Origin of the sequence: Leifsonia sp. C5G2, assembly GCF_013359685.1 — a bacterium.
GTDB lineage: Bacteria > Actinomycetota > Actinomycetes > Actinomycetales > Microbacteriaceae > Leifsonia.
Genome location: NZ_JABFMV010000007.1, coordinates 112,465 through 167,494, shown reverse-complemented (window position 1 = coordinate 167,494; position 55,030 = coordinate 112,465). Strand labels below are relative to the sequence as shown.

The window sequence follows — 55,030 nt, the reverse complement described above, 5'->3', positions numbered from 1 at the left end:
GACGCCGCCACCGTGACCGTTCCGACCGCCGGAGCCGCCGTCCCGCTCGCCGAGCTGGCGGTGGTGCGCCGCTCCGGGCTGATCGAGAGCAGGCACTTCGGCAGCCTGGTCGCGCTGGACCCGTCGGGCGCGACCCTGCTCGAGCTCGGCGACGCGGATGCCGTCGTGCTGCCCCGCAGCACGGTGAAGCCGCTGCAGGCGCTCGGCTGCCTGACCGCGGGTGCACCGCTCGCAGGGCCCGAGCTCGCGATCGCCGCGGGCAGCCACACCGGCGAGGACGAGCACGTGCGCGTGGTGCGCACCCTGCTGGAGCGGGCCGGCGTCGGCGACGACGCCCTCGGCTGCCCGGTCGACCGGCCGGAGGACCAGGCGACCTTCGAGCGGATGCTGCGCGACGGCGAGGGCCGCGAGCGCGTGCGGATGAACTGCTCCGGCAAGCATGCCGCGATGCTGCTCGCCGCGGCGACCAACGGCTGGCCGACCGAGGGCTACCTGGATCCCGCTCACCCGCTTCAGCAGCACCTCCGGGAGGTGATGGCCGAGGTCACCGGCGTGCCGGTCGGCCATGACGCGATCGACGGCTGCGGCGCACCGCTGTTCGGCACGACCGTGCGCGGGATCGCGCGCGCCTTCGGCCGGCTGGTGCAGGCCGAGTCGGGAACGCCCGAGCGTGCCGTCGCGGACGCCATGCGCGAGCACCCCTACTACGTCGGCGGGTCCGGCCACCAGAACACGACCCTGATGGAGACCGTCCCCGGCGCGCTCGCCAAGGGCGGCGCGGAGGGGGTCATCGGTGTCGCTGCGGCCGACGGCACCGCGGTCGCGATGAAGATCGTGGACGGCAGCCCTCGGGCGACCACGCTGATCGCGCTGCGCGTGCTGGAGGCGCTCGGCACCCCGATCGCGGACGCGCGCGCCCTCGTCGATCTCCCGGTGCTCGGCGGCGGACGCCCGGTCGGCTCGATCGAGCTCGGCGCCGACCTGACCGCCGCGCTCGGACGCCTCGCGTGACCGCCGTCGAGATCTGTCTGGACGACCTCGCCGGGGTGCGGATCGCGGAGGAGGAGGGCGCCGACCGCATCGAGCTGTGCGCCGCGCTCGCGGAGGGCGGCATCACTCCCTCGATCGGCACGGTCGCGGCGGCGCTGCGGATGGCGACGAGCATCGGCATCCAGGTGCTCGTGCGGCAGCGGCCGGGCGACTTCGTGTACGACGAGGACGAGCTGCAGGCGATGGTCGACGACATCCACTCGATGCGGGCGCTGCCCAACCCGGCGGGCGTCGTGCTCGGCTTCGTGATCGGCGCGCTGCGCGCCGATGGACGGATCAACGTGGATGCGACCCGCCGCCTGGTCGCGGCGTGCGGCGACGCGCCGGTGACGTTCCACAAGGCGTTCGACCAACTGGCGGACCACGCGGAAGGGCTGGAGCAGCTCGTCGCGCTCGGCGTCTCGCGGGTGCTCACGTCCGCGGGCGCCCCGACGGTGCTGGAGGGGGCCGACGACCTGGCCCGGCTGGTCGAGCTCGCGGGCGATCGCATCCGGATCCTGGCGGGCGGCGGCGTCCGCCCGGCGAACGTGACGGAGGTGCTGGAGCGCACCGGCGTGCGCGAGGTGCACCTGCGCGCCCAGCACGCGGTGCCGTCGGCGGCCGCAGCGGCCGGGACGCCCACCGCGTACGACGCGGGGACGCGCGAGGTGACCTCCGCGGAGGTCGTGCGCTCGGTCGTCTCCGCTGTGCGTGGCGCTGCTGAGGGGCGCGACGCATGAGCGGCCTCCCTGTCGTCCTCGCCGTCGACCTCGGCGGGACCGGGATGAAGGGAGCCGTCGTCGCGGAGGACGGCGCGACGCTCGCCGAGTCGACGCTCGCGACGCCGTCGGACGGCATCCTGACGGCCCTCGTGGCGATGCTGGCGGAGCTGCGCCGGACCGCCGCCGACGCCGGCCACGATGTGGTGGGCGCGGGGGTCGCGACACCGGGGATGCTGGACGAGCAGCGCGGGCTCGTGCACTACGCGTCCAACCTGGGCTGGCGCGACGTCCCGCTACTCGACATCCTCCGCGCGGAGCTGAAGCTGCCCGTCGCCGTCGGACACGACGTCCGCGCCGCGGGGCTCGCCGAGCGGAGCACGGGCGCCGCCCGCGGCTTCGGCGACTTCGCGCTCGTGCCGATCGGCACCGGCGTGGCCGCCGCCCTCGTCTCGTCCGGCGGCGCCGTGACCGGCGCGACCGGCGCCGCCGGCGAGTTCGGTCACATCCCGGTGATCCCGGGCGGGGAGCCGTGCACCTGCGGCCAGCGCGGCTGCCTCGAGGTGTACATGTCCGGCGCCGGCGTCGCCCGGCGGTACCGCGCCGCGGGCGGGGAGGCGCTGAGCACGCGGACGATCGTGGCCCGGCTGGGCGAGGACGCGCTCGCCGACCGCATCTGGTCGGAGGCGCTGGACGTGCTCGCGCAGGGCCTCAACATCCTGACCCTGCTGCTCGACCCCGGACTCATCGTGCTCGGCGGCGGCGTCTCGCACGCGGGCGACGCACTGTTCGGTCCGCTCGGCGACCGGATGTCGGACGGCCTCGCCTGGCGCGATCGCCCGCCCGTGGTGCGGAGCGCGCTCGGCGGAGACGCAGGCCGCACCGGCGCCGCCCTCCTCGCCTTCGCCGCCGCCCGCTGACCAGGGAGGTCAGCGGAACATCATCTTCTCGTAGAGGGTGCGGCCGGTGACGTGGTCGGTCAGGTCGTCGAGCGCGATGTCGAGCTCCAGGTCCGCGTTGAAGTCGTAGTACATGGGGTGCTCGGACGCGTGCAGCAGGCGCGCGATGCCGTGCCGCGGGACGCCCATGTCGAGCGACTCGATGAGCTTCGGTTCGGTCGCCGTCATCGTGATGGTGCCGCGGTCGGAGCTCCAGGACCAGACCATGCGCGTGGGGTAGGTCTGGTGCCCCGGCCCGGGCACGTCTCCACTGGTCTCCAGCCGGAGCGGCAGAAGGTCGTCGGTGATGAGCGTGTCGCCCTTGGCCAGATAGAAGGTCGGGATGTTCAGCTCGCCGAACCCCATCAGGCCCTTCGTCGTCATCCGCACGTAAACGACCGTGTACTCGCCCACGTGGGCGCGCCCCCAGTACCAGTGGTCGAGGAACGACCCCATCAGGTGGTTTCCCCAGTTGTGGTCGTGGTAGGCGCTGCCGGTGAGTTCGCTCGTCGTTCCGCCCTGGCCGATGACCGCCGAGACGCGACCGTACGGCACCGGCACCACCCAGGCGAGGTAGTGCGTGCGCGCGGAGTCGAAGTAGCTGACGCCTGCTCCCGGCCGCCAGGAGGGCGCCTCGCGGTCGATGGTCACGTCGGCGACGATGCCGTCCGCCTCCACGTGCAGCACGTAGTGGTCGAGGTCGCCGGTGACCGTGTTCGGGCCGATGCGCACGTCGCAGCGGTCGGTCGCCGCGGCGAACTCGTCGGCCGGGAAGGTCGGCTCGAGGTGCAGCCGCGACCCGTCGGCCAGCTGACGGATGATCAGGACCGTCGGCGTCAGCGGGCCGGACGGGTCGGTGTGCGGCTTGTTCGAGAACGTGACGACCAGGGTCGATCCGTCGTCGAACTGGCAGTCGAAGTACCACCACTCGAACGTCGAGTCTGCCGCGCCTGCGGCGCGGTAGCCGTCCTCCCACACCTCCACGCGGCCCGGTGTGAGGCCGAGCGCGGTCACGGCCTCCTGCTGCGTCTGCGCCATCTTCTCGCGGACGTCGGGTGTGTCGGGGATGTCGTGAGCGGCCATGCGATTCACCTTCGGGGGTCGGCGGCGGGACTGCTCGAAAGCTACCAAGGCTGCCCGTCGGCGCGCTCACCCGCCTTCAGGGGGTCGCACGGTGAGAGGATGACGCGGTGAGAGTGCGCATCGGGCTGGCCGCGCTGGTCGTCACCGCCGCGGCGGCGGGAGCCTGCGCGACGATGTGGTTCATCGGTCTCGCCGTCGGCGCCGGCGGCTCCGCCTGCGTGCTGGCGACGGTGGTGGCGCTCTCCCTCGGCCGCCGGACGTTCGCGACGCGAGCCGACTTCGCGGGCTCAGCCGCGCTCCTCCCCGTGATCGGCCTCGGGGCCGGAGCGGTCGGCTGGCTGCTCGTCACGGTTCCGCCGCTCGGCGCGGCGCTCTTCGTGGCCGGGATGAGCATCCCGATCTGGATGCGCCGCTTCGGCCCGCGCGTCGCCCGCCTCGGCGCCCTGATCGCCCTCCCGCTGACCGCCGTGCTCGTCGCACCCGTGCCGCCCTCTCCCGGCGTCCCGGCCTGGCTGACGGCCGCCCTCGTGCTGGTGGCCGGCGTGGTGGCGGCGCTCTGGGTCGCGGTCGCGCGCGAGGTGCTGCGACTCATCCCGGGCGAGGCGCAGCTGCAGGAGGCCGCACCTCCGCCTGAGCCGCGACGCCAGGCGACTGCGAAGCCGGGTCGTCGCCGCCTGCCCGCCAGCACGCGGATGGCGGTCCAGATGGCGGTCGCGTTGTCGGCGGCCTTCCTGGTCGGCTGGGCCGTCTTCCCGGACCACGTCATGTGGGTCGTGCTGACGGCGTTCCTGGTCTGCTCCGGCAACCGAGGCCGCGCCGACGTGCTGCACAAGAGCGCCCTGCGTGTGCTCGGCGCGCTCGGCGGCACCATCGGCGCCGTCGCGATCGTGGCGGTGCTGCCCGACGCGTCCGACCCTGGTGCGGTGGTCGCGATCTTCCTCGCACTCTTCGCCGGCACCTGGCTGCGGACGGTGAGCTACGCGTACTGGGCGGTCGCGGTGACGCTCGCGCTGTCGCTGCTGCAGGAGCTGACCGGTGCGACGACGATCGCCGGGGAGGCGGGGATGCTCGGCGAGCGGCTCGTCGCCATCGTCGTCGGCGCGGTGCTGGGCATCGCGGCGAGCTGGTTCGTGCTGCCGGTCAAGAGCGTCGACGTGCTGCGTCGGAGACTCGCCGACGTGCTCACCGCCCTCGGCTCGGCGCTCTCGCCCGCGGGCCCGGACGTTGCTCCCGGCGAACGCGCACGCCGGATCGCCGCCTTCCGCGCGTCCGTCGCCCGGGTCGAGCAGCTCGCCCCCGCGCATCGCGCCGCCCGGATGATCGCGGGCCGCCGGGTGCGCGCGATCGACTGCATCGAGGTGGCGGCTGCGCTGCCGGAGGCGCTGGACGCCCGGCTCGCCGACCGCGCAGACGGCGCCGGGGCGCACGACGGCGAGCGCCTGCGCGGTGCCATCGCCACCGCCCGCCGTAGCCTCGCCGCCCCGCCGGACCTCGGCCGCGTGCACGACGCCTTCGGCGCCCTCGCCGTCACGCTTCGCGGCGGCGACACCGCATCCTGACAAGCATCTCCATTAAGTTGTGCACAATCTAATTGCGTGCAACGATATTCGTATGCCCGTGACCGATGAGATGGTGTGCTTCTCGCTGTACGCCGCGACGCGCGCCACCACGCAGGCTTACCGCACGCTCCTGGAGCCGTGGGGCCTGACCTACCCGCAGTACCTCGTCCTCGTCACCCTGTGGGTGGAGGGCGAGCAGACCGTCGGGTCGCTCGGCGAGCACCTGCAGCTCGACTCCGGCACGCTGTCTCCCCTGCTGCGCAGGATGGAGCAGGCCGGGCTGGTCACGCGCAAGCGCCGCCCCGGCGACGAGCGCGTCGTGACCGTCGCCGTCGGCGAGCGCGGACTGGAGCTGCGCCCGCAGCTGGCGCACATCCCGCAGCGGATCGTCGCGGGCACCGGCCTGCCCGACGAGAAGGCCGCAGCGGCCCTCATCGACACGCTGCACCGGCTGACCGAGACCATGCACGCCGCGGCGCAGCAGCCGGTCGCCGCAACCGAATGAACCACCCACGAAAGGCAACGATGAACGCCCTCTACACCGCAGAAGCCCTCTCCACCGGAGCCGGGCGCGACGGCCGTGTCGCGACCAGCGACGGCACCTTCGCACTCGACCTCGCCGTGCCGAAGGAGATGGGCGGCTCGGGCGCCGGCACCAACCCGGAGCAGCTGTTCGCCGCCGGGTACGCGGCGTGCTTCCACTCCGCGCTGCAGGCGGTCGCCCGCGGCAAGAAGGTGAAGCTGGAGGACTCGTCCGTCGGCGGCCGGGTGCAGATCGGCCCGAACGGCGAGGGCGGCTACCAGCTCTCCGTGCTGCTCGAGGTCGTCCTGCCCGGGCTCGAGCACGAGCAGGCTCAGGAGCTGGCGGATGCCGCTCACCTGGTGTGCCCCTACTCCAACGCCACCCGTGGCAACATCGATGTCACGATCACGGTCTCGGAGGACTGAGCGATGAAGGCACTGATCCACCACACGTTCAGCGACCCGGCCGAGGTCCTGGCCGTCGAGGAGCGCCCGCTGCCCGAGCCCGGTCCGGGCGAGGTCCGCGTCCGGATGCTGCTCTCCCCCATCCACAACCACGACCTGTGGACGGTGCGCGGCACCTACGGCTTCAAGCCGGAGCTGCCGGCGCAGGCCGGCACCGAGGCGCTCGGCGTCGTGGATGCGCTCGGCGAGGGCGTCGACCAGCTCGCCGTCGGCCAGCGCGTCGTCACCGGCGGCACCTTCGGGGTCTGGGCCGAGTACTTCGTCGCCCGCGCCGGCGCCCTCATCCCCGTGCCGGACGGCCTTCCCGACGAGGCAGCCGCCCAGCTCGTCTCGATGCCGTTCAGCGCGATCAGCCTGATCGACTCGCTCGGTCTCGGCGAGGGCGACTGGATGATCCAGAACGCCGCGAACGGAGCCGTCGGCCGCATGGTCGCCCAGCTCGGGTCCGCCCGCGGCCTCAACGTCGTCGGCCTGGTGCGCCGGGCCGCCGGCGTCGAGGAGCTGCGTGCGCAGGGCATCGAGCGGATCGTCGCGACCGACGACCCGGCGTGGCGCGACCGCGTGGCCGAGATCACCGGCGGTGCGCCGATCCGCGTCGGCGTCGACTCCGTCGGCGGGTCCGCAGCGGGCGATGTGCTCGGGACCCTCGCCGAGAACGGCACGCTCGTCGTCTTCGGCTCCATGGGGTCGCCGAAGCTCGAGCTCTCCGCCGGCGACATCATCTTCAAGCAGGCCACCGTCAAGGGCTTCTGGGGCAGCGTCGTCAGCCGCGAGATGCCGGCCGACCAGCGCGGCCGGCTCTTCCAGGAGCTGTTCGCCCGCATCCAGGACGGCACCCTGACCCTGCCCGTGGCGAGCACCCACGCGCTCGGCGACATCTCCGCCGCCGTCGCCGCCAGCGACACCCCCGGCCGCGTCGGCAAGGTGCTGCTGCGCCCGTGACCGCAGGCGGCGGGGTGGGCATCGCCCGATAGCCTTGGGCTATGCTCACCCCGCCGGTCACGCCGAAGAAGCCCGTCGAACGCATCCACCACGGCGACGTCTACGTCGACGACTACGAGTGGCTGCGCGACAAGGACGACCAGCAGGTGATCGCGCACCTGCACGAGGAGAACGCCTACACCAACGCCCGCACGGAGCACCTCGCGGTGCTGCGCGAGCAGATCTTCGACGAGATCAAGGCCCGCACCCGCGAGACCGACATGAGCGTCCCGGTGCGCGAGGGCGACTGGTGGTACTACACCCGCACGGTCGAGGGGAAGCAGTACGGCATCCACTGCCGTGCGCCGATCGCCTCTGCGGACGACTGGGTGCCGCCGACCCTCGACGAGGAGGCGCAGCGCGACGGCCTCCCCGGCGAGCAGGTGCTCCTCGACGACAACGCGGAGGCGGAGGGGCACGACTTCTACGCGCTCGGCAGCTTCGATGTGAGCGCCGACGGCACACGGCTGCTGTGGGCGGTCGACACCGAGGGCGACGAGCGCTACACCCTCCGCATCCGCTCGCTCGTCGACGACGGCGTGGAGTTCCCGGACGAGATCGAGGGGACCTCGGGCGGCGCGCTGTTCGACCAGACCGGCGCCTATGTCTTCTACGCGACGGTCGACGACTCCTGGCGACCGGACACCATCTGGCGGCACCGCGTCGGCGACGGGCCCGAGGTGGAGGACGTCCAGGTGTTCCACGAGCCCGACGAGCGCTACTGGATCGGCGTGGGCCTCACCCGCAGCCGCCGCTTCCTCGTCATCGAGGCCGGGTCGAACATCACCAGCGAGGCCTGGCTGCTCCGTTCCGACGACCCGACCGGCGAGTTCTCGGTGGTCTGGCCGCGGAAGGAGGGCGTCGAGTACGACCTCGAGCACGCCGTGGTCGGCGGCCACGACCGCCTGCTGATCGTGCACAACGACGACGCGGTCAACTTCGAGCTGGTGAGCGTCTCGGCGGAGGACCCGCAGGGCCCGCGCAAGGTCCTGCTTCCGCACGACCCGGCCGTGCGGCTGGAGGGTGTGGATGCGTTCCGCGACTTCGTCAGCGTCGAGTACCGCCGCGACGGAATGACGCGCGTCGCGGTCGCCTGCGTGCCGGACCCGGCGAGCGACCGCCCGGCCGACGACACCCCGCACGAGCTGCACTTCGACGAGGAGCTCTTCACCGTCGGTGTCGGCGGCAACCCCGAGTGGACGCAGCCCTTCCTCCGCCTCGGCTACGGCAGCTTCGTGACGCCTTCGACCGTGTACGACTACGACGTGCGCACCGGCGAGCTGGCGCTCCGCAAGCAGCAGCCTGTGCTCGGCGGGTTCGACCCCTCGCTGTTCGAGCAGCGCCGGGAATGGGCGACCGCGTCCGACGGCGCGCGCATCCCGATCTCGCTGGTGTACCGCCGCGACCTGGTCACGCCGGGCGACCCGGCGCCGCTCGTGCTCTACGGCTACGGGTCGTACGAGGCCAGCATGGACCCGTCGTTCGGCATCCCGCGCCTCAGCCTGCTCGACCGCGGCGTGGTGTTCGCGATCGCGCACGTGCGCGGCGGCGGGGAGCTCGGCCGGCTCTGGTACGAGAACGGCAAGAAGCTGCACAAGAAGAACACCTTCACCGACTTCGTCGCCGCGGCCAGGCACCTGGTCGACCGCGGCTGGACGGAGCCGTCGCGGATGGCCGCTCAGGGCGGGAGCGCCGGCGGCCTGCTGATGGGCGCCGTGGCGAACCTGGCGCCGCGCGACTTCGCCGGCATCCTCGCCGAGGTGCCGTTCGTGGACCCGCTCACCAGCATCCTGGACCCGTCCCTGCCGCTCACCGTGATCGAGTGGGACGAGTGGGGCGACCCGCTGCACGATCCAGAGGTCTACGACTACATGAAGTCGTACTCGCCGCTGGAGAACGTGCACCGCACGCACTACCCGCGCATCCTCGCGATCACGAGCCTCAACGACACCCGAGTGCTCTACGTCGAGCCCGCCAAGTGGGTCGCGAAGCTGCGCGAGGTGGACGCCGACGCGCTGCTCAAGATCGAGATGGCCGCGGGCCACGGCGGCGTCTCCGGACGCTACGCCGCCTGGCGCGAGCGCGCCTTCGCCCTCGCCTGGCTCCTCGACGTCGTCGGCGCCCACCCCTCCGGCGAGTAACCCCCCGCCATCGAGTCCACGAAGACTGCACGCGACACGCCGGTGCGACGTGCAGTCTTCGCGGACTCGATGGCGGGCGGGCTCGGCGGAGGTGGGTCAGCCGAGGTCGTCGGGGTCCTTGCCGGTGCGCTCGCCGGATTCCAGGGCGGCGATTGCGGCCAGGTCGTCGGCGTCGAGGGTGAAGCCGAAGACGTCGGCGTTGGTGCGGATGCGCTCCGGCGAGGTCGACTTCGGGATGACGACGTTGCCCAGCTGAATCTGCCAGCGGATGACGATCTGCGCGGGCGTGACGCCGTGCTTCGCCGCGAGCGCATCGAGCGTCGGGTCGCCGAGCACGCGGCCGCGCGCCAGCGGCGACCATGCCTCCGTCACGATGCCGTGCGCCGCGTCGTACGCCCGCACCTCCGCCTGCGGCAGCCACGGGTGCAGCTCCACCTGGTTCACTGCGGGCACCGTCTCCGTCTCGCGCGCCAGCCGGTCCAGGTGGTGGGTGTGGAAGTTGGCCACGCCGATCGAGCGCGCCCTCCCCTCGTCGCGCACCCGCTCGAGCGCGCGCCACGTCTCGACGTAGCGGTCGCTCTTCGGCGCCGGCCAGTGGATGAGGAACAGGTCGATCGTGTCGAAGCCGAGCCGCTCGAGGCTCGCGTCGAACGAGCGGAGGGTCGAGTCGTAGCCGTTGTCGGTCCACCACACCTTGCTGGTGACGAACACCTCCGACCGGTCCAGCCCGCTCCGGCGGACGCCCTCCCCCACTCCGCGCTCGTTCTCGTAGAAGGCCGCCGTGTCGATGTGCCGGTACCCCGCGTCGAGCGCGGCGACCACCGCGTCCGCCGTCTCGGCCTCCGGGATCTTGTACACGCCGAAGCCCAGCTGCGGGATCGTGTTGCCGTCGTTGAGAGTCAGCTGCGGGATGCTCGCCATGGGTTCATTCTGCCCCGCCGCGCGCGTACAGGTGGGGTGACGGAAGGAGAACGACATGGCACTGAACGACAAGACGATCGCGTTCCTGGTCGGCCCGGAGGGCATCGAGCAGGCGGAGCTGGTGCAGCCCTGGCAGGCGGTGACCGAGGCGGGAGGGACGCCCAAGCTGGTCTCGAAGGAGTCCGGCGAGGTGCAGGCCTTCAACCACCTCACCCCGGCCGACACGTTCCCGGTGGATGTGACCCTCGACTCCGCGAGCGCCGACCAGTTCGACGCCCTCGTGCTGCCGGGCGGCGTCGCCAACGGGGACCAGGTCCGCATGTTCCCGGAGGCGGTCTCGCTGGTGAAGGCGTTCGCCGACGCGGGCAAGCCGATCGCGGTCATCTGCCACGGCGGCTGGGTGCTGGTCGAGGCCGGTGTGGTCAGCGGTCGCACCCTGACCAGCTGGCCCAGCCTCCAGACCGACTACCGCAACGCGGGCGCCACCTGGGTGGATGAGGAGGTCGTGGTCGACGACGGACCGTTCACCCTGGTCTCGTCGCGCAAGCCCGACGACCTCGAGGCCTTCGACCGCGAGCTGGTGAAGGCGTTCTCGTAGGCGCGTCAGAGAGCCGGTGGCGTCGACGTCTCTAGAAGTGGGCGGGTCGGACGGACCCGCCCACTACACGGAGAGGCAGAACGGATGGCGACGGACATCGAGCGCGCACTCGTGGCGTGCAAAGAGGCGAACGATCTCTCGATGTTCCTCCGGCTCCTCTCCCGGGCCGACCTCTTCGCCCATGTGGACAAGCGCCGTGTCGACAAGGCGATCAAGAGGAACCGTCTCGATGACGCGCTCCATCACCGGCACTGGGAGAACCTTCGGTCGACCACGCCGCACGACCTGACCATCTTCACGCGCGGCGCCCTCCCTCAGCGGGTCGATGCGGTGGTGGCGTGCGCGGTCGTGCCCGACTCGCTCTGGGGCGGGCCCGGGCGCAAGCGCGACCTGGTGATCAATCCCGGCACTCCGAGCGAATTCCGGATCGCCGACGCGAACAGCATCGGCCCGTTCCTGGCCAAGGTCCGCGACGCCGAACCCGCGCCGTCCGGCTGCAGCGACCAGCTCATCACGCACGACGACGCGACGCTGGATGCCGAGCTGCTGCACGCGCTGGCGTGCGGGGGCCACCTCGCCGTCCACGGTCGGCAACCGTGGAACGAAGTCGGGGACATCTACTCCTGCTACATCGACGACGTCACCGGGCTCGGCGAATCGTGGGATGTGAAGGACAACGCGTCATGGACGGTCCAGCTCGCGCGCCTCCTCGCCGGATCGAACACCGATCCCGATCTCGAGAACCTCTTCGAAGCACGCCGGAGACTCGCCACCTTCGATCCGGAGGGGGCCCGGACACCCGGCGTCTGGTTCGCCTATGCGGACCAGACGACTCCCCACGACAGCGGATGGATCGCACACGTCGTATCGGACATCACCGAGTACGAGGAACGCATGATCGGCGATGGTGTCCTCTCGCCGGACGAGTTCGTGCCGTCGATCCTCGCCTACGACTTCGGGCGCGCGGTGCCCTTCTCCCGCTGGGGGCTCGGCGCCCGGTTCGCCTCCTTCGCCGAGGCCGAGGACGGAATCCGGATCGCCGGTCGCAACGCCCGCGCCGTCTACGACTCCTGGCGGATGTTCTCCGCGGGGTACATCCTGGGCCGGGCTCTGCGATTCGGCGACGACGACCACATGTACACGTCGGCCGTCGGGCCCCACCATCTCCTCATGAACACGCCGGAGAGCCCGTGGCGGTCGGTGGACTTCGCCGACCCTACCTGTGTCTAGGCGACGGTGAATGTTCCCTGGCAATGGCCTCCACACGGGTTGCGGCCATGCCGCACCCGCGGGAACCTGGGTCACTCCTGGACCATCAAAGGAAGGAGAGCGCATGCTCACCCTCACCGAGAACGCCAGCACGATCGTCAAGACGCTGACGGACCAGTCGCCCGATGAGACGGCCGGTCTGCGGATCAGCAGCAGCAACACCGACGCCACCGCCTTCGCGGCGGCGGTGACACCGGAGCCCGAGGCTTCGGACCAGGTGGTCGAGTCGGGCGGGGCCCGCATCTTCCTGGAGACTCAGGCCGCCGAGGTCCTCGACGACAAGGTGCTCGACGCGCAGGTCGACGACCAGGGCGCTGTCAGCTTCGCCATCGGCGCGGTCGCCTGACCGAATGCGCACGGCGTGAAGGCCCGGAGCCGATCGGCTCCGGGCCTTCCGTCGTCGTCGGGACCTAGGGCGCGTCGGTCCGGTCGGCTGCCTCGACCTCGTCGTCCGGACCCGGGAGGGCGTCGGCGACGATCGGCTGCGGCGCGGTCCGGTCGTCGGGCAGTCCCCAGAGCGCCTCGCCCTGCCCCGCGTCGAGCAGGAACTCGGCCGCCGTCGTCCAGAAGGGGACGATCTTCATCGGCGGGATGTCCTCCTCGCCCGGGAAGTGCGCCGCGAAGTGCACCTCGGGGTCGCCGTTGATCGGGTCGGCCGCCGCGATCAGGCCGTAGTAGTTCTCGTCGTCGACGACGCGCCAACGGCCCGTCCGCCCGTGCTCGGGCTCCAGCTGCACCGTGTAACCGCCGTATCTGAACTCGGGGCCCGGCGGCAGGGAGGCGCGCTCATCCTTGGTCATGCTCCTGTTCTACGTCCGGCTGGCTTCGTCGGCAACTCGTTCACTTGCCTAACGAAACGGTGTAGGGGCACCGGCCTTGCGCGCTGTCAACGCCTCGACTCGCCTCGGCCGCGGGCTTCGAGTGGGCTGCGACCGTCCACACGAGAGGAGCAGCATGCTGGCCATGACATACCGCGGGCCGTACAAGATCCGCGTAGAGGAGAAGGACAGGCCGAAGATCGAGCATCCGGGCGACGCGATCGTGAGGGTCACGCTCGCCGCGATCTGCGGCTCCGACCTGCACCTGTACCACGGCATGATGCCGGACACCCGGATCGGGCACACGTTCGGGCACGAGTTCATCGGGGTGGTCGACGAGGTCGGTCCCGACGTGCGCAACTTGAAGGCGGGCGACCGCGTGATGGTGCCGTTCAACGTCTTCTGCGGCAGCTGCTACTTCTGCGTGCGCGGGCTGTACTCGAACTGCCACAACGTGAACCCGAACGCTACGGCGGTCGGCGGCATCTACGGCTACTCGCACACCACCGGCGGCTACGACGGCGGCCAGGCGGAGTACGTGCGCGTGCCGTTCGCCGACGTCGGCCCGACGGTCATCCCCGACTGGATGTCCGACGACGACGCGGTGCTGCTCACCGACGCGCTGCCCACGGGATACTTCGGTGCCCAGCTGGGCGAGATCGTGGAGGGCGACACCGTCGTGGTGCTCGGCTCCGGTCCGGTCGGGCTGTTCGCCGCGAAGTCGGCTTGGCTCATGGGGGCCGGGCGGGTCATCGTGATCGACCACCTGGACTACCGGCTGCAGAAGGCGCGCGAGTTCGCGCACGCCGAGACCTACAACTTCGTCGAGGTCGGGGACGTGGTGCTGAAGATCAAGCGCCTCACCGACGGCCTCGGGGCCGACGTCGTCATCGACGCGGTCGGGGCGGAGGCGGACGGCGCGGTGCTGCAGCACATCATCTCGGTGAAGCTGAAGCTGCAGGGCGGCTCCCCCGTCGCCCTCAACTGGGCCATCGACTCGGTCCGCAAGGGCGGCACCATCTCGGTGATGGGAGCGTACGGGCCGCTGTTCAGCGCCGTGAAGTTCGGCGACGCGATGAACAAGGGTCTGCGGATCAACACCAACCAGTGCCCGGTGAAGCGGCAGTGGCCGCGCCTGTTCGAGCACATCCGGAACGGCTACCTGACGCCGAGCGAGATCGTGACGCACAGGATCCCGCTGGAGCACATCCAGGACGGCTACCACCTGTTCTCGAACAAGCTGGACGGCATCATCAAGCCGCTCGTCGTGCCGAGCGCTGCGTAGGAGAGGAGAACGTCATGCCGTACGTCGCAAGCGACCACACGAAGAAGTACGACTCTGAGGCGCTGCGCGCCCGCATCCCGGGCTGGGGTGTCGACAGCGACCCCGCCGACCGGCCGTCGCACCCGCGGGAGCGGCTCGACCCGGAGGCGACCGGGGCGCACTGGGAATTCCCGCCGCTGCAGGAGCCGAGAGCCGGCCGGGAGCGGTCGATCGAGCACGAGATGCTGACGCCGGTGTTCGGCACCGCGCAGCCGCTGCACGGGGTATCCGGCGCGATCCGGCGCTTCGCCTACGACCGCTACAGCGAAGGCCGCACCGCGCACTGGATGCTGTTGGTGCTCGGCGACCGGGTGGATGCGGTGACCGAGCACGTGAAGTCGCTCGCGAGCCGCCGCCCGGACGACCCGATCACCGAGTCCGGCGTACTGTCGGAGCTCGGCCACCACCCGCTGTCGTCGCGTTTCGGCCGGCGCCGCGCGGACGTCAAACACAGCTGGCTCGACCCGATCATCGTGGTCGGACCGTGGGTGCTCGTCGGAGTGGTCGCCGTCCGCACCATCGCGAAGATCGCCCGCCGCTGACGCCTGGTCGACGCGACACGCCGCCCCGCGAGAGCGTGGGGCGGCGTGTCGCGTCAACCCGATTGGGCGGTTACGGGGCGGCCACCTCTTCCTGAACCTCGGTGTCGCGCTCCTGCTCCTCCTCCGCGTCGTCTCCGCGGAACTGCGTCATGTAGAGCTCGTAGTACGCGCCACGCCTCTGCAGCAGCGTCTCGTGGTCGCCCTGCTCCACGATCCGGCCGTGCTCCATCACCAGGATGGTGTTCGCGTCGCGGATGGTGGACAGGCGGTGCGCGATCACGAACGACGTGCGGTCGGTCCGCAGAGCGGCCATGGCGTGCTGCACCAGCAGCTCGGTGCGGGTGTCGACCGACGACGTCGCCTCGTCGAGGATGAGCAGCGACGGGTTCGCGATGAACGCGCGCGCGATCGTGATCAGCTGCCGCTCACCGGCGGAGACGTTGCCGCCCTCCGCGTCGATGACGGTGTCGTAGCCGTCCGGCAGCTGCCGCACGAAGCGGTCGACCATGGTGGCCTTGGCAGCGGCGATGACCTCGTCGTCCGTGGCGTCGAGGCGGCCGTACCGGATGTTCTCGCGGATCGTGCCGGAGAACAGCCATGCGTCCTGCAACACCATGCCGACCTGGCCGCGCAGCTCGGCACGGGAGAGGTGCGTGGTGTCGATGCCGTCGAGCCGGATCGTGCCGCCGTTCAGCTCGTAGAAACGCATGATCAGGTTGACCAGCGTGGTCTTGCCCGCGCCCGTCGGCCCGACGATGGCGACCGTGCTGCCCGGCTGGACACTCAGCGAGAGGTCCTGGATCAGCTCGGTCTCCGGGTCGTACGAGAAGTCGACGTGGTCGAGCTCGACACGGCCGTCGGCGCGCTCCGGGAGGTGCTCGGTGTCGGTGTCCGGCGTCTGCTCCTCGGAGTCGAGGAACTCGAACGTCCGCTCCGCCGACGCCACACCCGACTGCAGCATGTTCGCCATGCCCGCGATCTGGCCGATCGGCTGCGAGAACTCCCGCGAGTACTGGATGAACGCGGTCGCGTCGCCGATGGTCAGGGTCCCGCCCGCGACCTTCAGGCCGCCGACCACGGCGATGAGAACGTACGAGAGGTAGGAGACGAAGTTCATCGCCGGCATGATGCTGCCGGAGACGAACTGAGCGCCCACCTGCGACCTGTGCAGCTTGCCGTTGCGGCTGTCGAACTCCTCGAGCATGACCTCGTCGCGACCGAACGCACGCACCAGGTCGAGACCCGAGTACGACTCCTCGATGTGCCCGTTGAGGGCGCCCGTCGACGCCCACTGCGTCTTGAACAGCTTCTGCGACCGCGAGCCGATCACTCCCGCGATCACGCCGGAGAGCGGGATGGAGATGAGCGCGATCAGAGCGAGCTGCCACGACACGATGAACATCATGATGCCGATGCCGATCACCATCAGGACCGACTGGATCAGCTGCGAGAACGCCTGCTGCAGTGCGGTCTGGATGTTGTCGACGTCGTTGGTGACGCGCGACATCAGGTCGCCGCGCTGCCGGGTGTCGAAGTAGCTGAGCGGGAGGCGGTTCAGCTTCGCCTCCACGTCTTTGCGCAGGCCGTAGACCACGCGCATGACGAGGGCGTTCAGCAGGTAGCCCTGCCACCACTGCAGCAGCGACGCCACCAGGTAGAAGGCCAGCACGACCATCAGGAGCTGTCCGAGCTTGGTGAAGTCGATGCCCTGGCCGGTCGTGACGCCGGAACCGGCGATCACGTCGGCGAGCTGGTTCTGCCCGGCGGCCCGCAGCTGCTCGATCGCCTGGTCGACCGTCACTCCCGGCGGGATCTGCGAGGAGATCACGCCCTGGAAGATGACGTTGGTTGCGTCGCCGAGGATCTTCGGCGCGATGACGACGAGCACGACCGACACGACCGTGAGCAGCGTGACCCACGCCATCCCGAGCCATTCCGGCTTGAGCAGGCCCATCAGTCGCTTGAAGGAGGGCCAGAAGTTCTCGGCCTTCTTCGCCGGGGCGCCGCCGAACATGTCGCCGTCGGCCTCGGTGGGCGTGAAGTCGTACTCCTCCTCGAGCTCGTCGAGGACGATGTCCTTGGCCGTCGGCTCCTGCCCCTGCTCCGGGCGGCCGCCGCGCTTCTTGCGTTCCGTGGTGCGCGCCATCTCAGGCCACCTCCAGGCTCAGCTGGGACTCGACGATCTGGCGGTACGTCTCGTTGGTCTCCAGCAGTTCGTCGTGGGTCCCCCGGCCGACGATGCGTCCGTCATCCATCACGATGATCGTGTCGGCCTCGCGGATCGTGGACACGCGCTGCGCGACCACGATCACGGCCGCGTCGCCGGTGGAGTCGGCCAGGGCGCGTCTCAGCCGCGCGTCGGTCGCGACGTCGAGCGCCGAGAACGAGTCGTCGAACAGGAACACCTTCGGGCGGGCGACCAGCGCCCGGGCGATGCAGAGGCGCTGCCGCTGGCCTCCGGACACGTTCGTGCCGCCCTGCGCGATGCGCTCGTCGAGACCGTGCTCCTTGGCGCGGACGAAGTCCTCCGCCTGGGCGACGCGCAGCGCCTCCCACAGCTCCTCGTCGGTCGCGTCGGGCCGGCCGAAGCGGAGGTTGGTCGCGATCGTGCCGGAGAAGAGGTACGGACGCTGCGGCACGAGGCCGAGAACTCCCGCGATCTGCTGACGGCTGAGGCCGTCGACCGGCACGCCCCCGATGCGGACGTGCCCGTTCTGCGGCGTGAACAGGTTCGCGATCACCGACACGAGCGTGGTCTTACCCGACCCGGTCGAGCCGACGATCGCCGTCACCTCTCCCGGCTCCGCCGTGAACGAGACCCCGCTGAGCACCGGCTTCTCCGCCCCCGGGTAGCCGAACGTGACGTCGTCGACCTCCACCCGGCCGTCGGCCGGGACCGCGGACGCGCCCTCGCCGGCCTGGCGAGAGCTGGGAACGGCGCCGAGCACCTCCTGGATGCGCTCCGCGCAGACCATCGCGCGCGGAATCATCATGGCCATGAACACGCCCATCATGACCGCGACGAGGATCTGCAGCAGGTACTGCAGGAACGCGGTGAGCGCACCGATCTGGATGTCGCCCTCGTCCACCCGGTGGCCGCCGAACCAGAGCACCGCGACCGTGGCGACGTTGAGGATGAGCATGATGACCGGGAACATCAGCACGAACACGTTGCCGACCTTGACCGAGATGCGGGTCAGCGCCGCGTTGGCGTCGTCGTAGCGCTTCGTCTCGAACTTCTCGCGGACGAACGCGCGGATGACCCGGATGCCGACGACCTGTTCCCGGATGACGCCGTTGACACCGTCGATGCGCTCCTGCATGACACGGAACATCGGCAGCAGCAGCGAGACGAGGATGCCGACGACGACGAACAGCACCGCGACCGACACCCAGATCAGCCACGACAGCCCGGCGTCGACGCGGACCGCGAAGATGATGCCGGCGATGCACATGATCGGCGTGGACACCATGAAGTTGAACGTCATCAGCAGCAGCATCTGCACCTGCTGGACGTCGTTGGTGTTGCGCGTGATCAGCGTCGGCATCCCCCAGCGGGCGAGGTCGAGCGACGGCAGCGCGTCCACCTTGCGGTAGAAGCTGCGCCGGATGTCCTTGCCGGCGGACATGGACGCGCGGGCGCCGAAGTAGGTCGCGGCCACCGCGGCGATCACCTGGACGAAGCACACGATCAGCATCATGCCGCCGGTGCGCCAGATGAAGTCGGTGTCGCCCTTGATGACGCCCTTGTCGATGATCTCGGCGTTGAGGGTGGGCAGGTAGAGGGCGGCCATGGTCGCGATCAGTTGCAGGATCACGACCGCGGTCACCGCGCGCCAGTACGGGCGCACGAAGCGGAGCGAGAGACGAAGAAGTGTCACTTTTATTCCCGGGTGTGTGTGCTGTGTTCGGTGCCGATGCGATTCTGCAGGGCACCACCGACGCTAACGCCGATTGAGGACGCGGAGCGGCCTCAATTCTGGTGGATCAGGCGCTGGCGTACTGGAGGTGGAGTACGCCGTTGTCGTAGGCGTACTGGTGGCGCAGCCGCAGCTTCGCGGGTGCGGTGCCCTCGGGGAACAGGCGGGCGCCCGTCCCGCGGACCTCGGGGTAGACGAACAGGTGGAGCGCGTCGACCAGGCCGTCGGCGAGCAGTGCCCGCACGAGCGAGCCGGAGCCGCTGACGTAGACACCGCCGCTGAACCCGTCGGCGACCTCCCGGATGCGCTCGGCGTCGTACGCGCCGAGGGAGCGGGAGTTGCGCCACGTGCTCTCCGCGGCGTCGTCGTCGAGCGTCCCGCTGACGACCGCCTTCGGGCTGTCGTTGAAGAACGGGGCTCCGGGGTCGTCCGCGGCGGTCCGCTGGGACCATGCGGGCGCGAACATCTCGAACGTGCGCCGACCCAGCAGGATGGCGTCCGACGCGCGCGTGATGCGCCCGATGTCGTCCCCCATCTCGGGATCGAACCCGTACGGTGCCGTCCAGCTCGGATCCTCGAACACGCCGTCGAGTGAGACGAACTCGTGCACAGCGATGGCGCCCATCGGACTCCCCTTTCCCCCGGAACAGCATAGGGGGTGGAGCCGCCGGGCGAAACGGCCCCCGCCCGATGCGACCCGCAGATCGAGGGGATGATGCGGCGGTCGAACTCCCGTACCCGTCCGCCGCACCACCCGGGAGGAGGCGGCGCCCGTTCGCGCCGCTCCTCCGCCTATGAGGACGATGCACGGGGTGCGGTCATGATGCGGGCCGCGCGGACGACCCCGGGTCCGCGGAGCCGCAGGCCGGCCGACCCGCGCTCACGCGGCCGGGCCGAGCACCTCCAGCAAGCCGCCCTCCTTGACCGCGGCCAGTGACAGCACCTTGTAGCCCGCCTCGTCGAAGAACACGGTGAGCCGGTCGGCCTCGGTGTGCATCACGACGCCCGCTCCCCAGGTCTCGTGGTTGACCCTCGCTGCGAGCGGGAAGTCCTCCTCGATTCCCGCGTCATGCTCCTCCGCCCAGCGGTACGCGCTCCCGGAAGAGCACGTGTCGCAGTTCCCGCAGGGCTCCGGCAGCTCCTCGCCGAAGTAGCCGAGCATGAACTGCCTGCGGCACATTCCCGTCTCGGCATATTCCTGCATCAGTTGCGCGCGCGAGCGCTCGATGCGCTGCCGCGACTCGGCCTCCGCGACTGCGCGTTCGGCAGCATCCTGGGGCTTCTGGCCCGCCGCCCGGAGATCGTCGTCGGCGCCGGAGAGCACGCCGGCATCGCGCAGCAGACCGAGCAGCCGTCCGAGAGAGCGAACGCTGATCCCGGTCGCCTCCGCGAGTCCCGCTCGGTCGATTCCGGGCTGATGGGCGACCGCGCCGAACACGCTGGCGAGCTCGTCGATGTCGGGTCCGCCGCCCGAGAAGAACTTCGTCAGAGCGAAGTCCTCCGACCGGTAGTGGAGGGTCACCACCGCCGGCTCGCCGTCGCGTCCCGCGCGTCCCGCCTCCTGGTAGTAACTGTCGAGGGAGTCCGTGACCGACGCGTGCACGACGAAGCGCACATCGTGCTTGTCGATGCCCATGCCGAACGCGCTCGTCGCCGCCACGACCCTGGCGCGGTCGTCCATGAAGCGCTCGTAGACGTCGTCGCGGTCTGCGCGCTTGAGGCCCGCGTGGTACGCGGCGGCCGGGATGCCGTGCCCGTTCAGTTCGTCGGCGTACAGCTCGGCGTCCTTCCGGGTGGCCACGTAGACGAGGCCGGAGCCGTCGAGCTTCCTGACCTGCTCGACGACGGCGGTCCGCTTGTCCGAGTCCTCCTCGTGGCGCACCACCTCCAGCCGCAGGTTGGGCCGGTCGAATCCGGTCGCGAAGAGCCGCGCCCCGCGCATCCCGAGCCGCTCGCCGATCTCGGCGCGGACCGGCGGCGCTCCCGTCGCCGTCATGGCGACGACCGGCGGGTGGCCGAGCTCCTCGATGACGTCGCCCAGCACCAGGTAGTCGGGGCGGAAGTCGTGACCCCACGACGAGACGCAGTGCGCTTCGTCCACCGCGAAGAGCGAGACGTGGATGCCGCGCAGCCGCTCCCGCACCTCCGGGTTGGCCAGCTGCTCCGGCGCGAGGAACGCGAACCCGGCCTCGCCGGACTCCAGCGCCTCCCAGTCCCGCTCCCGCTCGCGCCGGCCCGCGGACGAGTTGATGGCGACCGCCGGCCGCACGCCCTTCGCCTCGGCGAGCGCGCGCACCTGGTCCTCCTGCAGCGAGATCAGCGGCGAGACGACGATGGTGACGCCGCCGAGGATCGTGCCGGTGACCTGGTACAGCGACGACTTGCCGTAGCCGGTGGGCATGACGGCGAGCACGTCGCCGCCGGCGAGCAGCACCTCCATCGCCTCGGCCAGGTGCGGGCGGAGCTCCTCCCAGCCGAACGATTCGCGGGCGACGTCGTGGATGCGCGACATGCGCCCACCGTATCCGCTCGACGTCCCCGGTGCAGGCGCGCGGTTCGCCCCGTCAGCTCGCCGGCCGCTGCCGCGCCCGGTGGTACTCCTCCAGCACCGGCGGCACGCCCTCGGTCAGCATCTTCTTGCGCACGGTGCCGAGCAGCTTCGACATCGCGTAACCCCCGACGCCGGTGAATCCGGTGTGGCGCCAGGTGAACCGAGTGCCTCGATCGCTATCCGGCGGCCACGAGGGGTTGTCTCCCGCGCAGGAAGGCGTACCCCTGGCAGGGACACCGCAGGCAGTTCGGAGGAGGTCGGCGTGGAGACCGTGGTCGCCGTGCTCGAACGTGACGACATCGCGTTCGAGATCGAGTTCGAGCGCACCAGCGAGCCGCCGTTCGAGCTGCGCCTCCCCTCTCACATCGGCGGAGCGGCGGTGGTGGATGTGTTCGACCTGTGCGATTCCCGCCTCTGGCCCGACATCATCCACTACCGGTTCTCGGAGTGCGTTCCGGTCGTCATCGGCTCCCCCGACGACTTCTGATCGCCGGCCACCCTGCGGATCCACTGCATACCCGCGAGGAGCGGGCCGTGGCTATGCTGTGCGCCATGAGCACGAAGAGCAGGCAGGGGCCGCACCGCGAAGAGACGCTCCAGCTCGGTGAGAAGCGCGGGCTGTGGGGCGCGTTCGCGGGGCTCATCACCGCGGTGCTCATCGCCTACCCGCTGTCGGCGTGCATCGCGTTCGCGACGCATCCGACCACCCAGAAGCTGTTCGGCGGCCGGCTGGAGTCGGCCTCCGCGGCCGGGTACGCAGCCTTCTGGTGGGTGCTGGCCCTCGGCTGCATCGCCCTGCCGTTCCTCGTCGGCTTCGGCATCGCCAGGCTCTCCAGCCGTGCCGTCATCGTCATCGCCACGATCGTGGTGCTGTTCATCATCGCGGTGGTGATCCTCGGCCAGATGTTCGCCTTCTAGGCGGTGCGGCCACGCGCCACCGTCCGCGACTCCTGCGGCCGGCCGGGCCCCTCGGGCCGGCCGCAGGGTCAGCGCATGGTGAGCACGATCTTGTGCCCGGGCACAGCCCCCTCCGCGGCGCGGTGCGCATCCCACACCTCGGTGAGGGGGATCGGCGCGGGCTCGGCGAGCCGGAGCGATCCCGAAGCGGCGGACGCGAGCAGGCCCGCGAGGACGCGGCGGTACTCGGCCCGGCGCGTGGCGACGTAGAGGGGCGCACTGCAGACCTTGTCGGTCCGGCTGACGGCGGCGGCGGCACCGCCGCGCAGCGTGTCGGCGCGCTCGTAGCCCGCGCGACCGGCGAAGGCGGTGTGGACGAGGACGCCGCCCTCCCTGAGCGTTTCGCGGACGCGTGGCGATCCGGTGTGGTCGACCGCCGCATCCATCGCGCCGCCCGCCGCCTCGCGGACCAGCGCGGGCCAGTCGGCGTCGCGGTGGTCGACCAGCGGGATGCCGAGGCCGGCGACGACGACGCGGCTGCGCGGAGAGGCGGTCCCGACGACGGTACGGCTCTGCTGCTGCGCGAGCTGCGCCGCCAGCATCCCGACCGCCCCCGAGGCCCCCTGCACCAGGACCCGGCGGGCATCGCCGGCCAGCTGAAGCGCGCGCGCGGCGGTGATCCCGTCCAGCGGCAGGACCGCGGCGGATGCGGGGTCGAGCCCGTCGGGCACGGCGACCAGCAGCGTGGCCGGGAGCGTGAGGAAGCTGGTGTGGGCGCCCATCCGCGGCAGCACGCCCGCGACGCGCGCTCCTTCGCGCAGGCCCAGCGCGACGGACACGGCCGACTCGGTGACCAGCTCCCCGACGAAGTCGTAGCCGGTCACAAACCCCGGCGCCGGCTGCAGCGCGTACCCGCCGCGGCGCGCGAGCAGGTCGGTCGCACCGAGCGACGCGTGGGTGACGCGCACGACCACCTCCGTGCCGCGCGGAGGCCGCACCGCCTCGCGTGCCAGCACCATCGCCCCGGCGTCGCCGAACCGCGACACGCGCGCCACGAGGCGCGAGGGGTCGCGTCCGTCCTTCGCCGACATCCGGCCGTCAGCCCGCGCGACGCTGCAGAAGGGCGGAGCGCTCGGGGTGCGCCTCGAACCAGTCCGCCACGTACCAGCACATCGGAACGATGTGCCGCGACCCGGTCTTCTCGATGTCGTCGACCGCGTACTCGACCAGTTGGGCGGCGTAGCCCTTGCCGCGGTGGTGGGGCACGGTGAAGGCCCTGGTCAGGGAGATGGAGTCGCCCAGGATGCGGTAGTCGAGCACGCCGACGAGCTCGCCGTCGACGTGCATCGCGTAGCGGGCGGCATCCGTCTGATCGCTGAACTCGGTGGCCATGCGCCCATCGTACGTCCGTGGCGCCGGGAAGGAACGGGGGTAGGCTGTGGCCCGTGGGATCCCGACCCGCACCCGTCGGATCCCGCGCGCATCCGCGACCATCGTCACAGCAGACCCGGCCGCCGGCGGCACCCGCCGACCGTGCGACGTGACGACCCTGGAGCCCCACCCGTGACGTTCGACAGCCCGTCGCCCGCACTCGCCCCCGCCTTCCAGGCGCTTCTCGAACAGGTGCCCATCGGCGAACGCTCGGTCATCGAAGCCGAGACGGTGCCCTACGAGCACGAAGGGACGCCGCTGGAGGGCTACCTCGCCCGCGACGCCTCCGCCGATGAGCGCAAGCCGGCGGTGCTGGTGCTGCACGACTGGCACGGCGTCGGCGACAACGTCCGGATGCGCGCCCAGATGCTCGCGCGGAGCGGGTACGTGGCCTTCGCCGCCGACCTGTACGGCGCCGGGGTCCGGCCGGCCGGCGACGAGGCACCCGCGGAGGCGGGCAAGTACTACCGTGACCTCCTGCTGCTGCGCTCCCGCGTCGCAGCGGGCTTCAGCTGGCTGCAGCAGCATCCCGCGGTCGACCCGGCGCGGCTCGCGGTGATCGGATACTGTTTCGGCGGCACCGCGGCGCTGGAGTTCGCCCGCACCGGGGCGCCCGCGCGCGGCGTGGTCTCCTTCCACGGCGGCCTGATCGCCCACGACCCGTCTGACGCCGCCCAGATCGCGGCGTCGCTGCTGGTGCTGACCGGCGGGTCGGACCCGGTGGTGCCGGACGAGGCCGTGGTCGCCTTCGAAGAGGAGCTCCGCGCTGCGCCCCACGTCGACTGGCAGGTGACGACGTACTCCGGCGCCCCGCACGCGTTCACCATCCCGGGCACCGACCGGTATCGTCCGGCGGCGGACGCGCGCAGCTGGCGGGCGATGGCGTGCTTCCTCGACGAGGTCTTCAGCTGATGGAGCACCCGCTGCTGTTCGACGACGGGGACGCCCTGGTCTCCCGCAGCCGCGCCCTCGCCCTCGCACTCCCCGAGGCGGTCGAGACGCTCAACCACGGCCGGCCCTCCTGGAAAGCCGGCGAGAAGGGCCGCGCGTTCGCCGTGCTCGGAGCGACGATGGACCGCTCCGACACCCTGGTGTTCAAGCCCGACCCGGCCGAGGCCCCGGCCTGGCGCGAGGACCCGCGTGTGTTCGTCCCGAAGTACTGGGGACCGAGCGGCTGGCTGGCCATCGACCTCGACCGATCGGCCGCGGACTGGTCGGAGACACGCGAACTGATCGAGACCTCGTACCGCCAGGTCGCGCTCCGCCGCCAATTGGCGGTCTTGGATGCGGTCATGTAAGCTCGTATCCGGCCTGCTTGCGGGCCATGCGCCACTAGCTCAACGGATAGAGCATCTGACTACGGATCAGAAGGTTGGGGGTTCGAATCCCTCGTGGCGCACTGTCGTTCAGACACAGAACTGGTTGAGACAGTACGAGAAGCCCCTGCTCCGGCGGGGGCTTTTCTGTTGCGCCGGTAGTCGAGCCTGGTGAGCGATCGAACGTTCGAATCTCCTGCTGGGCTGACGCCCGTCGGAGATCCGTAGGCGGATCGGCCGAAACTCCGACGGAGGCCGGATGAATTCCCCGCAGAAGCGCAGCCGCGGCCTAGCGGGCCGGCGGCGGCGCCGTGCTCGCGCGGACCACGAGGCGGGTGGCCATGACGGACGAGCGCACGGGCTCCGGGCGCGACTCGATCTCGGCGAGCAGTAGCTCGACGGCGCGGCGGCCGATGGCCTCGAACTCCTGGTGGACTGTGGTGAGCGGCGGCCAGAAGGAGTCCGACTCGGCCATGTCGTCGAAGCCGACCACGCTGACGTCCTCCGGCACCCGGCGGCCGGCCTCGTGCAGCGCGCGCAGCACGCCGAGCGCCATCTGGTCGTTGGCGGCGAAGACGGCCGTGATCTCGGGATGCGACGCGATCTCCAGCCCGTGACGGTAGCCCGCGCCGGTCGACCAGTCGCCGGGCAGGACGTCCGGCACGGGCGCGCCCGCCTCCTCCAGCGTCCGTCGCCACGACGCCTGGCGGCGCCCGGCCGAGTACGACTCCGCCGGCCCCGCGATGTGCCACACCGTGCGGTGGCCGAGGTCGAGGAGGTGCTGTGTGGCCTGCCGCGCGCCCTCGGCCTGGTCGGTGTCCACCTGGGGGTAGTCGGAGCGCTCGGTGGAGTCGACGACGACAACCGAGAGGCCCGCGGGCAGTTCGACATCACCGCGGTCGATGATGTGCGCCTCGATGACGACGATGATGCCGTCGACCGACTGCTCCACCAGGCGGCCCAGCGCGACGCTCACGTCCTGCTGGGTGGGGCGCTCCACCGGCACGACGGTGATCGAGTAGCCGGCCTTCGCCGCGGAGACGGCGATCGCGTCCAGCGTGCGCATGTTGCCGTATGAGGAGAGCGTGAACATGACGACGCCGATGTTCCGGAACCGCCCGGAGCGGAGCGCCCGCGCCGCGCGATTGGGCCGGTAGCCGAGCTCCTGCATGGATGCGAGCACCCGCTGCCGGGTGGAGTCCTCCACGTTGGTGAGGCCGTTCGCGACGCGGGAGACCGTCTGCGTCGACACCCCGGCGTGCGCCGCGACGTCGCCGAGGGAGGGGCCGCGCTTCCGCGTCGCCGCGCGGGCGGACGGGGTGTCTGCGAGGGGCTCGGTCATGATCTCCACATCTCGTCTGCAAAACGACCTTGCGTCGTGTTGACGTCAACATGCTAGAGTAGCCGGCACCATGTTGACGTAAACATCGTCAACCGAATCCGAACTCGGGAAACACATGACAACGACGTCCCTCTCGCGGGCCGGCACCACGACCGGCCCCGGCCGCCGCCCGACCGGGCGCCGCACCCGCCGCGACTGGCGAGGCTGGGCCTTCGTCGCACCGTTCATGGTCGTCTTCGCGGCGATGATCATCGCGCCGGTGGTGTACGCCCTCTACCTCAGCCTCTTCCGCCAGCAGCTCATCGGCGGCAACGCCTTCGTCGGCCTCGGCAACTACCTCGCCGTCTTCCAGGACGACAAGTTCTGGGCCTCGCTCGGCCGGGTCGCGATCTTCCTGGTCGTGCAGGTGCCGATCATGCTCGTGCTCTCGCTCGTCGCCGCCCTCGCTCTCGACAGTGCCCGCCTGCACGGTGCCGGGTTCTTCCGCATCGCGCTGTTCCTGCCCTACGCGGTCCCGGGGGTCGTCGCCGCCCTGATCTGGGGGTTCATCTACGGCGACCAGTTCGGCCTGACCGCGAGCCTCAACCACCTGCTCGGCACGGGACTCCAGCCGCTCAGCGGCCCCTGGGTGCTCGCCTCCATCGGCAACATCGTCACGTGGGAGTTCATGGGCTACAACATGCTCATCTTCTACGCGGCGCTCCGCGTCATCCCCGGCGAGCTGTACGAGGCGGCGGAGATCGACGGCGCGGGCGCGTTCCGCACGGTGTTCAGCATCAAGCTGCCGGCGATCCGCGGCGCGCTGGTCATCGCGACGATCTTCTCGATCATCGGCAGCTTCCAGCTGTTCAACGAGCCGAACCTGCTCAAGCAGCTGGCGCCGAACGCGATCAGCAGCTACTTCACCCCGAACATGTACGCCTACAACCTCTCGTTCGCCGGGCAGCAGTTCAACTACGCCGCGACCGTCGCCATCGTGATGGGCGTGCTCACGGCGGTCATCGCCTACGTCGTGCAGCTGCGCGGCACCCCGAAGGAGGCCCGCCGATGAGCACGCTCACCGAGAGCCCGGCCGAGCGCGGCCGCACCCGCAAGGCCCCCTCGCGCGCCGCCGCCCGGAACCGCGCCGGCGCCGCCTCGGGCCGCCGCATCCGGAAGTCCCCGGTGCTGACGGCCGTGATGGTGCTGTTCGTCATCTACTCGTTCGTCCCGCTGATCTGGCTGGTGGTCAACGCGACCAAGAGCCAGCCCGACCTGTACTCGACGTTCGGCCTGTGGTTCGGCAAGGACTTCGACCTGTTCCAGAACATCGCGCAGCTGTTCACCTACCGCGGCGGCATCTTCGTGCAGTGGCTCGGCAACACGCTGCTGTACGTCGTCGTCGGGGCGGGCGGCGCGACCCTGCTCGCCACGGTGGCGGGCTACGGGCTGGCGAAGTACGACTTCCCGGGCAAGCGGGCAGTATTCGCGGTCGTGCTGGGCGCGATCGCCGTGCCCGGCACCGCGCTGGCGGTGCCGACGTTCCTCATGTTCAGCCAGGCCGGGCTCACCAACACGCCGTGGGCGATCATCCTGCCCTCGCTGATCAGCCCGTTCGGTCTGTACCTGATCTGGACCTACGCGACCGAGGCCGTGCCGGCCGAGCTGCTCGAGGCGGCACGAATGGACGGCGCGGGCGAGTTCCGCACGTTCTTCACCATCTCGCTCCGGCTGCTCGCACCGGGCATCGTCACGGTCGCGCTGTTCGCGATCGTCGCCACCTGGAACAACTACTTCCTGCCGCTCATCATGCTGAGCGATCCGACCTGGTACCCCCTCACGGTCGGCCTCAGCCAGTGGAGCGCGCAGGCGACGGGGGTCGGCGCCCAGCCGATCTTCAACCTCGTGATCACCGGATCCCTCATCACGATCGTCCCGATCGTGGCGGCGTTCCTGGTGCTCCAGCGCTACTGGCAGTCGGGTCTGGCCGCCGGAAGCGTCAAGCAGTGAACTGCACTCCCCCCACGCAATCCCATTCCACGAAGAAGTGAAAGGAAGCCTCATGAAGCGCAACCTCACGTCCCGGCGCATCGTCCGGGCCGTCACCGCCGCGGTGATCGGCACGGTCGCCGCCGCGACCCTCGCCGCCTGCTCCGGCGGCAGCTCCTCCGGCGGCGGCAGCGCCTCCGACATCGACCAGGCCCTCAAGCAGGGCGGCACCATCACCTACTGGTCGTGGACGCCGTCGGCCGAGGCGCAGGTCGCCGCGTTCGAGAAGAAGTACCCGAAGGTGAAGGTCAAACTGGTGAACGCCGGCACCAACACCACCGAGTACACCAAGCTGCAGAACGCCATCAAGGCGGGATCGGGCGCGCCGGACGTGGCCCAGGTCGAGTACTACGCCATCCCGCAGTTCGCGCTGTCGGACTCGCTGGTCGACCTGAAGCAGTACGGCTTCGACAAGCTCAAGGACGACTACACCCCCGGCCCCTGGGGTTCGGTCAACGTCGGCGGCAAGCTCGTCGGCCTCCCGCAGGACTCCGGCCCCATGGCGATGTTCTACAACAAGACGCTCTTCGACAAGTACGGCATCGAGGTCCCGAAGACGTGGGACGAGTACGTCGCCGCCGCTCAGAAGCTGCACGCGGCCGACCCCAACGCCTACATCACGAGCGACTCCGGCGACTCCGGCTTCACCACCTCGATGATCTGGCAGGCCGGGGGCCACCCGTTCTCGGTGGACGGCACCAAGGTGTCGATCAACCTGCAGGACGAGGGCACCAAGAAGTGGACCGCCACCTGGGACAAGCTGGTCGAGGGCAAGCTGCTCTCCACCGTCCCCGGCTGGAGCGACGACTGGTTCAAGGCGCTGGGCAACGGCTCCATCGCCACCCTCGTCACCGGCGCGTGGATGCCGGGCGTGCTCGAGTCGTCCGTGAAGGACGGCGCGGGCCAGTGGCGCGTCGCGCCGATCCCGACCTACGACGGGACGCCCGCCAACGCCGAGAACGGCGGCGGCGGCCAGGTCGTGCTGAAGCAGAGCAAGAACCAGGCGCTCGCGGCCGGCTTCCTCAAGTGGCTCAACAACGACGAGGACAGCATCACGGTCTTCCTCAAGTCCGGCGGCTTCCCGTCGACGACGAAGGATCTGAACTCCTCCGACTTCCTCGCCACCGCCCCCGACTACTTCGGCGGCCAGAAGATCAACGAGGTGCTGGTGGACGGCGCCAAGAACGTGAAGACCGGCTGGCAGTACCTGCCGTTCCAGGTCTACGCGAACAGCATCTACGGCGACACCGTCGGCCAGTCCTACACGTCGAACTCCAGCCTCAACCCCGGCCTGCAGGCCTGGCAGAAGGCGCTGGTCGAGTACGGCAACCAGCAGGGCTTCACCGTCACCGGAAAGTAGCCCCACCGACGGCCGGTCGCGCTCTGCCGCGGCCGGCCGCCCCATCGACCCCACCAGGAGAACCATGACCACCTTCGAGATCGCGGGAGACGAGTTCGTCCTCGACGGCGAGCCGTTCCGCATCCTGTCGGGCGCCATCCACTACTTCCGGGTGCACCCGGACGACTGGGCGGACCGCATCCACAAGGCGCGCCTGATGGGGCTGAACACGATCGAGACGTACGTTCCGTGGAACGCGCACGAGCCCCGCGAGGGCGAGTGGCGCGCGGACGGCGCGCTCGACCTCGGCCGTTTCCTGCGCACGGTGGCCGACGAGGGGATGCGCGCCATCGTGCGCCCGGGCCCCTACATCTGCGCGGAGTGGGACAACGGCGGCCTGCCCGCGTGGCTGTTCACCGACCCGACCGTCGGCATCCGCCGCTCGGAGCCGGTCTTCGTCGCCGCGCTGACCCGCTACCTGCGCAACGTGCTCGACATCGTGCGGCCGCTCCAGGTCACCGAGGGCGGCCCGGTGCTGCTGGTGCAGGTGGAGAACGAGTACGGCGCGTACGGCGACGACAAGGAGTACCTGCAGCAGCTCGTGGACGTGATCCGGGAGGCGGGGATCGGCGTCCCGCTGACCACCGTCGACCAGCCGCAGGACGACATGCTCGAGAACGGGTCGCTGCCCGGGCTGCTCAAGACCGCATCCTTCGGGTCACGCTCGCGCGAGCGTCTGGCGACCCTGCGCCGGCACCAGCCCACCGGGCCGCTGATGTGCTCGGAGTTCTGGGACGGCTGGTTCGACAGCTGGGGCGGCCACCACCACACCACACCGGTTGCGGAGTCGGCGAGAGAGCTCGACGAGCTCCTGGCGCTCGGGGCCTCGGTGAACCTCTACATGTTCCACGGCGGGACCAACTTCGGCTTCACGAACGGCGCGAACGACAAGGGCGTGTACCAGCCGATCGTCACCAGCTACGACTACGACGCCCCGCTGGACGAGGCGGGAGAGCCGACCGAGAAGTTCTGGGCGTTCCGCGACGTGATCGCGAAGCACGCGCCCGTGCCGGAGTACGAGACCGTCGCCGCAGCGGCCGCGCCCGCCTTCTCGGTGCCGTTCGACGCCGTCGCGCCTCTCTGGTCGGTCGCCGACCGCCTGGGCGACTGGACCCACTCCGACGCCCTCCCCTCCTTCGACGAGCTCGGCCACTTCTCCGGATTCGGCGTCTACCGCACCGAGATCGACACCGCCGAACCCGCGGTGCTGGAGTTCGGCGAGGTGCGCGACCGCGCCTACGTCTCGGTCGACGGCCGGCGCATCGGAGTGCTCGCCCGCGACCACCACGACTCGGCCATCTCCCTCTCCCCCAGCCGCGGCACGCTGACCGTGCTCGTCGAGGACCAGGGCCGCGTCGACTACGGCCCCCGCATCGGCGAGCCGAAGGGCCTGATCGGCCCGGTGCAGCTGAACGGCGAGGAGCTGCGGCGCTGGAGCGCCCTCCCACTCGAACTCGCCGACCTCGGCCCCGTGCGGGACGTGCTGGATGCGGCGACCGCGTCGGGTGCCGATGCGCCGGAGCGGCTCGCCGGCCCTGTCTTCGCCCGCACCGCGTTCGACCTCGACGAGCCCGCCGCCCTCTTCCTCGACACGACGGGATGGGGCAAGGGCGTCGCCTGGATCAACGGCTTCAACCTCGGCCGCTACTGGACGCGCGGACCGCAGGAGACGCTGTTCGTCCCCCGCGGCGTCGTCCGGGCCGGCCGCAACGAACTCATCGTGCTCGAACTGGAGTCGGCCGCCGAGGCCGTCGCCGCGTTCGTCCCGGAGCCGCGCCTCGGCCACACCGAGTTCTGACGCTCGCCCCGCTCCGCGATTCGTGCCGAATCGCCGCTGTTCGTCACGAAGCGCCGCGATTCGTCACGAGTCGTCGGGCGGCACGACGCCAGGTGCGAGCCGGGCGTCACTCCAGCGCGTCGCCGAGCGGGCGCTGCTGGCGTTCCCATGACGGCTGCGGGCGACGGCTCAGCAGCGCGACGCACACGACGATCGCGGCGAACAGGACGAGGCTGACCGGTCCCGTGCCGAGGGCCAGGCCGCCGCGGGCGTGCGAGACCGCGAGCCCGTCCGCGATCGAGGCGCCGAACGGGCGCGTCATCACGTATGCGGTCCAGAACGAGGCCGTGGCGCCGAGACCCCACCAGCGGTAGGCGATCCCCGGCAGCGCGAACAGCACCCCGAACACGAGCGCCGACGAGAAGTAGCCGAGGCCGAACGTGGTCGCCGTCAGGTCGCCCAGCGCCGTGCCCAGGGCGAAGGTGGCGAGCACGGCGCACCAGTAGAAGACCGACCGCGCCGGGGTGTCGATGCGATGCACCGACAAGGTCCGCTGGGTCGCGAACCAGACCACGAACACGGCGGCGAGCGCCACGGCGAACACGACCGTGGAGACGAGGTACGGGATGCCGAGCTCGACGTGGAGGACATCCGCCACCATCGTGCCGAACACCGCCACCATGAGCACCGCCGTCCAGTACACCCACGGGATGTAGCGGCGCACGGCGAACTGCAGCCCGAGGGCCGCGGCGAAGACGACGAAGGCGCCGCCGACCGCCACGAACGGGTCGATGGTCTTCACCAGGAAGTCGGATGCGGTCTCGCCCATGGCCGTCGTCAGCAGCTTGGTCACCCAGAACAGGGCGGTGACGGCGGGGACGGTATTGCGCATCCCTCCAGGATCGCTGAGGCCCGGGCGGCCGCGCTGGGTGACCGTCGGGAACGGCTGAGAGGGCTCAGAGGAACGCGCGGCGACGGCACCGGGTACTCTCGCGAGGGGAAGCAGCTCGACGGCGGTCTGCTCGCCGGATCCAAGGAGCAGCCACCATGCGCAGAAGCGACCTCCCCGACGACTTCGTGCTCGGGACCGCGACGGCCGCGTACCAGATCGAGGGGGCCACCCACGAGGACGGGCGCGGCGAGAGCATCTGGGATGCGTTCGCGCGCGTCCCCGGGGCCATCGCCGACGGCAGCACCGCCGACGTGGCCGACGACCACTACCACCGCTACGCCGAGGACGTCGCGCTCATGGGCGACCTCGGCTTCGACGCCTACCGGTTCTCGATCGCGTGGCCGCGCATCCAGCCCGACGGCAAGGGTGCGCCCAACCGGGCGGGCATCGACTTCTACCGCCGGCTGGCCGGCGGCCTGCGCGACCGTGGCATCACCCCCTGGGCGACCCTGTACCACTGGGATCTGCCCCAGGCTCTGGAGGACGGCGGCGGCTGGCTGCAGCGCGACACGGCGCGACGGTTCGCCGACTACGCCGAGCAGGTCTCCGATGCGCTCGGCGACCTGGTGACCGACTGGATCACGCTCAACGAGCCGTGGTGCTCCGCGTTCCTGGGGTATGCGAGCGGTGTGCATGCGCCGGGCCGCGCCGTGGGCTCCCGCGCCGCGCACGCCGCGCACCACCTGCTGCTCGGCCACGGCCACGCGCTGGAGGCGCTGCGGGCGACGGTGCCGACGGCCCGCGTGGGGACGACGCTCAACCTCTACTCGGTCCAGCCGGCGGGCGACTCCACGGCCGACGCCGATGCCGCCCGGCGCATCGACGGACTCACCAACCGCCTGTTCCTGGAGCCGCTGCTCACGGGCTCCTACCCGGCCGACGTGCTCGACGACCTCGGCGAGACGGAGTGGTTCGCCGAGCACGCCACCGACGACGACCTGCGCCTCATCTCGGCGCCGATCGACTTCCTCGGCGTCAACTACTACAGCCGGCATACGGTCGCCTCCGGCTCCACGCCGGCGAAGGACGCACCGGCGAGCGCCTACCCGGGCAGCGAGCACGTGCGGTTCGTCCGGACCGGGGCGCCGGTCACGCAGATGAGCTGGGAGGTCCACCCCGACGGCATGGTGGACGTGCTGCGCCAGGCCAACGCGCTCGCCCCGTCCCTGCCGCTCTACATCACGGAGAACGGTGCCGCCTATCCCGACCGGGTCGACGCGGACGGCCGGATCGACGACGGAGCCCGCACCGAGTACCTGGAGGCGCATCTCGAGGCGGCCCGGGACGCGATCGACTCAGGCCTCCCTCTCGGCGGCTACTTCATCTGGTCGCTCATCGACAACTGGGAGTGGGCGTTCGGCTACTCCCGCCGCTTCGGCCTCGTGCACGTCGACTACCGGACGCAGCGGCGAACGCCGAAACGCAGCGCCGCGTGGATGGCCGACTTCCTCCGCGATGCGGTGCCGGCCTCCCGCGCCTGATCGAGTGGACGCGACACGCCGCAGCGCGGCGCGCCGACGCGGCGTGTCGCGTCCACTCGTTGGTCAGCCCTGGCCGCGGCCGGTCTTCTGCTGCAGCCGGTCGATGTGCTCCGACGCCTGCGCCTTGGTGAGGTCGCCGGGGAGCTCCTCGCCGGCCTCGCGGGCGAGCGTGTCGAGGTAGCTGCGCTGGGAGGAGGTCATGGGCTCGTCGCCGGTGACCCATTCCGAGGGGTCCTTGCTCGCGGGGTTGGTGTCGTCCTCGCCGCGGGCGCCGAGCACGTCGTCGCCTGCGTCGTTCGTGATGTCGCTGTCGCTCATGCGGGCGACAGTACGCCGCGCCTCCGACGTGGCGGAGGGGGTTGCGCCGTCAGCCTCGGATGGCTCTGGCGTGCCCGATGAGGGCCTGCAGGTAGCCGGCGCGGGCGAACACGTCGGCGCGTTGCTGGGCGCTGTAGACCGGCACCTGCTCGGTGTAGGTCTGCCCGTTGCGAGCGGAGATGTGGATGGCGACGAAGCCGCCGACCCTCACCTCGCGCGCCAGCAGGAACAGCAGGCTGAGCAGGAAGAACCAGATGAAGACGACCACCATCACGATCGCCCATGCCGGCGTGTGCGTCGTGGTCGTCGTCGGGTCCACGGTCGTCACGTTGACGTCGGCGATCGGCCAGGTGCCTGCCGGGGTGACGACCCAGGCGTCGTTCGCCGTCACGTTGCCGACGTGAACCAGCGTCGGGCCGGGCTGCGGGAGGGGCTGCATGGTCACGGCCGAACACTAGCAGGGCGGGAAGCCGCTGGGCCGGTCGATGTCCGCTGGAGCGGACGGCGCATCCGGTCGGCTCTCACCTCCGCAGTACGCTCGGCCTCGGCAGGCCGAGCTCCTCCAGCAGGTCGCCGAGCATCCGGTCGAGCTCGAAACCCGCCTGGGTGACCTTGTTGTTGCCGAAGCTGCCGAGGCGGCTGCTCGGCTGGTCGACGCTCAGCACGGTGCCGCCGGAGCGCGACGCGTGCAGCTCGACCCGCAGCGGCGTGTAGAGGAGCGTGCCCGGGTCGTGGCGGAACATCCGGGCCGCCGTCGCGTAGTCGCCGATCAGGTAGACGGCGCTCGGGATGTCGGCTCCGCCCACGCGCATGACCGGCGTCGGGTGGTCGGTCCAGAAGCGGACGAACCGGTGGATGCCGGGCCCGGCCGCCTCCAGCGTCAGCCGCCGCCAGTCCGCGCCCGACGAGAGCAGCTCCCGCACGTGGGCGACATCCAGCGGGGGCACCTCCGCCTCGAAGGCGCGCCGCAGCGTCCCGAAGGCGACAGCGGCCTCCAGCTCGATGCGGTTCACCGATACGGGGACGATGCGCTCAGTCGCGGGGAGGGCCATCCGCCCATTCTCACCCGAGGCCGGTGACTCCCCGCTTCCGCGGCACCCGCGGGAGGTCGTCGGCCGACCCGTCGTCGCCCAGGCGGGCGACGTACGCGCGCTCGCGCTCCAGCGTGTCCGTCTCGGGCGCGCCGTAGCGCGCAGGGTCCGGACGGTCGGCGTCCTGCTCGACGATCAGGAGGCCGTCCGGGTCCTTGGGGTCGCGGATGCCGGTCAGCCTGACGTCGATCGTGGATTTGTCCTCGTCGTCGGGGTGCGGTGCCATGGATCCACCATCCCCGCGTCCGCCGCGCGCGGCAAGGGGACCGCGCGGTCCACTCGCCCGAACCAGGGGACCCGACACGCCGTATGACGGGCCGCCGTCACGGCGTGTTGCGTCCCCTCGATGCGGCGACGGGGGTCGGGACGGACGCGACCGGGACCGGGGTGCGGTCGGCGCGGACCAGGGCGATGCCGGCGAGGATGAGCAGGCCGCCCAGAAGCTGCAGCGGGCTGAGCTTCTCGCCGAGGAGCAGCCAGGCATAGAGGGTCGCCGCGACGACCTCCAGGAGTCCCACGAACGACGCCAGGCGCGACCCGAGCAGCTCCGTCGCCGTGATGCTGGAGGCGTACGCGACCGCCGTGGCGAGCACCCCGACCACGGCGATCGGCACCCACCACGCCGTCGGCCGGCCGAACAGGTCGACGTCGGCGAAGCTCACAGTGACGGGCAGCAGGCCGGTCGCGCCGACCGCGGCCAGCGCCAACGCTCCGATCAGCAGGCCGCCGGAGGCGAGGGCGACCGGCGGAAGCCCGTCGCTGGGCCGCGCCGCGATCACGTAGAAGGCGGCGCACCCGACCATGGCGACGACCGCGAGCAGCAGTCCGAACGGGTCGAGCGCTCCGGCACCGCCCGGAGAGACGACGAGCACGAGGCCCGCGACGGCGACCGCCGAGCCGGCGAGCACCACGGCGTGCGGAGCGCGGCGGCTGAGCGCCCAGGTCACGGCGACGAGCAGGACCGGCGCGAGGTACTCGACGAGGATGCCCGTCGAGACCGGGATGCGCTGGATCGCCGCGAAGTACAGAACCTGGGTTCCGGCGACCCCGACCAGCGCCATCCCGAGCAGCCGCCAGCGGCCGCGCCACACCGCGTCCCACCGGCCGCGCACCGACACGAGCGCGAACGGGAGCAGCACGAGCCCGCCGACCGCCGCCCGGACGGTGACTGCCGCCACCGGCGACCAGCCGCTCTCCAGCAGCGGTTTGATGAACGCGCCCGACATCCCGAACGTCGCCGCCGCGAGCAGCGCGATGAGCAGACCGAGGGAGGTCGGGCGGTGCGACATGAGGGTCACCTGTCAGGGTCGAGTGGGATGATGGTCCTGACGCTAGTATTGTCGCAGGTAAGGAGTCAACTTGCATTTTGCCCCTGACACAGTGGATGCATTGGAGTTCGCCGTGGCCCTCTGCGACACCGACCCCGGCGCGACCAGGAGCGGCGCGGACGAGCTCGCCACCACGGAGCAGTTGTCCGCGCTGCTGACCGAGAACCGCTACTCGGGGCGCGTCGACGGCGACGAGGCCGAGCTGCGGGAGGTGCGCGCGACCCGGGAGCGCATCATGCGCGTCTGGTCGCTCGACCGCGACGAGGCCGCCCTCGAGGTGAACGCCATGCTGGCCGAGGCGCACGCCCTCCCGTACCTCATGCGCCACGACGGCTTCGACTGGCACCTGCACGCGACCGCACAGGATGCCCCGCTCGCCGAGCGCATCCGGGTCGAGATCGCGCTCGCCCTGGTCGACGTGATCCGCTCCGGCGAGACCGGCCGGCTGCGCGTCTGCGCGGCCGACGACTGCACCGGCCTCGTGCTCGACCTCTCCCGGAACGGATCGAAGCGCTTCTGCAGCGTCCGCTGCGGCAACCGGGTCAACATGATCGCCTTCCGCGCCCGCAAGGAGCATCAGCAGGTGACGTCATGAACTGCCGAGGACGCCGTCTTCTTAGAGCAGGTGACCATCGGAGTCATCCCTCGTCCAAGGAGTGAAATGAAGAAGCCTGTCCTGCTCGGCCTCGTCGCGGCCGTCGCGCTCACCACCGCCGTCTCCACCCCCGCCTCGGCGGCACTCGCCGCGCGCGCCATCACGACGACGGGGGCGACCGGAACGGTGGTCGTCGACCGTTCCGGCGTCGCAGAGATCAGCGTCACCGACACCCGGGCCGACGGGAAGAGCGCCACGGCGACTCTGCTGCACCGCAGCGGCGGCGCCCGCGTCACCGCGTCGAAGGGCCTGGGGACATCCACCACGACCACCGTCAAACTCGCCCGCGGAACGATGGTCCAGCTGCGCGTGTGCACGGTGAACCTCAGCGTGGGCTGGAGCACCGAGTCGGGCTGCCAGGTGTCTGACACGTTCCTGATGCCGTAGGGGCGGTGGGGGGCGCGGACGCCGGCGACCAGCCCGGACGCCTGCCGGCCCACCCGCTCAGAAGTCGGAGAGGTTGGCGCGGATGCCGCCATTCCCGTACTCGCGGCGCAGGATGCCCCGCCGCCGCAGCACCGGGACGAGCTCGTCGAGGTAGCGGTGCAGCGTCACCGGGTGCAGGTCGCCGGAGAAGATGAAGCCGTCGTTGTCGGCCTCCTCCCCGATCTCCTCGATGAAATCGGCGATCTGCTCCGCCGTGCCGACGAAACCGGCGCGGTCGGCGATGCGGCCCTTCACCACCTTCGGCGCGATCAGCTCGCGGAGCGTGACGCCCTCGCGGATGCCCTGCTTGCCGAACAGTCCCTTGATGCTGCCCTGCGAGACGTGGTCGCCGAACACCGACACGTCGAACGGCTCGTCGAGCGACAGCACCGTGAGGTCGGTCTCCAGGTCGCTCGACTGGCCGGCGAGCGCGCGGTACAGCTCCTCGTCGGTCGGGTGCTTCGACGCCTCGACGACGCGTCGCGCCTCCTCGTCGCTCGGCACGACCTCCGGCTTGAACACGAACAGCACCTTGATGGAGTCCGGGTCACGCCCGGCGGCGACCGCCGCCTCCCGCACCTTCAGCCGGTAGTCGCGGATGCTCTGCGCGTCGAGCGGCGCGAGCGCCAGCTGGACGTCGGAGTGCGTTCCCGCGAACGCGATGCCCCGCGGCGAGCCGCCAGGCGAGACGATGGCCGGGTCGCCCTCCAGGAACGGCACGGCGTTGAGCGGACCGGCCAGCCGGAAGTACTCCCCCTCGTGCTGGAAGGGCCGGATCTTCGAGCCGTCAGCGAAGTGCCGCGTCGCCGGATCCTGCACGAGCGCGTCGTCGTCCCAGCTGTGCCACAGCCTCCGGATGACGGTCAGCCACTCTTCCGCGCGGTCGTAGGCGGCGTCGTGCGACAACGGCGGAAGGCCGAGATGGCGGGCGCTGCCGACGTCGGTGACGACGTTGACGCCGAGCCGGTGGCCGCTCAGGTGGTGGAGGGTGGCGAACTGCCGCGCGGCGACGTACGGCGGGTAGGCGCCGGCGTTGATGGTGGGCGCGACCCCGAGATGCCTGGTCGCGTCGAGCAGGTACGGCGACAGGATCAGCGGGTCGTGCTTGGGACCGCCGTACGCCTCGCGCACGCGCAGGTCGATCGTCTCCGGGAAGCCGAGCGAGAGGGCGTCCTCGAGGATGACGAGGTCGAGGCCGGCCTGCTCCAGCTCGCGCGCGGACTGCTGGTAGAGGTCGGGCTTGGTCCAGTCGTAGCCCCAGTCCCAGTACGGGTGACCCCAGCCCTGCGGGCCGAAGCCGCGGCTGAAGAACCAGCCGAAGTGCTGCAGTCGCGCCATGACGCCCTACCTCCCTGCCGCGGCGACGACCGCGGTGGCATCCACGTCGGAGATGGTCACATCCGCCTCCGCCACGGCGGCGAGGCCGCGGCTCAGGTCCTCGATCAGGTCGTCCGCGTCCTCCAGCCCGACGGAGAGGCGCAGCAGCCCCGCGCCGATGCCCGTGCGCTCGCGCACGTCGCCCGGAAGGTGGGCGTGCGTCGTGGAGGCCGGGTGCAGGATGAGCGAGCGGACGTCGCCGATGTGGGTCATGCGGCTTAACAACTGCACCGCATCGTAGAACCGTTCCGCCGCGGCCGCGCCGCCGCCGAGCGTGAACCCGAGCACCGCGCCCTGGCCGCGCGGCAGGTAGCGCTGCGCGAGCGGGAACGAGGGATGCGACGGGAGCCCGGCGTAGTCGACGCTCACGACCTCCGGCTGCGCCTCGAGCCAGCGCGCGACGGCGAGCGCGCTGTCCGACTGCCGCTGCACGCGCAGCGACAGCGTCTCGATGCCCTGCTGGATGAGGAAGGCGTTGAGCGGCGAGAGCACCGGTCCGAAGAGCGAGGCGACGACCGACCGCGCGAACGCGGTGTAGGCGCCGGCGCCGTGCGCGTCGACGTAGCTGGCACCCTCCAGCCACTCGTCGGGACCGGTGAGATGGGCGAAGGGAGACGCGGCCCAGTCGTAGCTGCCCTGATCGACGACGACGCCGCCGAGGGTCGAGCCGTGGCCGCCGAGGTACTTGCTCGCGGAGTGCACGACGATGTCGGCCCCGAAGTCGCCCGGCCGCAGCAGGTACGGCGTCGCGAGGGTGTTGTCGACGATGAGCGGGATGCCGTTCTCGCGCGCGACCGCGGCGATCCCGGCGATGTCGAGCACGTCGTTGCCGGGGTTGGCGATCGACTCGCCGAACAGGGCCCGCGTGTTCGGCCGCAGCCGGCGCCGCCACTCGGCCAGGTCGGTCGGGTCGTCGACGAACTCGATGTCGATCCCCAGCCTCCGGAGCCCGTTCTCGAACAGGCCGCGGGTGCCGGAGTAGACGCTCTGCGCCGAGAGGACGTGGTCGCCGGACTGCACGAGCGCGAGCAGCGCGACGGTCAAAGCCGCCTGGCCGCTGCCGACGGCGATGGCGTCGCGGCCGCCCTCCAGCGCGGCGACGCGGCGCTCCAGGGCGGCGGTCGTCGGGTTGCCGGAGCGGCTGTAGGTATAGCCGGGCTCCTCGCCGCCGAAGCGGCCCTCCGCGTGGGCGAAGCTGTCGAACTCGAAGCCCGCGGTGAGGTAGATGGGGGTCACCCGGGCGCCGTGGGCGGCGTCGCGGGCCTCTCCCGCGTGGACCTGGGCTGTGCTGAACTGCGGCATCCCCCCATGGTGCGGTACCGGCCTGCCGAGCGCGCCTTCTGTTGCGGAAAGCTACGGGCAGGCGATCCGGGCGGTGCGCTATCCTGTGTGAGCGATATGCGAACAGCGCGTTCGCATAGTGAACGGCTTACAACGAAGTGAGGTTCCAGTGCAGTTCCACCACCACGGTTATGTGTCCGGTGACCCGCGCATCCACGAGCCCGCGGGAACCGGGATCGACCGCCCCGCCGAGCTGCCCGACGAAGTGGACGTGCTCATCGTCGGCAGCGGCCCCGCCGGCATGATCGCCGCAGCACAGCTCTCCCAGTTTCCGAACGTGGTCACCCGCATGGTCGAGCGCCGGCCCGGGCGGCTCGCCATCGGGCAGGCGGACGGCATCCAGGCACGCAGCGTCGAGACGTTCCAGGCGTTCGGGTTCGCCGAGCGGATCATCGCCGAGGCATACCGCATCACCGAGATGGCCTTCTGGAAGCCCGACCCGGCGGACCCCTCCCGCATCGTCCGCACCGCGCGGCCGGTCGACGACCCGACGGGCGTCAGCGAGTTCCCGCACCTCATCGTCAACCAGGCGCGGGTGCTGGACTACTTCGCCGAGGTGATGGCGAACTCCCCGTCGCGGATGACGCCCGACTACGGCTACGAGTTCGTCGGGCTCGAGGTGGGCGAGGGCGAGCATCCCGTCGCCGTCACCCTCCGCAGCACGGCCGGGCCGGGCGAGGGCGCGCTGCGCGTGGTGCACGCCAAGTACGTCGTGGGCGCCGACGGCGCGCGCAGCAAGGTCCGCGAGGCGATCGGCTGCCACCTGGCCGGCGACCAGGCCAACCACGCCTGGGGTGTGATGGACGCGCTGGCCGTCACCGACTTCCCGGACATCCGCACGAAGTGCTCGATCCAGTCGGAGGCGGGCAACATCCTGCTGATCCCGCGCGAGGGCGGCTACCTGTTCCGGATGTACGTCGACCTCGGCGAGGTCGCCCCGGACGACAAGGGGGCCGTGCGCTCGACCTCGATCGAGCAGATCATCGCGAAGGCCAACGAGATCCTGCACCCGTACACGCTCGACGTGCGCAACGTCGCCTGGCACAGCGTCTACGAGGTCGGCCACCGCCTCACCGACCGCTTCGACGACGTGCTCCCGCACGAGCTCGGGATGCGCACCCCGCGTGTGTTCATCACCGGCGACGCCTGCCACACGCACAGCGCGAAGGCCGGGCAGGGCATGAACGTCTCGATGCAGGACGGCTTCAACATCGGCTGGAAGCTCGGCCACGTGCTCGACGGCCGTTCGCCGGAGTCGCTGCTCGCCACCTACTCGGCCGAACGCCAGGTGGTGGCGAAGAACCTGATCGACTTCGACAAGGAGTGGTCGACGCTGATGGCCAAGAAGCCGGAGGAGTTCGAGAGCCCGTCGGAGCTGGAGGACTTCTACGTCGCGACCGCGGAGTTCCCGGCCGGCTTCATGACCCAGTACTCACCGTCGCTCATCGTCGGCGAATCCGCGCACCAGGAGCTCGCATCCGGATTCCCGATCGGCAAGCGCTTCAAGTCGGCGCCGGTGACGCGGGTCTGCGACGGCAACCCGGTGCACCTCGGCCACCACGCCCGCGCCGACGGCCGCTGGCGCATCTACGTCTTCGCCGATGCCGCCCGTCCGGGCGAGGCGTCGGCGGTCGCGCGCCTGGCCGAGTGGATGTCGGCCTCCCCCGGGTCGCCGCTCGCCGCTACTCCGGCCGGTGCCGACCCGGACGCCTGGTTCGACGTGAAGGTCGTCTACCAGCAGGATCACACCGCGGTCGACCTCGGCGTCGTGCCGGAGCTGTTCCTGCCACGGGTCGGCCCGTTCGGCCTGATCGACTACGAGAAGGTGTACGCCGCCGATCCGGCCGACGACATCTTCGCGGCGCGCGGCATCCACCGCGACGGCGCGATCGTGATGGTGCGGCCCGACCAGTACGTCGCCGACGTGCTGCCGCTCACGGCGACCGACGAGCTGGCCGCGTTCTTCCGGCCGATCCTGGCGACGCGGGAGCTCGCCGGGTAGCCGCCGCCGGTCGCCGAGTGGTGACATCTCGTCGCCACTCGGCGGGGATTCCGACGATCGGTCTCATCTCGAGGCGCGGCTAGCCTGGCGGGATGACTGCTTCGGAGATCGCTGCCCCGGGTGTGCACGCGGTGCGCGTCCCTATGCACGGGGGCGGGCTCCCGTGCAGCCTGGCGTACGTGGTGGAGGACGACCGTGGCGGGGTGCTCGTCGTCGACCCCGGCTCGCCGGGTCGGGAGGCTGTGCGTGCGGTGATCGCCGCGGTCGAGGCGGTCGGGCGACGGCCCTCCGACGTGTCCGGCATCGTGCTGACGCACATGCACGCCGACCACGCGGGCGGAGCGGCCGCGCTGCGGGAGGCGTCCGGCGCGCCCGTGCTCATGCACGCGCGCGAGGCGGAGGCTCTGGCGGCGATCCGGCGCGGACTCCCGGCGCCCGACCTCGAAGGGTGGGGCGTGCCGGCCGAGAGGCGGCCGGAGTTGGCGGCGGTGGCCGCTGCACCGGCCGCTCCCGACCTGGCGCGACCCGACGACGTGCTCGCCGAGGGCGACCTCCTGGATGTCCCCGGCCGCCGCCTGCGCGTGCTGTGGACGCCCGGCCACACCCCCGGCAGCCTGTGCCTGCACGACGAGGACTCCGGCCTCGTGTTCACCGGCGACCACGTGCTCCCGACCGTCAACCCGGGCCTCGGCCTCGGTGGCCCGACCGCCACGAATCCGATCGCGGACTACCTGGCGTCGCTCGAGCGGGTCGCCGGGCTCGGCGGCCTGGCGCTGCCCGGGCACGAGCATCCCTTCTCCGGCCTGGCCGACCGCTGCGCCGCCCTGGCCGAGCACCACCTGCGCCGGTCGCGGGAGGTCGCAGGGCACCCCGGCGGCACCGTCTGGGAGGTCGCGAGCACCCTCACCTGGACCGGCGGCTGGTCCAACCTCCCGCCCTTCCCCCGCCTCTCCGCCCTCGCCCAAACCGCCCTCCACCTCTCCCACCTCGCCTCCTGACTCCCCCACCGTCGAGTCCGCGAAGACTGCACGCGACACGCCGCGCAGGCGTGAAGTCTTGGTGTACTCGACGGTGGATGGGAGCTGCGCCGGGCGGCTTGACGAGGTGCGGAGGGGGTTCGTATACTCGCGTTTACAACGTTGGAGTACATCGTTGTAGAAACCCGATCGATCGACGCTGAGGCGGTCGGTCCCACGAGAGGCATTCAATGAAGAAACTGCTCGCGACGCTCGCCGTCGCCGCCGGCGCTTCTCTCGCGCTCGCCGGCTGCTCCAGCTCCCCCGGCGGCGACAGCGCCGGTCCCGTCACCCTCACCTTCTGGCACGGCTACACCGAGGCCGACGGCAAGGTCCTCGACAAGATCGTCGAAGACTTCAACAAGTCGCAGAAGGACATCACGATCAAGACCACCACCAAGACGTGGGCGGTCATCGGCGACACCCTCCTGCCCGCCCTGTCGGCCAAGAAGGGCCCGGACATCGTCGCGATGCCGGCGGAGACCCTCCCCGTCTACGCCTCCAAGGGCGCTTTCGCCAAGCTCGACGACTTCTACGCCGGCAGCGCCGTGAAGGATGCGTCGCTGCGACCCGCGGCCGTCGAGATGGAGAAGGTCGACGGCTCCTACTACGGCGTCCCGACCGGCTTCGTGCCGCTGTCGGTCATCTACAACAAGGCGCTGTTCCAGAAGGCGGGCATCACCGAGTTCCCGAAGACCTGGGACGAGTGGGTCGCCGACTCCAAGAAGCTCACCGTCGACGAGAACGGCGACGGCACCCCCGAGCAGTACGGCCTCGCGCTGCCCGACCACGCGACCGTCGGCAACGGCGTCTGGGCGAGCCTCTTCTACGGCGGAGGCGGAGCGATCGTCGACGGCTCGAAGTCGGTGCTCGACTCGTCCGCCAACGCCGACACCCTCAGCTACTGGGCGAAGGCCGTCACGCAGGACAAGATCTCCCCTACGGGCCTGGACGGCGTCGCCTCCGACAAGCTGTTCTCCTCCGGCAAGGCCGCGATGGAGATCGGCGGTCCGTGGATGGCCGGCGTCGCCACCGAGAACAAGATCGACTACGGCATCGCCGGCATCCCCGCGGGCCCCAAGGGCAAGGCGGCGTCGGCGATCGGCATCTCCGCGGCGGTCACCGCGCAGGCCGACTCCGCGAAGAAGGCGGCGGCCGAGAAGTTCTTCGCCTACTTCTTCAGCAAGGAGGTCGCCACGAAGTGGTCGCTCGGCTCCGGCTGGCCGCCCCTGCGCACGGACATCCCGTCGTCGGACGTGTCCTCCAACCCGGTCGTCGCGTCCCTCACAGACCTCGTCGGCGACGCCCGCCCGCTGCTCCCCGGCGTCGCCAACAGCACCGACGTGCTGTCGGCGGTCGACGAGGCGACCCAGAAGGCGCTCACCGGCGGCGACCCCGCCGCCCTGCTGAAGTCCGCCTCCTCGCAGGTGCAGCAGGCCCTCGGCAAGTGAAACGCGGGTGGGCCGCCGTCCCCCTCGGCGGCCCACCCGTCTCCCGAAAGCGACTATGAGCACTCTCACTCGTCCCCGCACCTCCCGCAGGCCGTACCGGCCGCCGGCGCCGCTCGGCGGACGGCCGCGCTCCGGCACCCGCCGCGGCCCGCTCGCCCTGCTGTTCATGCTCCCGGCCCTGGTCATCCTGATCGCGTTCGTCGGCTGGCCGATGCTCTCGGCCCTGCGGCTCTCGTTCACGAACGCGAGCGGCTTCGGGCTGGAGGAGTGGGTCGGCCTCGACAACTACATCCAGGTCTTCACCGACCCGCGCGTGTTCGCCACGCTCGGCAACACCGCGCTGTACACCGTGCTCTTCACGCCGACGGCGCTGATCGCGGCACTGCTGCTGGCGCTCCTGCTGACCAACCGGCGGCTGCTCGGCCGCGGCTTCTTCCGCACCGCGCTCTTCCTGCCGTTCATCGTCTCGCTGGCGGTCGCCGCCTTCGCGTGGACGTATCTGCTCGACCCGCAGGTCGGCCTCCTCAACTTCTGGCTGCGCAGCGTCGGCGTGCAGCTCGGGAACGTGCTGCAGGATCCCGCGCTCGCCATGCCGACCGTCGTGCTCGTCGCGATCTGGAAGAACTTCGGCTTCTACATGGTGATCTTCATCGCGGGTCTGCAGGAGATCCCCGAGTCGCTCTACGAGGCGGCCAAGATCGACGGCGCAGGGGCCTGGCGCCGGTTCGTCAGCGTGACGCTGCCGCAGCTGAGCAACACACTCGCGTTCGTCGTCGTGTTCGCGATGATCGCCGCGCTGCAGGCCTTCGACCAGATCTACGTGATGACGGGAGGCGGCCCCTACCGCTCGACCCAGACGGTCGTCATGGAGATCTACCAGGAGGGCTTCAAGAAGCTCGACCTGGGCCTTGCCACCGCGCTCTCGTACGTGCTGCTGGCGGCCACGCTCATCCTCAGCCTCATCCAGTTCCGCTTCTTCGGACGCCGCGAGAAGGACATCGCATGACCACCACCGCCGCCCCGGCCGCGCTCCGGCGGCCCACGGCGCCGCGCGGCCGCCGCTTCGGACGCCGCGCCGAACGCTGGCTGCTGTTCGCCGCCGCGCTCGTCATCACCGCGATCGTGCTGCTGCCGGTCGTCGTCATCGTGCTCACGGCCTTCAAGCCGGCGGCCGAGATCAACGCCTATCCGCCGACACTGCTGCCCGGCACGTGGACGCTGGACAACTTCGCGAAGATCTTCAGCGACCTCCCGTTCGGCCGGCTCTTCCTCAACAGCCTCGTCTTCGCCGGCGGCGTCACCGTGTTCGCCCTGGTGTTCGACTCGCTCGCCGCCTACGCCCTCGCCCGGATCGACTTCCGCGGCAACCGCGTCGTGCTGATTGTGATCGTGGCGAGCCTGATGATCCCGTTCCAGGCGACGCTCATCCCGGTCTACCAGCTGGTCGCTCAGCTCGGCTGGGTGAACACGTTCGCGGGCCTCATCATCCCGCGCGCCGCCGACGCCTTCGGCATCTTCTTCCTCCGCCAGTTCTTCATCTCGCTGCCGCGCGACCTCGACAACGCGGCCAGGATCGACGGCGCCGGCGAGTTCCGCATCTTCCGCAGCATCGTGCTGCCGAACGCGGTGCCCGCCCTGCTCACGCTCGCCATCTTCACCTTCGTCAACAACTGGAACGACCTGCTCTGGCCGCTCGTGTTCACGACGTCGCCGGAGATGGGCACGATCACCTCGGGCCTGACGCTGCTCACTGGACCGAGCGGCATCATCCCCTACGGCACGATGATGGCCGGGTCGCTGATCGCCGTGCTGCCGCTCGCGGTGATGTTCCTGATCATGCAGCGACGCTTCATCGAGAGCGTCGCGACCACGGGGCTGAAGTGACGGCGCCGCGCTGGTTCGAGGACGGCCGCCTGCACCTCGGACTCGGGATCGAGGACACCTTCGTTCCGCAGGAGCGGCCGGGTGAGCGCGCGATCGACGAGTACGAGCTGACCGAGCACTACGAGCGGTACCGCGAGGACTTCGCCCTCGCCGCAGGAGTCGGCGCCGAGGTGCTGCGCTGGGGCGTCCCCTGGTACCGGGTCGCGCCCGCGCCGGGCCGCTGGGACTGGGACTGGACCGACCGCGCCGTCGACGCGCTCCTCGCGGCCGGCCTCCGCCCGATCGTCGACCTGCTGCACTACGGAACGCCGCTGTGGCTGGCCGACCAGTTCGCCTCCCCCGACTACCCGCAGCACGTCGCCGAGTTCGCCGACCGGTTCGGCGAACGCTACGGCGACCGGGTCGTCGACTACACGCCGGTCAACGAGCCGGTCATCCACGCTCTGTTCTCGGGCGAGTACGGATACTGGCCGCCGTACCGGACGGGGGCGGAGGGCTTCGCCGCCATCGCCGCCAACCTGGCCCGCGGCTTCGTGCTCAGCCAGGATGCGCTCTCCGCCCGCATCGGCGACCGCGCCACCTTCGTGCATGTGGATGCTGCCATGAGCTTCATCGGCGACGATGTCGCCCCGGAGCATCGCGAGGAGGCCGAGCGTCTGCGCCACCAGGTGCACCTGGTCGAAGACCTCGTCACCGGCCGCGTCGACGACGCCCACCCCCTCCGCGACCGGCTCGCGCCCGCCGTGACCGACGCTGAGCTCGACTGGTTCCGCGCGCACGCCGTGCGTCCGGACGTGATGGGCGTCAACTACTACCCGCGCCACTCCACCGAGCTGTTCGAGGCCGGCGTCCGTCACGGCGGCGGCTTCGCCGACCCGCGGCCGAGCGTCGACCGCGGCGCCGAGGGCCTGCGCGAGGCGCTCGAGCGCTTCGCCGCACGGTACGGCGCGCCCGTCATGGTCACCGAGACGTGCGTCACCGGCACGGTCGAGGAGCGCATCCACTGGCTGGACGAGTCCCTCGCCCTCGTCGACGCCATGCGAGCCGAGGGCGCACCCGTCGTCGGCTACGTCTGGTGGCCGCTGTTCGACATGTACGAGTGGACGTGGCGGCACAGCGACCGCCCCCGCGCCGACCACCTGCTCACGATGGGGCTGCACGATCTCGTCGAATCGCCCGACGGGCTGCTGCGCGTGCCCAACCCCGTCGCCGAGCGCTACCGACTCCACGCCGACCGCCTCGCCCGGATCACCACCCTCTGACGAAAGAAGTCCATGCATCACGCCCGCCTCACCCTCCAGCCCTCCGCCGCCATCGGCGCCGTCGACCCCCGCCTCTACGGCTCGTTCATCGAGCACCTCGGCCGCGCGGTGTACGACGGGATCTACGAGCCCGGCCACCCCGCGGCCGACGCGGACGGTTTCCGCACCGACGTGATCGAGCTGGTCAAGGAGCTCGGCGTCACCACCGTGCGCTACCCCGGCGGCAATTTCGTCTCCGGCTTCCGCTGGGAGGACTCGGTCGGACCGCGCGAGCAGCGCCCGACGCGCCTCGACCTCGCCTGGCACTCGACCGAGACCAACGAGGTGGGGCTGCACGAGTTCCAGACCTGGCTCGACAAGGTCGGCAGCGAGCTCATGCTGGCGGTGAACCTCGGGACGCGCGGCGTCTCGGAGGCCCTCGACCTGCTCGAGTACACCAACCACCGCGGCGGCTCCGCGTTCTCCGACCAGCGCATCGCCAACGGCCGCACCGAGCCGTTCGATGTGCGGATGTGGTGCCTCGGCAACGAGATGGACGGCCCCTGGCAGCTCGGCCACAGCTCGGCGGAGGAGTACGGCCGACTCGCGGCGAAGACCGCGCAGGCCATGAAGATGTACGACCCCGACCTGCAGCTGGTGGTCTGCGGCTCCTCCAGCTCGTCCATGCCGACCTTCGGGGAGTGGGAGCGGGTGACGCTCAGCCACACCTACGACGACGTCGAGTACATCTCGTGCCACGCCTACTACGAGAACAAGGGCGACCTCGGCAGCTTCCTGGCCTCGGGCGTCGATATGGACTACTTCATCCGCAGCGTCGTCGCCACCGCCGACAGCGTGAAGGCCGTGCGCGGCAGCTCGAAGACGATCAACATCTCGTTCGACGAGTGGAACATCTGGTACAACACCCGGTTCGAGACGGTGGACCGCATCACCGGAACCGACAACTGGCCCGTCGCCCCGCGCCTCCTGGAGGACACGTACACCGTCTCGGACGCGGTCGTCTTCGGCAGCCTCCTCATCACCCTGCTGAAGCACGCGGACCGGGTCACCAGCGCTTCCCTCGCCCAGCTGGTGAACGTGATCGCCCCGATCATGACCGAGCCCGGCGGACCGGCGTGGAAGCAGACCACGTTCTTCCCGTTCGCCGCCACCTCGGCGCACGGCCGCGGCACGGCCCTCGCCGTCGACGTCACCTCCGGCAGCTACGACACCGAGCGCTTCGGCGCGGTGCCGCTGGTGGACGCGGTCGCCGCGCACGACGAGGAGGCCGGACGCTACGCCCTCTACGCGGTGAACCGCTCGATCGACGAGCCGACCGAGCTCGTGGTCGACCTGGCGGCGCTCGGCGCGGACGCGGCGTCGCTGACCGTGAGCGCATCCACCCTGAGCGACCCCGACCCGGACGCGGCCAACACCCGCGAGAACCCGGACCGGGTGGCTCCGCGCGAGCTGGCGGTGCGCCGCGAGGGCTCGCTGCTGCACGTCGAGCTGCCCGCGATCTCCTGGACGGAGATCCTGCTGGGCTGACCGGCCGCTCTGCCCGAGCATCGATGGGACGCAACACGCCGCTATCCGCACCTGGATGGCGGCGTGTTGCGTCCCATAGATCGTGGAGCGAGAGGGAGGGTGTGCTCAGCCCTCGGGCTGCAGCGCGGGGAGGCGCGCGGGCGTCGACTCCCGCTCGATGACGCGGAACGGCACCGCGATCTCCTCCGGCTCGAACGGCCCGGGGTCGGCGATGCGGCGCAGCAGCAGCTGGACGGCGCGGCGGGCGATCTCGTCGCGTCCGGGGTCGATGGTCGAGAGCGTCGGCATCGAGTAGTGCGTCTCGTCGATGTCGTCGAACCCGACGAGGGCGACGTCGTCCGGGACGCGGTGGCCGGCCTCCTGCAGCACGCGAAGCGCACCGAGAGCCAGCGTGTCGTTGAAGGCGACGACGCCGTCGAATGGCAGGCCGGTCTCCAGGAATGCGCGCATGGCCCGAGCGCCGTCGGCGCGGTGCCAGGTGCCCGCAGGGACGACGAAGCGCTCGTCGTAATCCGCGCCCGCGGCCTCCAGCGCCTCGCGGTAGCCGGCGAGGCGGAGGCCGGCGGAGCCGATCGCCTCACCCGGGTGCGCGCCGAGCGCGACGACGCGGCGGCGGCCGCCGTCGAGCAGCAGCTCCGTCGCAGCGCGGGAGCCCTCGACGTTCTGCATGGTCACGTGGTCCTTCGGACCGTTGAAGATGCGCTCCCCGAGCAGCACCATCGGTGTGGTGACCTCGGCGATGGCCTGGCGGTCGGCCTCATCCAGACCGAGCACGCTGTACAAGATGCCGTCGACCATGCGCCCGCTGCGGTTGCGCAGCACCGACAGCTCGCTCTCACGGTCGTTGCCGAACTGCTCGATCAGCACGGAGAGGCCGTGCTCGCTCGCGGCCCGCATGACGGAGTCGGCGAGCTCGGCGAAGTAGGCGTTGCGCAGCTCGGGGATGATCAGGCTGATGACGTTGGTGCGGCCGGACCGGAGGCTGCGCGCGGAGAGGTTGGGCGTGTAGTCCAACTCCGCGATCGCGGCGAGGACGCGCTGCCGGGTGCTGTCGCGGACGTACGGGTAGTCGTTGATGACGTTGGACACCGTCTTGATCGACACGCCGGCGAGCCGGCTCACGTCATGAAGTGTCGCCGCCATGCGACCTCCCTTCCCCTCGCCTCATGTTACAACGTTGGAACCCTCCGACGAGTCCGCGAAGACTGCACGCGACACGCCGTGTGGGCGTGCAGTCTTCGTGCACTCGACGGTGGGCGGTTTCAGCGGAGGTCGGATTCGATGGCGGCGGCGGCGGCGGTCAGGCGGGCGGCGATGGTGGGGGCGTCCAGCGCGGTCGAGACGTAGACGACGGCGAGTGCGGCGGGCGGCCGGCCGGGCGCGCGCAGGGGGACGGCGATGGATGCCAGGCCCGCGATCACCTCGTCGTGGCTGGTGGCGTAGCCCCGCGTGCGCGCCGACTCCGCTTCCTCCCGCGGGTGCTCCCCCGGCAGCGCCCGCCACTGCTCCTCGGTCAGCACCGACTGGATGGCGATCCCGGGCGCACCGGACGCCAGCGGGTGCCGCGTCCCCGGCCGCTGGGCGACGTGCGCGTGCGCATGCGACGGCTCCACCGTCACGAGGGTGACGACGTCGTGGCGGTCGAGCACCGCGACGAACGCCGTCATCGTCAGCTCGTTGGCGACGGCGGTGAGCTGCGGCAGCGCGGCCGACTGCAGGTCGCGCGACACCGCCCGGGCCAGCGTCGCCATCCGAGGGCCGAGCTCCACCGCGCCGGCCGCGTCCCGCACCACCAGGCCGTGGTCCTCGAGCGTGCGAAGGATGCGGTACGCGATCGAGCGGTGCAGCCCGAGCCGGGAGGCGATCACCGGGATGGTCAGCGGCTCGCCCGCATCGGCCAGCAGCTCCAGCATCCGGATGCCGCGGGACAGCGTCTGCAGGGGCGGAGCGGACCCGCCACCCTCCTCGTTCGATGCCACGCGTTCGATTATAGAAACCCCCAAGCCATCAGCTCCTGAGTTCTTCGAGCAGATCGCGGCGATTCGCTCGAAGAACTCAGGAGGCGATGGCTAGGCGTGGGCGGAGAAGAAGGACAGGACGTCCGGAAGCGCCTTGCTCGCGATCGAGCCGTGGGTCGCACCGGGGACCCGCAGGTACGTCACGTCGGTCCCGAGACGCTGCTCCCCCTCGACGAAGGCGGTCGTCGACTCGGGCCGGACCAGCTTGTCGCTCATCCCCTGCGCGACCAGCAGCGGCATCGGCAGGGCCGTCCCGCCCGGCGTGTTGGCGGCGAGCAGGCCCGCCCACGGTTCAGTGGTCTCCGGGTCGGCCGAGAGGAAGCCGCCGACCAGCGGCTTCGCCACGTCGTGCAGCGCACTGTTCTGGGTCAGCAGGCAGAACCCGTTCATCGCCGGGAGCGCCGCTGCCGCCGCGGGAGTCAGGATGGTGTCCACCGGCACCTCGTACACGCTCGAGTACGCGTCGAACGCGTAGGCTGCGATGCTCACCCCGGAGACATCCTCGATGTCGGCGCGCAACAGCGGCGCCAGATCGGTCGCGGGTGCGGCGACGGCGACCGCGCGCACGTCGAGCTCCGGCGCGTACTGCCGCCATAGCTGCGCGGCGAACAGCGCGGCCTGGCCGCCCTGCGAGTGCCCCCAGAGCAGAACACGGTCGCTCACGGCCGACCCGAGGAACTCGCGAGCCGCCCGGGCGGCGTCGAGCACGTTCCGCCCCTCCGTCTCGCCGACGAGGTAGGAGTCCGGACCGGGGACGCCCATCCCGGCGTAGTCGCTGGCGACGACGGCGTAGCCCTGCTTCAGCAGCTCGGTGAGCCCCTCCATCCACACGTAGGGGTCGACGGAGCGCGAGGGCGCGCACTTCTCGGCGCTGCCGGTCGTCGGGTGCCCCCAGGAGACGATGGCGCGGCCGCCGTCCGGGGCTTTGCCGTCGGGCACCACCAGCATCCCGCTGTTGAGCACGGGGACGCCGCGGAGGTCGGTGGACCGGTACAGGATGCGCCACGCCGTCGACCCGCCGGGCTGCCCGGGCACCAGCTCAGAGCGGACCACGGTTCCCGGAGCGCCCTTCGCCTGCGGCGGGTCGTCGTAGAAGCGGCCGGTGTAGGGACGGGCGAACAGGTCCTCCTCGCCGCGCACCACCTGCGAGCATCCGGAGAGCAGCACGGTCGCGAGCAGCACGGCCAGCGCGCCGGAGAGACCGGCGCGGATCCGGCCGGGCCGCGTGCGCACACCCCATGGTGGCACGGCGCCCGCGCCGGTCACAGGGTCAGGCCGGGACGACGTCGCGCGTGTTGACGACATCCACCCGCGCGTCGATGAACGAGTGGACGCTCTCGTGGATGTGGTACTGCGTGTGCGACAGGCGCACCTCGCGCGCGTGCAGCAGGGTGCGGGCCGCGGCCCGTCGCGCGCGGAGGCGGCCGAGCGCGACGGCGGCGCCGAGCAGCACGCCGAGCACGAGGACCGTCCCGACGCCGTCGGCGACGGCCGCCCAGGCGGGTCCGAGCAGGGCGAGGGCCGCAACCCAGGCGCCGCCGATCGCCACGAGAGCCAGGCCCGCCGTCCAGAGCGCCGCGCGCGCGAGTCGCAGCGGGGAGACGGCGAGCAGCGCTCGAGCCTCCGCGGCCTCGCGCTCCTGCTGGCGGCGGCGCTCCTTCGCCCAATGGAGGTCCCGCTCGTGGCGTCGGGCGAGCAGTTGGGCCCGGTCGTGGGCGTGATTGTAGGAGGTGGTGTGCACGATACGTCCTTCGCGGTTCGGGTCTCCCGCGGTCCGATGTCGGGTCGGTTTCCGCGGGGCTCAGGCAGTAACTCGGGTGTGACATCGGCGAGCATAGCCAGAAAGACAGGTCTGTGGGCCATTTGGAGGACATGAAGCTGTACCCCAATCCGGGCGACACGGGCGCGTAACACGACGCTGTTAGGGTGTCCCTTCCGGCACTCCGGGAGGGAACGGATGCGTAGACCCGTCGTCTTGGCGCTCATCGCGGTCGTCGCCGTGCTCGCCGTGGTCGCCATCGGGCTCGGGCTCGCCCGCCAGGCGAGCCTGAACGCGCAGCCCGCGGCGTCGTCGCCGACGCCCACGGCCACGCCGGTCCCGTCCGCCGCGCCGCTGCCGCCGGCCTTCGCCTCCCCCCGGCTTTACCTCGACCCGAACACCGAGGCCGCCGCCGCGCAGAAGCGGCTGCAGCAGCAGGGCGACACCGCCGCCGCCTCCCTCGCCGCGCGGATCGCCGGCGTGCCGACGGCGGTCTGGCTGGGCGAGTGGTTCCAGGGCGACCGGCTCGTGACCGAGCTCCGCAACGACATCGCCGACGCCCGCGCGCAGGGCGCGACGCCCGTGTTCGTGTCGTACGGCATCCCGAACCGGGACTGCGGCGGCTACTCGAAGGGGGGCCTGAGCGCCGACCAGTACCTGCCGTGGATGCGCACCATCGCGTCCACACTGAAGGGCAGCGGCGCCGTCGTGCTGCTGGAGCCGGACTCGCTCGCGATGCTGTCGTCGTCCAAGTGCGCCGGCTCGGCTGAGGTGCGGCTGCCGCTGCTACGGTCCTCCGTCGACTTGCTCGAGTCCGCCGGGATCGCCACCTACCTCGACGGCGGGAACGCGCGCTGGCTCTCGGCCACCGACCAGGCCGCCTGGCTGGAGCGCGCCGACGTGCAGCGCGCCCACGGGTTCTTCACCAACGTCTCCAACTTCGACACCACGCAGCGCGAGCGCGACTACGCCGGGAAGCTCTCCTCGAAGATCGGCTGGAAGCACTACGTCATCGACGTCTCGCGCAACGGCAACGGCTGGACGGGCACCTGGTGCAACCCGCCCGGCGCCGCTCTCGGCGAGACCCCGCGCGTGACGGAGGGCGACGGCGGAAAGCTCGATGCCCTCCTCTGGGTGAAGCATCCCGGGGTCAGCGACGGCAGCTGCAACGGGGGACCTGCGGCGGGCGTCTGGTGGCAGCAGGGCGCCGAGGCGCTGGCCACGAAGGCGAAGGGATGACGGCGGACGGCTGCGCGCAGCTCGCCGACACCTGCGCGCGGGTCGCCGCGCGCACCGACTCCCCGGGGGCGTTCCTCCGGGAGCTCGGACGCGAGGCCGCCGGCGTGCGGCGCGGTCCGCTGTGGCCGGTGGACGCCGGTCGCGGCGGGAGCAACCGCATCCGGGGCCGCGGCTTCCGCCGCCACGTCGACGACGGCACGGAGGGCCAGGCCAGGCATTTCGCCGGGATCGTCTCCGTCGCGGTGCGCATCGGCCCGCGACTCGCGCGCTGGCTGTCCATCCACGTCGGCCGGGATGCGCCCGACAGCGCGGACGGACGGCTCACCGACGAGG

General features: G+C 71.1%; 56 protein-coding genes and 1 tRNA gene (3 of these 57 only partly in view). 35 read left to right on the top strand and 22 right to left on the bottom strand.

Annotated elements, in window-relative coordinates:
- A protein-coding gene (locus HNO83_RS11375; protein ID WP_175337635.1) for an amino acid ABC transporter permease crosses the window boundary here: on the top strand, nt 1–2 show a 2-nt sliver of it. It extends 949 nt beyond the left edge of the window; only 2 of the gene's 951 nt are visible here; its start codon lies off the left edge, out of view; only part of the stop codon is in view: it crosses the left edge, with 2 bases visible at nt 1–2.
- On the top strand, nt 1–1,011 hold the 3' portion of the coding sequence (locus tag HNO83_RS11370; RefSeq protein ID WP_175337634.1) for an asparaginase. The gene continues 6 nt to the left of window position 1, outside the view; only the last 1,011 of its 1,017 coding nucleotides appear in the window; its start codon lies off the left edge, out of view; the stop codon is at nt 1,009–1,011. The genes HNO83_RS11375 and HNO83_RS11370 overlap by 8 nt, the downstream gene beginning before the upstream one ends.
- Nucleotides 1,008–1,769 carry a copper homeostasis protein CutC gene (locus HNO83_RS11365; RefSeq protein WP_175337633.1) on the top strand — a complete coding sequence of 254 codons (762 nt, stop codon included), beginning with the start codon at nt 1,008–1,010 and terminating at the stop codon, nt 1,767–1,769. Before HNO83_RS11370 ends, HNO83_RS11365 begins: the two co-directional genes overlap by 4 nt.
- Entirely contained in the window at nt 1,766–2,668 is a 903-nt protein-coding gene (locus HNO83_RS11360) for an ROK family protein (protein WP_175337632.1), read from the top strand. Before HNO83_RS11365 ends, HNO83_RS11360 begins: the two co-directional genes overlap by 4 nt.
- Nucleotides 2,669–2,677: 9 nt before the next feature.
- On the opposite strand, the gene HNO83_RS11355 is transcribed toward HNO83_RS11360, so the two are convergent.
- Nucleotides 2,678–3,769 carry a hypothetical protein gene (locus tag HNO83_RS11355; protein WP_175337631.1) on the bottom strand — a complete coding sequence of 364 codons (1,092 nt, stop codon included), beginning with the start codon at nt 3,767–3,769 and terminating at the stop codon, nt 2,678–2,680.
- A 107-nt stretch (nt 3,770–3,876) separates the two neighbouring features.
- Between HNO83_RS11355 and HNO83_RS20770 the strand changes: the two genes are divergently transcribed.
- The 5 genes from HNO83_RS20770 to HNO83_RS11330 are packed head-to-tail and all read left to right on the top strand — an operon-like array spanning nt 3,877 to nt 9,437.
- Nucleotides 3,877–5,328, top strand: a complete 1,452-nt coding sequence (locus HNO83_RS20770; protein WP_175337630.1) for an FUSC family protein — start codon at nt 3,877–3,879, stop codon at nt 5,326–5,328.
- Between the two features lie 52 nt (nt 5,329–5,380).
- On the top strand, nt 5,381–5,833 hold the full coding sequence (locus tag HNO83_RS11345; RefSeq protein WP_175337629.1) for a MarR family winged helix-turn-helix transcriptional regulator: 453 nt from the start codon (nt 5,381–5,383) through the stop codon (nt 5,831–5,833).
- Between the two features lie 20 nt (nt 5,834–5,853).
- Nucleotides 5,854–6,276, top strand: a complete 423-nt coding sequence (locus HNO83_RS11340) for an organic hydroperoxide resistance protein (RefSeq protein ID WP_175337628.1) — start codon at nt 5,854–5,856, stop codon at nt 6,274–6,276.
- A gap of 3 nt (nt 6,277–6,279) precedes the next feature.
- Complete coding sequence (locus HNO83_RS11335) at nt 6,280–7,257, top strand: zinc-binding dehydrogenase (protein ID WP_175337627.1); 978 nt, start codon at nt 6,280–6,282, stop codon at nt 7,255–7,257.
- A gap of 41 nt (nt 7,258–7,298) precedes the next feature.
- The gene (locus HNO83_RS11330; RefSeq protein WP_175337626.1) at nt 7,299–9,437 is read left to right on the top strand and encodes a S9 family peptidase; all 2,139 of its coding nucleotides are present in this window, start codon (nt 7,299–7,301) and stop codon (nt 9,435–9,437) included.
- A gap of 96 nt (nt 9,438–9,533) precedes the next feature.
- Here the strand turns inward: HNO83_RS11330 and HNO83_RS11325 are convergent, their stop codons facing one another.
- Nucleotides 9,534–10,358, bottom strand: a complete 825-nt coding sequence (locus tag HNO83_RS11325; RefSeq protein WP_175337625.1) for an aldo/keto reductase — start codon at nt 10,356–10,358, stop codon at nt 9,534–9,536.
- A 55-nt stretch (nt 10,359–10,413) separates the two neighbouring features.
- On the opposite strand from HNO83_RS11325, the gene HNO83_RS11320 reads away from it, so the two are divergent.
- The 3 genes from HNO83_RS11320 to HNO83_RS11310 all read left to right on the top strand — a co-directional run bounded on the left by HNO83_RS11320 (nt 10,414) and on the right by HNO83_RS11310 (nt 12,571).
- Nucleotides 10,414–10,956, top strand: a complete 543-nt coding sequence (locus HNO83_RS11320) for a type 1 glutamine amidotransferase domain-containing protein (protein WP_175337624.1) — start codon at nt 10,414–10,416, stop codon at nt 10,954–10,956.
- Nucleotides 10,957–11,040: 84 nt separating this feature from the next.
- Nucleotides 11,041–12,186: a DUF1266 domain-containing protein gene (locus tag HNO83_RS11315; RefSeq protein ID WP_175337623.1), complete on the top strand. Its 1,146-nt coding sequence runs from the start codon at nt 11,041–11,043 to the stop codon at nt 12,184–12,186.
- 103 nt (nt 12,187–12,289) lie between these two features.
- A complete protein-coding gene (locus HNO83_RS11310; RefSeq protein ID WP_175337622.1) occupies nt 12,290–12,571 on the top strand; it encodes a Fe-S cluster assembly protein HesB in 282 nt (93 codons plus the stop codon).
- Nucleotides 12,572–12,635: 64 nt separating this feature from the next.
- Here the strand turns inward: HNO83_RS11310 and HNO83_RS11305 are convergent, their stop codons facing one another.
- The gene (locus HNO83_RS11305) at nt 12,636–13,025 is read right to left on the bottom strand and encodes a hypothetical protein (RefSeq protein ID WP_175337621.1); all 390 of its coding nucleotides are present in this window, start codon (nt 13,023–13,025) and stop codon (nt 12,636–12,638) included.
- Nucleotides 13,026–13,179: 154 nt separating this feature from the next.
- On the opposite strand from HNO83_RS11305, the gene HNO83_RS11300 reads away from it, so the two are divergent.
- Together HNO83_RS11300 and HNO83_RS11295 are read left to right on the top strand one after the other, a co-directional pair.
- On the top strand, nt 13,180–14,328 hold the full coding sequence (locus HNO83_RS11300; protein ID WP_175337620.1) for a zinc-dependent alcohol dehydrogenase: 1,149 nt from the start codon (nt 13,180–13,182) through the stop codon (nt 14,326–14,328).
- Nucleotides 14,329–14,342: 14 nt separating this feature from the next.
- Nucleotides 14,343–14,909: a hypothetical protein gene (locus HNO83_RS11295; RefSeq protein WP_175337619.1), complete on the top strand. Its 567-nt coding sequence runs from the start codon at nt 14,343–14,345 to the stop codon at nt 14,907–14,909.
- Between the two features lie 70 nt (nt 14,910–14,979).
- Here the strand turns inward: HNO83_RS11295 and HNO83_RS11290 are convergent, their stop codons facing one another.
- The 4 genes from HNO83_RS11290 to HNO83_RS11275 form a co-directional block, all read right to left on the bottom strand.
- Nucleotides 14,980–17,055, bottom strand: a complete 2,076-nt coding sequence (locus HNO83_RS11290; protein WP_175337618.1) for an ABC transporter ATP-binding protein — start codon at nt 17,053–17,055, stop codon at nt 14,980–14,982.
- A gap of 1 nt (nt 17,056) precedes the next feature.
- Nucleotides 17,057–18,790, bottom strand: coding sequence for an ABC transporter ATP-binding protein (locus HNO83_RS11285; RefSeq protein ID WP_175337617.1), 1,734 nt, complete (start codon nt 18,788–18,790; stop codon nt 17,057–17,059).
- Between the two features lie 106 nt (nt 18,791–18,896).
- On the bottom strand, nt 18,897–19,454 hold the full coding sequence (locus tag HNO83_RS11280) for a dihydrofolate reductase family protein (protein WP_175337616.1): 558 nt from the start codon (nt 19,452–19,454) through the stop codon (nt 18,897–18,899).
- A 255-nt stretch (nt 19,455–19,709) separates the two neighbouring features.
- A complete protein-coding gene (locus HNO83_RS11275) occupies nt 19,710–21,341 on the bottom strand; it encodes a RecQ family ATP-dependent DNA helicase (protein WP_175337615.1) in 1,632 nt (543 codons plus the stop codon).
- A 301-nt stretch (nt 21,342–21,642) separates the two neighbouring features.
- Here HNO83_RS11275 and HNO83_RS11265 point away from each other — a divergent pair, with 301 nt between their 5' ends.
- Both HNO83_RS11265 and HNO83_RS11260 read left to right on the top strand, forming a co-directional pair.
- Nucleotides 21,643–21,867, top strand: a complete 225-nt coding sequence (locus tag HNO83_RS11265) for a hypothetical protein (protein ID WP_175337614.1) — start codon at nt 21,643–21,645, stop codon at nt 21,865–21,867.
- 65 nt (nt 21,868–21,932) lie between these two features.
- Nucleotides 21,933–22,298, top strand: coding sequence for a hypothetical protein (locus HNO83_RS11260; RefSeq protein WP_175337613.1), 366 nt, complete (start codon nt 21,933–21,935; stop codon nt 22,296–22,298).
- Between the two features lie 68 nt (nt 22,299–22,366).
- Here the strand turns inward: HNO83_RS11260 and HNO83_RS11255 are convergent, their stop codons facing one another.
- Together HNO83_RS11255 and HNO83_RS11250 are read right to left on the bottom strand one after the other, a co-directional pair.
- Complete coding sequence (locus HNO83_RS11255; protein ID WP_249776673.1) at nt 22,367–23,368, bottom strand: alcohol dehydrogenase catalytic domain-containing protein; 1,002 nt, start codon at nt 23,366–23,368, stop codon at nt 22,367–22,369.
- A 7-nt stretch (nt 23,369–23,375) separates the two neighbouring features.
- Nucleotides 23,376–23,669 carry a GNAT family N-acetyltransferase gene (locus HNO83_RS11250; RefSeq protein WP_175337612.1) on the bottom strand — a complete coding sequence of 98 codons (294 nt, stop codon included), beginning with the start codon at nt 23,667–23,669 and terminating at the stop codon, nt 23,376–23,378.
- 171 nt (nt 23,670–23,840) lie between these two features.
- Here HNO83_RS11250 and HNO83_RS11245 point away from each other — a divergent pair, with 171 nt between their 5' ends.
- The 3 genes from HNO83_RS11245 (at nt 23,841) to HNO83_RS11235 (ending at nt 25,107) form a co-directional block, all read left to right on the top strand.
- A complete protein-coding gene (locus HNO83_RS11245) occupies nt 23,841–24,620 on the top strand; it encodes a dienelactone hydrolase family protein (protein WP_175337611.1) in 780 nt (259 codons plus the stop codon).
- Nucleotides 24,620–25,006, top strand: coding sequence for an MmcQ/YjbR family DNA-binding protein (locus HNO83_RS11240; RefSeq protein ID WP_175337610.1), 387 nt, complete (start codon nt 24,620–24,622; stop codon nt 25,004–25,006). The genes HNO83_RS11245 and HNO83_RS11240 overlap by 1 nt, the downstream gene beginning before the upstream one ends.
- A 28-nt stretch (nt 25,007–25,034) precedes the next feature.
- A tRNA-Arg gene (locus HNO83_RS11235) sits at nt 25,035–25,107 on the top strand.
- Nucleotides 25,108–25,313: 206 nt separating this feature from the next.
- Here the strand turns inward: HNO83_RS11235 and HNO83_RS11230 are convergent.
- Nucleotides 25,314–26,366: a LacI family DNA-binding transcriptional regulator gene (locus HNO83_RS11230; RefSeq protein ID WP_175337609.1), complete on the bottom strand. Its 1,053-nt coding sequence runs from the start codon at nt 26,364–26,366 to the stop codon at nt 25,314–25,316.
- A 115-nt stretch (nt 26,367–26,481) separates the two neighbouring features.
- Here HNO83_RS11230 and HNO83_RS11225 point away from each other — a divergent pair, with 115 nt between their 5' ends.
- The 4 genes from HNO83_RS11225 to HNO83_RS11210 all read left to right on the top strand — a co-directional run bounded on the left by HNO83_RS11225 (nt 26,482) and on the right by HNO83_RS11210 (nt 31,591).
- Nucleotides 26,482–27,417 (top strand): carbohydrate ABC transporter permease, encoded by a 936-nt coding sequence (locus tag HNO83_RS11225; protein WP_175337608.1) that lies wholly within the window; start codon nt 26,482–26,484, stop codon nt 27,415–27,417.
- Complete coding sequence (locus HNO83_RS11220) at nt 27,414–28,355, top strand: carbohydrate ABC transporter permease (RefSeq protein WP_175337607.1); 942 nt, start codon at nt 27,414–27,416, stop codon at nt 28,353–28,355. The genes HNO83_RS11225 and HNO83_RS11220 overlap by 4 nt, the downstream gene beginning before the upstream one ends.
- Before the next feature lie 52 nt (nt 28,356–28,407).
- On the top strand, nt 28,408–29,754 hold the full coding sequence (locus tag HNO83_RS11215; protein WP_175337606.1) for an ABC transporter substrate-binding protein: 1,347 nt from the start codon (nt 28,408–28,410) through the stop codon (nt 29,752–29,754).
- A 64-nt stretch (nt 29,755–29,818) separates the two neighbouring features.
- A complete protein-coding gene (locus HNO83_RS11210; RefSeq protein WP_175337605.1) occupies nt 29,819–31,591 on the top strand; it encodes a glycoside hydrolase family 35 protein in 1,773 nt (590 codons plus the stop codon).
- 106 nt (nt 31,592–31,697) lie between these two features.
- On the opposite strand, the gene HNO83_RS11205 is transcribed toward HNO83_RS11210, so the two are convergent.
- The gene (locus HNO83_RS11205) at nt 31,698–32,462 is read right to left on the bottom strand and encodes a COG4705 family protein (protein WP_175337604.1); all 765 of its coding nucleotides are present in this window, start codon (nt 32,460–32,462) and stop codon (nt 31,698–31,700) included.
- Nucleotides 32,463–32,617: 155 nt separating this feature from the next.
- On the opposite strand from HNO83_RS11205, the gene HNO83_RS11200 reads away from it, so the two are divergent.
- Entirely contained in the window at nt 32,618–34,003 is a 1,386-nt protein-coding gene (locus tag HNO83_RS11200; protein ID WP_175337603.1) for a GH1 family beta-glucosidase, read from the top strand.
- 63 nt (nt 34,004–34,066) lie between these two features.
- On the opposite strand, the gene HNO83_RS11195 is transcribed toward HNO83_RS11200, so the two are convergent.
- The 5 genes from HNO83_RS11195 to HNO83_RS11175 form a co-directional block, all read right to left on the bottom strand.
- Nucleotides 34,067–34,321, bottom strand: a complete 255-nt coding sequence (locus HNO83_RS11195) for a DUF3072 domain-containing protein (RefSeq protein ID WP_175337602.1) — start codon at nt 34,319–34,321, stop codon at nt 34,067–34,069.
- A 49-nt stretch (nt 34,322–34,370) separates the two neighbouring features.
- Nucleotides 34,371–34,766 (bottom strand): hypothetical protein, encoded by a 396-nt coding sequence (locus HNO83_RS11190; RefSeq protein ID WP_175337601.1) that lies wholly within the window; start codon nt 34,764–34,766, stop codon nt 34,371–34,373.
- Nucleotides 34,767–34,842: 76 nt separating this feature from the next.
- A complete protein-coding gene (locus HNO83_RS11185; RefSeq protein ID WP_175337600.1) occupies nt 34,843–35,373 on the bottom strand; it encodes a hypothetical protein in 531 nt (176 codons plus the stop codon).
- Between the two features lie 10 nt (nt 35,374–35,383).
- Nucleotides 35,384–35,638 (bottom strand): hypothetical protein, encoded by a 255-nt coding sequence (locus HNO83_RS11180; protein ID WP_175337599.1) that lies wholly within the window; start codon nt 35,636–35,638, stop codon nt 35,384–35,386.
- A 97-nt stretch (nt 35,639–35,735) separates the two neighbouring features.
- The gene (locus HNO83_RS11175) at nt 35,736–36,701 is read right to left on the bottom strand and encodes a DMT family transporter (protein ID WP_175337598.1); all 966 of its coding nucleotides are present in this window, start codon (nt 36,699–36,701) and stop codon (nt 35,736–35,738) included.
- 100 nt (nt 36,702–36,801) lie between these two features.
- Between HNO83_RS11175 and HNO83_RS11170 the strand changes: the two genes are divergently transcribed.
- Together HNO83_RS11170 and HNO83_RS11165 are read left to right on the top strand one after the other, a co-directional pair.
- On the top strand, nt 36,802–37,335 hold the full coding sequence (locus tag HNO83_RS11170) for a CGNR zinc finger domain-containing protein (protein WP_249776672.1): 534 nt from the start codon (nt 36,802–36,804) through the stop codon (nt 37,333–37,335).
- Between the two features lie 66 nt (nt 37,336–37,401).
- Nucleotides 37,402–37,782, top strand: a complete 381-nt coding sequence (locus tag HNO83_RS11165; protein ID WP_175337596.1) for a hypothetical protein — start codon at nt 37,402–37,404, stop codon at nt 37,780–37,782.
- Between the two features lie 57 nt (nt 37,783–37,839).
- Here the strand turns inward: HNO83_RS11165 and HNO83_RS11160 are convergent, their stop codons facing one another.
- Together HNO83_RS11160 and HNO83_RS11155 are read right to left on the bottom strand one after the other, a co-directional pair.
- Nucleotides 37,840–39,159 (bottom strand): NtaA/DmoA family FMN-dependent monooxygenase, encoded by a 1,320-nt coding sequence (locus tag HNO83_RS11160; RefSeq protein WP_175337595.1) that lies wholly within the window; start codon nt 39,157–39,159, stop codon nt 37,840–37,842.
- Nucleotides 39,160–39,165: 6 nt separating this feature from the next.
- The gene (locus HNO83_RS11155; RefSeq protein WP_175337594.1) at nt 39,166–40,500 is read right to left on the bottom strand and encodes an O-acetylhomoserine aminocarboxypropyltransferase/cysteine synthase family protein; all 1,335 of its coding nucleotides are present in this window, start codon (nt 40,498–40,500) and stop codon (nt 39,166–39,168) included.
- Between the two features lie 148 nt (nt 40,501–40,648).
- On the opposite strand from HNO83_RS11155, the gene HNO83_RS11150 reads away from it, so the two are divergent.
- The 7 genes from HNO83_RS11150 (at nt 40,649) to arfA (ending at nt 49,681) form a co-directional block, all read left to right on the top strand.
- Nucleotides 40,649–42,541, top strand: coding sequence for an FAD-binding monooxygenase (locus HNO83_RS11150; protein ID WP_175337593.1), 1,893 nt, complete (start codon nt 40,649–40,651; stop codon nt 42,539–42,541).
- Between the two features lie 92 nt (nt 42,542–42,633).
- Nucleotides 42,634–43,539, top strand: a complete 906-nt coding sequence (locus HNO83_RS11145; RefSeq protein ID WP_175337592.1) for an MBL fold metallo-hydrolase — start codon at nt 42,634–42,636, stop codon at nt 43,537–43,539.
- 209 nt (nt 43,540–43,748) lie between these two features.
- Nucleotides 43,749–45,008, top strand: coding sequence for an ABC transporter substrate-binding protein (locus HNO83_RS11140; RefSeq protein WP_175337591.1), 1,260 nt, complete (start codon nt 43,749–43,751; stop codon nt 45,006–45,008).
- 55 nt (nt 45,009–45,063) lie between these two features.
- Nucleotides 45,064–46,014, top strand: coding sequence for a carbohydrate ABC transporter permease (locus tag HNO83_RS11135; protein WP_175337590.1), 951 nt, complete (start codon nt 45,064–45,066; stop codon nt 46,012–46,014).
- Nucleotides 46,011–46,892, top strand: a complete 882-nt coding sequence (locus HNO83_RS11130; protein ID WP_175337589.1) for a carbohydrate ABC transporter permease — start codon at nt 46,011–46,013, stop codon at nt 46,890–46,892. The genes HNO83_RS11135 and HNO83_RS11130 overlap by 4 nt, the downstream gene beginning before the upstream one ends.
- Entirely contained in the window at nt 46,889–48,154 is a 1,266-nt protein-coding gene (locus HNO83_RS11125) for a family 1 glycosylhydrolase (RefSeq protein ID WP_175337588.1), read from the top strand. The genes HNO83_RS11130 and HNO83_RS11125 overlap by 4 nt, the downstream gene beginning before the upstream one ends.
- A gap of 12 nt (nt 48,155–48,166) precedes the next feature.
- Nucleotides 48,167–49,681 (top strand): arabinosylfuranosidase ArfA, encoded by a 1,515-nt coding sequence (gene arfA / locus HNO83_RS11120; RefSeq protein ID WP_175337587.1) that lies wholly within the window; start codon nt 48,167–48,169, stop codon nt 49,679–49,681.
- Between the two features lie 105 nt (nt 49,682–49,786).
- Here the strand turns inward: arfA and HNO83_RS11115 are convergent, their stop codons facing one another.
- The 4 genes from HNO83_RS11115 to HNO83_RS11100 all read right to left on the bottom strand — a co-directional run bounded on the left by HNO83_RS11115 (nt 49,787) and on the right by HNO83_RS11100 (nt 53,440).
- The gene (locus HNO83_RS11115; protein WP_175337586.1) at nt 49,787–50,824 is read right to left on the bottom strand and encodes a LacI family DNA-binding transcriptional regulator; all 1,038 of its coding nucleotides are present in this window, start codon (nt 50,822–50,824) and stop codon (nt 49,787–49,789) included.
- Between the two features lie 119 nt (nt 50,825–50,943).
- Entirely contained in the window at nt 50,944–51,621 is a 678-nt protein-coding gene (locus HNO83_RS11110; protein ID WP_249776684.1) for an IclR family transcriptional regulator, read from the bottom strand.
- Nucleotides 51,622–51,750: 129 nt separating this feature from the next.
- The gene (locus HNO83_RS11105; RefSeq protein ID WP_349627147.1) at nt 51,751–52,932 is read right to left on the bottom strand and encodes an alpha/beta fold hydrolase; all 1,182 of its coding nucleotides are present in this window, start codon (nt 52,930–52,932) and stop codon (nt 51,751–51,753) included.
- 37 nt (nt 52,933–52,969) lie between these two features.
- The gene (locus tag HNO83_RS11100) at nt 52,970–53,440 is read right to left on the bottom strand and encodes a hypothetical protein (protein ID WP_175337584.1); all 471 of its coding nucleotides are present in this window, start codon (nt 53,438–53,440) and stop codon (nt 52,970–52,972) included.
- Between the two features lie 216 nt (nt 53,441–53,656).
- Between HNO83_RS11100 and HNO83_RS11095 the strand changes: the two genes are divergently transcribed.
- Nucleotides 53,657–54,697, top strand: coding sequence for a glycoside hydrolase family 6 protein (locus HNO83_RS11095; protein WP_175337583.1), 1,041 nt, complete (start codon nt 53,657–53,659; stop codon nt 54,695–54,697).
- A protein-coding gene (locus HNO83_RS11090; RefSeq protein WP_175337582.1) for a hypothetical protein crosses the window boundary here: on the top strand, nt 54,694–55,030 show its 5' portion. It continues 125 nt past the right edge of the window; 337 of the gene's 462 nt are visible here — the first part of the coding sequence; its start codon is at nt 54,694–54,696; the stop codon falls past the right edge of the window. The genes HNO83_RS11095 and HNO83_RS11090 overlap by 4 nt, the downstream gene beginning before the upstream one ends.

What these genes read in the sequence shown, in the direction of transcription:
- HNO83_RS11360 (WP_175337632.1), top strand. Translation starts at nt 1,766, where the DNA reads ATGAGCGGCCTCCCTGTCGTCCTCGCCGTCGACCTCGGCGGGACCGGG.
- HNO83_RS11355 (WP_175337631.1), bottom strand. Translation starts at nt 3,769, where the DNA reads ATGGCCGCTCACGACATCCCCGACACACCCGACGTCCGCGAGAAGATG.
- HNO83_RS11345 (WP_175337629.1), top strand. Translation starts at nt 5,381, where the DNA reads ATGCCCGTGACCGATGAGATGGTGTGCTTCTCGCTGTACGCCGCGACG.
- HNO83_RS11340 (WP_175337628.1), top strand. Translation starts at nt 5,854, where the DNA reads ATGAACGCCCTCTACACCGCAGAAGCCCTCTCCACCGGAGCCGGGCGC.
- HNO83_RS11335 (WP_175337627.1), top strand. Translation starts at nt 6,280, where the DNA reads ATGAAGGCACTGATCCACCACACGTTCAGCGACCCGGCCGAGGTCCTG.
- HNO83_RS11330 (WP_175337626.1), top strand. Translation starts at nt 7,299, where the DNA reads ATGCTCACCCCGCCGGTCACGCCGAAGAAGCCCGTCGAACGCATCCAC.
- HNO83_RS11325 (WP_175337625.1), bottom strand. Translation starts at nt 10,358, where the DNA reads ATGGCGAGCATCCCGCAGCTGACTCTCAACGACGGCAACACGATCCCG.
- HNO83_RS11320 (WP_175337624.1), top strand. Translation starts at nt 10,414, where the DNA reads ATGGCACTGAACGACAAGACGATCGCGTTCCTGGTCGGCCCGGAGGGC.
- HNO83_RS11315 (WP_175337623.1), top strand. Translation starts at nt 11,041, where the DNA reads ATGGCGACGGACATCGAGCGCGCACTCGTGGCGTGCAAAGAGGCGAAC.
- HNO83_RS11310 (WP_175337622.1), top strand. Translation starts at nt 12,290, where the DNA reads ATGCTCACCCTCACCGAGAACGCCAGCACGATCGTCAAGACGCTGACG.
- HNO83_RS11305 (WP_175337621.1), bottom strand. Translation starts at nt 13,025, where the DNA reads ATGACCAAGGATGAGCGCGCCTCCCTGCCGCCGGGCCCCGAGTTCAGA.
- HNO83_RS11300 (WP_175337620.1), top strand. Translation starts at nt 13,180, where the DNA reads ATGCTGGCCATGACATACCGCGGGCCGTACAAGATCCGCGTAGAGGAG.
- HNO83_RS11295 (WP_175337619.1), top strand. Translation starts at nt 14,343, where the DNA reads ATGCCGTACGTCGCAAGCGACCACACGAAGAAGTACGACTCTGAGGCG.
- HNO83_RS11290 (WP_175337618.1), bottom strand. Translation starts at nt 17,055, where the DNA reads ATGGCGCGCACCACGGAACGCAAGAAGCGCGGCGGCCGCCCGGAGCAG.
- HNO83_RS11280 (WP_175337616.1), bottom strand. Translation starts at nt 19,454, where the DNA reads ATGGGCGCCATCGCTGTGCACGAGTTCGTCTCACTCGACGGCGTGTTC.
- HNO83_RS11275 (WP_175337615.1), bottom strand. Translation starts at nt 21,341, where the DNA reads ATGTCGCGCATCCACGACGTCGCCCGCGAATCGTTCGGCTGGGAGGAG.
- HNO83_RS11260 (WP_175337613.1), top strand. Translation starts at nt 21,933, where the DNA reads ATGAGCACGAAGAGCAGGCAGGGGCCGCACCGCGAAGAGACGCTCCAG.
- HNO83_RS11255 (WP_249776673.1), bottom strand. Translation starts at nt 23,368, where the DNA reads ATGTCGGCGAAGGACGGACGCGACCCCTCGCGCCTCGTGGCGCGCGTG.
- HNO83_RS11250 (WP_175337612.1), bottom strand. Translation starts at nt 23,669, where the DNA reads ATGGCCACCGAGTTCAGCGATCAGACGGATGCCGCCCGCTACGCGATG.
- HNO83_RS11240 (WP_175337610.1), top strand. Translation starts at nt 24,620, where the DNA reads ATGGAGCACCCGCTGCTGTTCGACGACGGGGACGCCCTGGTCTCCCGC.
- HNO83_RS11230 (WP_175337609.1), bottom strand. Translation starts at nt 26,366, where the DNA reads ATGACCGAGCCCCTCGCAGACACCCCGTCCGCCCGCGCGGCGACGCGG.
- HNO83_RS11225 (WP_175337608.1), top strand. Translation starts at nt 26,482, where the DNA reads ATGACAACGACGTCCCTCTCGCGGGCCGGCACCACGACCGGCCCCGGC.
- HNO83_RS11220 (WP_175337607.1), top strand. Translation starts at nt 27,414, where the DNA reads ATGAGCACGCTCACCGAGAGCCCGGCCGAGCGCGGCCGCACCCGCAAG.
- HNO83_RS11215 (WP_175337606.1), top strand. Translation starts at nt 28,408, where the DNA reads ATGAAGCGCAACCTCACGTCCCGGCGCATCGTCCGGGCCGTCACCGCC.
- HNO83_RS11210 (WP_175337605.1), top strand. Translation starts at nt 29,819, where the DNA reads ATGACCACCTTCGAGATCGCGGGAGACGAGTTCGTCCTCGACGGCGAG.
- HNO83_RS11205 (WP_175337604.1), bottom strand. Translation starts at nt 32,462, where the DNA reads ATGCGCAATACCGTCCCCGCCGTCACCGCCCTGTTCTGGGTGACCAAG.
- HNO83_RS11200 (WP_175337603.1), top strand. Translation starts at nt 32,618, where the DNA reads ATGCGCAGAAGCGACCTCCCCGACGACTTCGTGCTCGGGACCGCGACG.
- HNO83_RS11195 (WP_175337602.1), bottom strand. Translation starts at nt 34,321, where the DNA reads ATGAGCGACAGCGACATCACGAACGACGCAGGCGACGACGTGCTCGGC.
- HNO83_RS11185 (WP_175337600.1), bottom strand. Translation starts at nt 35,373, where the DNA reads ATGGCCCTCCCCGCGACTGAGCGCATCGTCCCCGTATCGGTGAACCGC.
- HNO83_RS11180 (WP_175337599.1), bottom strand. Translation starts at nt 35,638, where the DNA reads ATGGCACCGCACCCCGACGACGAGGACAAATCCACGATCGACGTCAGG.
- HNO83_RS11175 (WP_175337598.1), bottom strand. Translation starts at nt 36,701, where the DNA reads ATGTCGCACCGCCCGACCTCCCTCGGTCTGCTCATCGCGCTGCTCGCG.
- HNO83_RS11165 (WP_175337596.1), top strand. Translation starts at nt 37,402, where the DNA reads ATGAAGAAGCCTGTCCTGCTCGGCCTCGTCGCGGCCGTCGCGCTCACC.
- HNO83_RS11160 (WP_175337595.1), bottom strand. Translation starts at nt 39,159, where the DNA reads ATGGCGCGACTGCAGCACTTCGGCTGGTTCTTCAGCCGCGGCTTCGGC.
- HNO83_RS11155 (WP_175337594.1), bottom strand. Translation starts at nt 40,500, where the DNA reads ATGCCGCAGTTCAGCACAGCCCAGGTCCACGCGGGAGAGGCCCGCGAC.
- HNO83_RS11145 (WP_175337592.1), top strand. Translation starts at nt 42,634, where the DNA reads ATGACTGCTTCGGAGATCGCTGCCCCGGGTGTGCACGCGGTGCGCGTC.
- HNO83_RS11140 (WP_175337591.1), top strand. Translation starts at nt 43,749, where the DNA reads ATGAAGAAACTGCTCGCGACGCTCGCCGTCGCCGCCGGCGCTTCTCTC.
- HNO83_RS11135 (WP_175337590.1), top strand. Translation starts at nt 45,064, where the DNA reads ATGAGCACTCTCACTCGTCCCCGCACCTCCCGCAGGCCGTACCGGCCG.
- HNO83_RS11130 (WP_175337589.1), top strand. Translation starts at nt 46,011, where the DNA reads ATGACCACCACCGCCGCCCCGGCCGCGCTCCGGCGGCCCACGGCGCCG.
- arfA (WP_175337587.1), top strand. Translation starts at nt 48,167, where the DNA reads ATGCATCACGCCCGCCTCACCCTCCAGCCCTCCGCCGCCATCGGCGCC.
- HNO83_RS11115 (WP_175337586.1), bottom strand. Translation starts at nt 50,824, where the DNA reads ATGGCGGCGACACTTCATGACGTGAGCCGGCTCGCCGGCGTGTCGATC.
- HNO83_RS11095 (WP_175337583.1), top strand. Translation starts at nt 53,657, where the DNA reads ATGCGTAGACCCGTCGTCTTGGCGCTCATCGCGGTCGTCGCCGTGCTC.